The 56837-nt window shown below is 57.4% G+C and carries 56 protein-coding genes (2 of these 56 cut by a window edge); 37 read left to right on the top strand and 19 right to left on the bottom strand.

The window, feature by feature from the left end:
* Positions 1 to 94, bottom strand: partial view of an ABC transporter substrate-binding protein gene (locus ABWH92_RS17870; RefSeq protein ID WP_375570710.1) — the start only. 1244 nt of this gene lie to the left of the window's left edge; the window shows 94 of its 1338 coding nt (coding positions 1-94); it begins with the start codon at positions 92 to 94; its stop codon lies off the left edge, out of view.
* Positions 95 to 289: 195 nt separating this feature from the next.
* Here ABWH92_RS17870 and ABWH92_RS17865 point away from each other — a divergent pair, with 195 nt between their 5' ends.
* A complete protein-coding gene (locus ABWH92_RS17865; protein WP_375570708.1) occupies positions 290 to 1183 on the top strand; it encodes an IclR family transcriptional regulator C-terminal domain-containing protein in 894 nt (297 codons plus the stop codon).
* A gap of 2 nt (positions 1184 to 1185) precedes the next feature.
* Here ABWH92_RS17865 and ABWH92_RS17860 read toward each other — a convergent pair whose 3' ends face one another.
* From ABWH92_RS17860 to ABWH92_RS17850, 3 genes are read right to left on the bottom strand one after another with little or no spacing between them, the layout of a single operon-like run.
* The gene (locus tag ABWH92_RS17860) at positions 1186 to 2313 is read right to left on the bottom strand and encodes an NAD(P)/FAD-dependent oxidoreductase (RefSeq protein ID WP_375570706.1); all 1128 of its coding nucleotides are present in this window, start codon (positions 2311 to 2313) and stop codon (positions 1186 to 1188) included.
* The gene (locus tag ABWH92_RS17855; RefSeq protein WP_375570704.1) at positions 2300 to 3976 is read right to left on the bottom strand and encodes an FAD-dependent oxidoreductase; all 1677 of its coding nucleotides are present in this window, start codon (positions 3974 to 3976) and stop codon (positions 2300 to 2302) included. Before ABWH92_RS17855 ends, ABWH92_RS17860 begins: the two co-directional genes overlap by 14 nt.
* 7 nt (positions 3977 to 3983) lie before the next feature.
* The gene (locus ABWH92_RS17850; protein WP_375570702.1) at positions 3984 to 4901 is read right to left on the bottom strand and encodes a 3-hydroxyacyl-CoA dehydrogenase NAD-binding domain-containing protein; all 918 of its coding nucleotides are present in this window, start codon (positions 4899 to 4901) and stop codon (positions 3984 to 3986) included.
* Between the two features lie 110 nt (positions 4902 to 5011).
* On the opposite strand from ABWH92_RS17850, the gene ABWH92_RS17845 reads away from it, so the two are divergent.
* Positions 5012 to 5770, top strand: coding sequence for an SDR family NAD(P)-dependent oxidoreductase (locus ABWH92_RS17845; RefSeq protein ID WP_375570700.1), 759 nt, complete (start codon positions 5012 to 5014; stop codon positions 5768 to 5770).
* 11 nt (positions 5771 to 5781) lie between these two features.
* On the opposite strand, the gene ABWH92_RS17840 is transcribed toward ABWH92_RS17845, so the two are convergent.
* Positions 5782 to 6621 (bottom strand): sugar phosphate isomerase/epimerase family protein, encoded by an 840-nt coding sequence (locus tag ABWH92_RS17840; protein ID WP_375570698.1) that lies wholly within the window; start codon positions 6619 to 6621, stop codon positions 5782 to 5784.
* A gap of 116 nt (positions 6622 to 6737) precedes the next feature.
* Here ABWH92_RS17840 and ABWH92_RS17835 point away from each other — a divergent pair, with 116 nt between their 5' ends.
* Both ABWH92_RS17835 and ABWH92_RS17830 read left to right on the top strand, forming a co-directional pair.
* The gene (locus ABWH92_RS17835; RefSeq protein ID WP_375570696.1) at positions 6738 to 7838 is read left to right on the top strand and encodes an NADH:flavin oxidoreductase/NADH oxidase; all 1101 of its coding nucleotides are present in this window, start codon (positions 6738 to 6740) and stop codon (positions 7836 to 7838) included.
* A gap of 2 nt (positions 7839 to 7840) precedes the next feature.
* A complete protein-coding gene (locus tag ABWH92_RS17830; RefSeq protein WP_375570694.1) occupies positions 7841 to 8602 on the top strand; it encodes an SDR family NAD(P)-dependent oxidoreductase in 762 nt (253 codons plus the stop codon).
* A gap of 2 nt (positions 8603 to 8604) precedes the next feature.
* Here the strand turns inward: ABWH92_RS17830 and ABWH92_RS17825 are convergent, their stop codons facing one another.
* The gene (locus ABWH92_RS17825) at positions 8605 to 9555 is read right to left on the bottom strand and encodes a dihydrodipicolinate synthase family protein (protein ID WP_375570692.1); all 951 of its coding nucleotides are present in this window, start codon (positions 9553 to 9555) and stop codon (positions 8605 to 8607) included.
* Between the two features lie 41 nt (positions 9556 to 9596).
* On the opposite strand from ABWH92_RS17825, the gene ABWH92_RS17820 reads away from it, so the two are divergent.
* Positions 9597 to 10736 carry an NAD(P)/FAD-dependent oxidoreductase gene (locus tag ABWH92_RS17820; protein WP_375570690.1) on the top strand — a complete coding sequence of 380 codons (1140 nt, stop codon included), beginning with the start codon at positions 9597 to 9599 and terminating at the stop codon, positions 10734 to 10736.
* A gap of 21 nt (positions 10737 to 10757) precedes the next feature.
* Here ABWH92_RS17820 and gcvPB read toward each other — a convergent pair whose 3' ends face one another.
* From gcvPB to ABWH92_RS17805, 3 genes are all read right to left on the bottom strand, one after another.
* Positions 10758 to 12320: an aminomethyl-transferring glycine dehydrogenase subunit GcvPB gene (gene gcvPB, locus ABWH92_RS17815; RefSeq protein ID WP_375570689.1), complete on the bottom strand. Its 1563-nt coding sequence runs from the start codon at positions 12318 to 12320 to the stop codon at positions 10758 to 10760.
* A complete protein-coding gene (gcvPA, locus tag ABWH92_RS17810; protein WP_375570687.1) occupies positions 12317 to 13738 on the bottom strand; it encodes an aminomethyl-transferring glycine dehydrogenase subunit GcvPA in 1422 nt (473 codons plus the stop codon). The genes gcvPB and gcvPA overlap by 4 nt, the downstream gene beginning before the upstream one ends.
* A gap of 111 nt (positions 13739 to 13849) precedes the next feature.
* The gene (locus ABWH92_RS17805; RefSeq protein WP_375570685.1) at positions 13850 to 14962 is read right to left on the bottom strand and encodes an ATP-NAD kinase family protein; all 1113 of its coding nucleotides are present in this window, start codon (positions 14960 to 14962) and stop codon (positions 13850 to 13852) included.
* Positions 14963 to 15352: 390 nt separating this feature from the next.
* Here ABWH92_RS17805 and ABWH92_RS17800 point away from each other — a divergent pair, with 390 nt between their 5' ends.
* From ABWH92_RS17800 to ABWH92_RS17780, 5 genes are all read left to right on the top strand, one after another.
* Positions 15353 to 15529, top strand: a complete 177-nt coding sequence (locus ABWH92_RS17800; RefSeq protein WP_375570683.1) for a hypothetical protein — start codon at positions 15353 to 15355, stop codon at positions 15527 to 15529.
* A gap of 171 nt (positions 15530 to 15700) precedes the next feature.
* Positions 15701 to 16510: a transporter substrate-binding domain-containing protein gene (locus ABWH92_RS17795; protein WP_375570681.1), complete on the top strand. Its 810-nt coding sequence runs from the start codon at positions 15701 to 15703 to the stop codon at positions 16508 to 16510.
* A 103-nt stretch (positions 16511 to 16613) separates the two neighbouring features.
* Complete coding sequence (locus ABWH92_RS17790) at positions 16614 to 17291, top strand: amino acid ABC transporter permease (protein WP_375570679.1); 678 nt, start codon at positions 16614 to 16616, stop codon at positions 17289 to 17291.
* A gap of 16 nt (positions 17292 to 17307) precedes the next feature.
* Entirely contained in the window at positions 17308 to 18021 is a 714-nt protein-coding gene (locus tag ABWH92_RS17785; RefSeq protein ID WP_375570677.1) for an amino acid ABC transporter permease, read from the top strand.
* Positions 17972 to 18709, top strand: coding sequence for an amino acid ABC transporter ATP-binding protein (locus tag ABWH92_RS17780; protein WP_375570675.1), 738 nt, complete (start codon positions 17972 to 17974; stop codon positions 18707 to 18709). Before ABWH92_RS17785 ends, ABWH92_RS17780 begins: the two co-directional genes overlap by 50 nt.
* Before the next feature lie 7 nt (positions 18710 to 18716).
* On the opposite strand, the gene ABWH92_RS17775 is transcribed toward ABWH92_RS17780, so the two are convergent.
* On the bottom strand, positions 18717 to 19466 hold the full coding sequence (locus ABWH92_RS17775) for an SDR family NAD(P)-dependent oxidoreductase (RefSeq protein WP_375570673.1): 750 nt from the start codon (positions 19464 to 19466) through the stop codon (positions 18717 to 18719).
* Between the two features lie 152 nt (positions 19467 to 19618).
* Between ABWH92_RS17775 and ABWH92_RS17770 the strand changes: the two genes are divergently transcribed.
* The 12 genes from ABWH92_RS17770 to ABWH92_RS17715 all read left to right on the top strand — a co-directional run bounded on the left by ABWH92_RS17770 (position 19619) and on the right by ABWH92_RS17715 (position 31107).
* Entirely contained in the window at positions 19619 to 20746 is a 1128-nt protein-coding gene (locus tag ABWH92_RS17770; RefSeq protein ID WP_375570671.1) for a mandelate racemase/muconate lactonizing enzyme family protein, read from the top strand.
* Positions 20743 to 21531 (top strand): acetoacetate decarboxylase, encoded by a 789-nt coding sequence (locus ABWH92_RS17765; protein ID WP_375570669.1) that lies wholly within the window; start codon positions 20743 to 20745, stop codon positions 21529 to 21531. Before ABWH92_RS17770 ends, ABWH92_RS17765 begins: the two co-directional genes overlap by 4 nt.
* Positions 21528 to 22499 (top strand): C-terminal binding protein, encoded by a 972-nt coding sequence (locus ABWH92_RS17760; protein ID WP_375570667.1) that lies wholly within the window; start codon positions 21528 to 21530, stop codon positions 22497 to 22499. Before ABWH92_RS17765 ends, ABWH92_RS17760 begins: the two co-directional genes overlap by 4 nt.
* 126 nt (positions 22500 to 22625) lie before the next feature.
* Complete coding sequence (locus ABWH92_RS17755; protein ID WP_375570665.1) at positions 22626 to 23663, top strand: rhamnose ABC transporter substrate-binding protein; 1038 nt, start codon at positions 22626 to 22628, stop codon at positions 23661 to 23663.
* Positions 23664 to 23746: 83 nt separating this feature from the next.
* Positions 23747 to 25258, top strand: coding sequence for a sugar ABC transporter ATP-binding protein (locus tag ABWH92_RS17750; protein ID WP_375570663.1), 1512 nt, complete (start codon positions 23747 to 23749; stop codon positions 25256 to 25258).
* Positions 25255 to 26292, top strand: a complete 1038-nt coding sequence (locus ABWH92_RS17745) for an ABC transporter permease (protein WP_375570661.1) — start codon at positions 25255 to 25257, stop codon at positions 26290 to 26292. The genes ABWH92_RS17750 and ABWH92_RS17745 overlap by 4 nt, the downstream gene beginning before the upstream one ends.
* Positions 26285 to 27280 (top strand): ABC transporter permease, encoded by a 996-nt coding sequence (locus tag ABWH92_RS17740; protein ID WP_375570660.1) that lies wholly within the window; start codon positions 26285 to 26287, stop codon positions 27278 to 27280. The genes ABWH92_RS17745 and ABWH92_RS17740 overlap by 8 nt, the downstream gene beginning before the upstream one ends.
* A complete protein-coding gene (locus ABWH92_RS17735) occupies positions 27277 to 28014 on the top strand; it encodes a FadR/GntR family transcriptional regulator (protein WP_375570658.1) in 738 nt (245 codons plus the stop codon). Before ABWH92_RS17740 ends, ABWH92_RS17735 begins: the two co-directional genes overlap by 4 nt.
* Entirely contained in the window at positions 28011 to 29069 is a 1059-nt protein-coding gene (locus ABWH92_RS17730; protein WP_375570657.1) for a Gfo/Idh/MocA family protein, read from the top strand. Before ABWH92_RS17735 ends, ABWH92_RS17730 begins: the two co-directional genes overlap by 4 nt.
* A gap of 3 nt (positions 29070 to 29072) precedes the next feature.
* Positions 29073 to 29900 (top strand): sugar phosphate isomerase/epimerase family protein, encoded by an 828-nt coding sequence (locus ABWH92_RS17725; protein WP_375570655.1) that lies wholly within the window; start codon positions 29073 to 29075, stop codon positions 29898 to 29900.
* A 5-nt stretch (positions 29901 to 29905) separates the two neighbouring features.
* Positions 29906 to 30220: an L-rhamnose mutarotase gene (locus ABWH92_RS17720; protein WP_375570653.1), complete on the top strand. Its 315-nt coding sequence runs from the start codon at positions 29906 to 29908 to the stop codon at positions 30218 to 30220.
* 47 nt (positions 30221 to 30267) lie between these two features.
* Positions 30268 to 31107, top strand: a complete 840-nt coding sequence (locus tag ABWH92_RS17715; RefSeq protein WP_375570651.1) for a fumarylacetoacetate hydrolase family protein — start codon at positions 30268 to 30270, stop codon at positions 31105 to 31107.
* Positions 31108 to 31162: 55 nt separating this feature from the next.
* On the opposite strand, the gene ABWH92_RS17710 is transcribed toward ABWH92_RS17715, so the two are convergent.
* Positions 31163 to 32917, bottom strand: a complete 1755-nt coding sequence (locus tag ABWH92_RS17710) for an IlvD/Edd family dehydratase (protein WP_375570649.1) — start codon at positions 32915 to 32917, stop codon at positions 31163 to 31165.
* A gap of 358 nt (positions 32918 to 33275) precedes the next feature.
* On the opposite strand from ABWH92_RS17710, the gene ABWH92_RS17705 reads away from it, so the two are divergent.
* Genes ABWH92_RS17705 through ABWH92_RS17680 form a run of 6 tightly spaced genes read left to right on the top strand, consistent with a single transcriptional unit; the run spans position 33276 to position 40551 of the window.
* Positions 33276 to 34598 (top strand): amidohydrolase family protein, encoded by a 1323-nt coding sequence (locus tag ABWH92_RS17705; protein ID WP_375570648.1) that lies wholly within the window; start codon positions 33276 to 33278, stop codon positions 34596 to 34598.
* Positions 34599 to 34642: 44 nt separating this feature from the next.
* On the top strand, positions 34643 to 35626 hold the full coding sequence (locus tag ABWH92_RS17700) for a BMP family protein (protein WP_375570646.1): 984 nt from the start codon (positions 34643 to 34645) through the stop codon (positions 35624 to 35626).
* Between the two features lie 11 nt (positions 35627 to 35637).
* Positions 35638 to 37008, top strand: a complete 1371-nt coding sequence (locus tag ABWH92_RS17695; protein WP_375570644.1) for an amidase — start codon at positions 35638 to 35640, stop codon at positions 37006 to 37008.
* Positions 37008 to 38558 (top strand): ABC transporter ATP-binding protein, encoded by a 1551-nt coding sequence (locus ABWH92_RS17690; protein WP_375570642.1) that lies wholly within the window; start codon positions 37008 to 37010, stop codon positions 38556 to 38558. The genes ABWH92_RS17695 and ABWH92_RS17690 overlap by 1 nt, the downstream gene beginning before the upstream one ends.
* Entirely contained in the window at positions 38548 to 39597 is a 1050-nt protein-coding gene (locus tag ABWH92_RS17685; RefSeq protein WP_375570641.1) for an ABC transporter permease, read from the top strand. The genes ABWH92_RS17690 and ABWH92_RS17685 overlap by 11 nt, the downstream gene beginning before the upstream one ends.
* A gap of 12 nt (positions 39598 to 39609) precedes the next feature.
* Complete coding sequence (locus ABWH92_RS17680; RefSeq protein WP_375570639.1) at positions 39610 to 40551, top strand: ABC transporter permease; 942 nt, start codon at positions 39610 to 39612, stop codon at positions 40549 to 40551.
* Between the two features lie 10 nt (positions 40552 to 40561).
* On the opposite strand, the gene ABWH92_RS17675 is transcribed toward ABWH92_RS17680, so the two are convergent.
* The 7 genes from ABWH92_RS17675 to hutI form a co-directional block, all read right to left on the bottom strand.
* On the bottom strand, positions 40562 to 42088 hold the full coding sequence (locus ABWH92_RS17675) for a TRAP transporter large permease subunit (RefSeq protein WP_375574285.1): 1527 nt from the start codon (positions 42086 to 42088) through the stop codon (positions 40562 to 40564).
* 23 nt (positions 42089 to 42111) lie between these two features.
* A complete protein-coding gene (locus ABWH92_RS17670) occupies positions 42112 to 42606 on the bottom strand; it encodes a TRAP transporter small permease subunit (RefSeq protein ID WP_375570637.1) in 495 nt (164 codons plus the stop codon).
* Between the two features lie 61 nt (positions 42607 to 42667).
* Positions 42668 to 43753, bottom strand: coding sequence for a TRAP transporter substrate-binding protein (locus tag ABWH92_RS17665; protein WP_375570635.1), 1086 nt, complete (start codon positions 43751 to 43753; stop codon positions 42668 to 42670).
* A 24-nt stretch (positions 43754 to 43777) separates the two neighbouring features.
* A complete protein-coding gene (gene hutU, locus ABWH92_RS17660) occupies positions 43778 to 45448 on the bottom strand; it encodes a urocanate hydratase (RefSeq protein ID WP_375570633.1) in 1671 nt (556 codons plus the stop codon).
* On the bottom strand, positions 45445 to 46233 hold the full coding sequence (hutG, locus tag ABWH92_RS17655; protein WP_375570632.1) for an N-formylglutamate deformylase: 789 nt from the start codon (positions 46231 to 46233) through the stop codon (positions 45445 to 45447). Before hutG ends, hutU begins: the two co-directional genes overlap by 4 nt.
* On the bottom strand, positions 46230 to 47750 hold the full coding sequence (gene hutH / locus ABWH92_RS17650; protein WP_375570630.1) for a histidine ammonia-lyase: 1521 nt from the start codon (positions 47748 to 47750) through the stop codon (positions 46230 to 46232). Before hutH ends, hutG begins: the two co-directional genes overlap by 4 nt.
* Positions 47747 to 48955, bottom strand: a complete 1209-nt coding sequence (gene hutI / locus ABWH92_RS17645; RefSeq protein ID WP_375574284.1) for an imidazolonepropionase — start codon at positions 48953 to 48955, stop codon at positions 47747 to 47749. Before hutI ends, hutH begins: the two co-directional genes overlap by 4 nt.
* 72 nt (positions 48956 to 49027) lie before the next feature.
* Between hutI and ABWH92_RS17640 the strand changes: the two genes are divergently transcribed.
* The 9 genes from ABWH92_RS17640 (at position 49028) to ABWH92_RS17600 (ending at position 56075) form a co-directional block, all read left to right on the top strand.
* Complete coding sequence (locus ABWH92_RS17640) at positions 49028 to 50395, top strand: formimidoylglutamate deiminase (RefSeq protein WP_375570628.1); 1368 nt, start codon at positions 49028 to 49030, stop codon at positions 50393 to 50395.
* Positions 50392 to 51093: a GntR family transcriptional regulator gene (locus tag ABWH92_RS17635; RefSeq protein WP_375570626.1), complete on the top strand. Its 702-nt coding sequence runs from the start codon at positions 50392 to 50394 to the stop codon at positions 51091 to 51093. Before ABWH92_RS17640 ends, ABWH92_RS17635 begins: the two co-directional genes overlap by 4 nt.
* A 97-nt stretch (positions 51094 to 51190) precedes the next feature.
* The gene (locus tag ABWH92_RS17630; protein ID WP_375570624.1) at positions 51191 to 51865 is read left to right on the top strand and encodes a Crp/Fnr family transcriptional regulator; all 675 of its coding nucleotides are present in this window, start codon (positions 51191 to 51193) and stop codon (positions 51863 to 51865) included.
* 99 nt (positions 51866 to 51964) lie between these two features.
* Entirely contained in the window at positions 51965 to 52177 is a 213-nt protein-coding gene (locus tag ABWH92_RS17625; protein WP_375570622.1) for a DUF2892 domain-containing protein, read from the top strand.
* A 3-nt stretch (positions 52178 to 52180) separates the two neighbouring features.
* Positions 52181 to 52618, top strand: coding sequence for a YeeE/YedE family protein (locus tag ABWH92_RS17620; RefSeq protein WP_375570621.1), 438 nt, complete (start codon positions 52181 to 52183; stop codon positions 52616 to 52618).
* Positions 52618 to 53061, top strand: a complete 444-nt coding sequence (locus ABWH92_RS17615) for a DUF6691 family protein (protein WP_375574283.1) — start codon at positions 52618 to 52620, stop codon at positions 53059 to 53061. Before ABWH92_RS17620 ends, ABWH92_RS17615 begins: the two co-directional genes overlap by 1 nt.
* Positions 53062 to 53082: 21 nt before the next feature.
* Positions 53083 to 53958, top strand: a complete 876-nt coding sequence (locus ABWH92_RS17610; RefSeq protein WP_375570619.1) for an MBL fold metallo-hydrolase — start codon at positions 53083 to 53085, stop codon at positions 53956 to 53958.
* A 14-nt stretch (positions 53959 to 53972) separates the two neighbouring features.
* Positions 53973 to 54320 (top strand): TIGR01244 family sulfur transferase, encoded by a 348-nt coding sequence (locus ABWH92_RS17605; protein WP_375570617.1) that lies wholly within the window; start codon positions 53973 to 53975, stop codon positions 54318 to 54320.
* A 3-nt stretch (positions 54321 to 54323) separates the two neighbouring features.
* Positions 54324 to 56075 (top strand): SulP family inorganic anion transporter, encoded by a 1752-nt coding sequence (locus ABWH92_RS17600; RefSeq protein ID WP_375570615.1) that lies wholly within the window; start codon positions 54324 to 54326, stop codon positions 56073 to 56075.
* A 12-nt stretch (positions 56076 to 56087) separates the two neighbouring features.
* On the opposite strand, the gene ABWH92_RS17595 is transcribed toward ABWH92_RS17600, so the two are convergent.
* Positions 56088 to 56837: the 3' portion of a universal stress protein gene (locus tag ABWH92_RS17595; protein WP_375570613.1), read on the bottom strand. Its footprint extends 105 nt past the window's final position; the window shows 750 of its 855 coding nt (coding positions 106-855); its start codon lies off the right edge, out of view; the stop codon is at positions 56088 to 56090.

The raw sequence follows: 56837 nt of genomic DNA, 5'->3' as shown, positions 1-56837 counted from the left end.
TGAACGGCATGGCGGTCATCGCCGTGGTCGCAGCCAAGCCCTTCAAGGCTGTTCGGCGTGAGATGCCCATCTTGCTGTCGTTTTTATCGGTCACGTTGAAGTCTCCCATTTCTTCAAAAAGTTCACATAGCGAACGCTTGTGCGATAATTGACCGATATGGGGGTGTGCGCAAGTGTTTTTCCGCAATTCTTTGTCTGCCCGTTGCACAAGCAGTGTGTTAGGCAGACATTTGTGCGGAATCGGTCCTTTCTTTATGGACCAAGAACTAATGATGATGAGTGAGGTGTCATGGCCGGTAAGCCAAGGGACAAGGCGACTGGTGACAGTGCAGGTGCAGTAAAGCGCAGATCAAAGGCTTCTGATGCGCCGTCTGGATTGATGACGGCTGCTCCCGACGAGATAGATGAGAACGGCGAAAACGCGCCCAACTCACGCGATTACGTCAGTTCTCTGGCGCGTGGCCTGGATGTACTTCGTGCATTTAATAGAACGCGGCGTAAAATGACCCTGTCCGAGGTCGCCGCAGAGACCGGAAACACCCGTGCTGGGGCGCGCAGAATTCTTTTAACTCTGGTGCGTGAAGGCTATGCCGTGGCCGATGGGCGGTTGTTTGATCTGACCCCACAAGTGCTTGAGCTCGGTTTTTCGGTGCTGTCATCAAAGGGCACCTGGGATATTGCCCGCCCTTTCATTGAGCATCTGTCGGAGGAAACGCGCGAGAGTGTCTCGGCCGCGATCCTGGACAATTTTGATGTTGTCTATGTCAGCGGCACACAGTTTCATCGCGTGATTAGCGTGGGCATCACCGTTGGACGGCGTTTTCCTGCCCATGCCACCGCTACGGGTCGTGTTCTGTTGGCGGGTCTGCCCGAGGATCAGTGGCTTGGCATGCTCCAAAGTATCCCGTTGACGCGTATGACAGACCGAACGGTCACGGACCGGGGTGAGTTCCGAAAGATCCTGGAGGATGTGCGTGAGAAGGGCTGGTCTCTTGTTGATCAGGAGTTGGAAACAGGTCTGATGTCCATTGCCGTGCCCCTCTACCTTTCTTCTGGTGTGATGGCTGGGTCGATCAATGTCGGCGTCCCAACCTTGCGGATGACCACTACGGAAATGGAGGATTTCATCCTGCCAAAACTGCAGGAAACAGTCGGAAAAATCTCGCAAGCGCTGCGCCGGTAGGCTCAAGCAGCGAAGCGGTCTGGCGAAAAGCGCTCTATGTCCATGGTTGGCGTTTGGCCATGGGCAATCTCCGCTGCCATTCGCCCAACCAGCGGCCCAAGGGTGTAGCCAGCATCCCCGGGTATGGCCATCACGATCCTTTCCGATTGGGGTAGCCGCCCAACAACCGATGCCCCGTCAGTGGTAGTGTTCATGCCAGCCCATGTGCGGATGATGCGTAAGCCAGTGATACCGGGCACAAGCTTGGCGGCCAGCGCTACATTGCCCAACAATGAAAACGATTGAACGCTGGGCGGGTTCACTTTGCCACGGCTTTTTGCCGGCCAACCGCCCCCAATCACGATCTGCCCCGACCCGAACTGTTTCAGCGTTATGGAGCGTTCGGCATGCTGCACAAGGTGGTGAATGGCCGGTGCGCCTGCCTCAGTAATGTTCATATGGAGTGGTTCAGCCTTCGACGGAATGGTGATGCCAAAAGGCGCCACCAAATCTCCTGACCCCCAGGCGGCTGCCAGAACACTTTGGTCAGCGCGAAAAACGCCTTTGCTCGTGATGGCCTCAATACCGTCCGTTTGTACCTCAATCCGTCGAACGCATGCGGTATGGCGCTCCACGCCAAGCTGCTTTGCCAAAGCCTGCAGCTTGGCATTGGCGATCAGTGGGTTGAGCTTGCCTTCATCCTTGCAGAGTTCAGCGCCAACGATTTGTCGGCCCAGCCATGGGGCCACCGCATCAAGCGCTGATCGGTCAAGAATCTCCACCGATAAACCTTTGCTGGATTCGCGTGCGGCCTTGGCTTCCAGAAAAGCCAACTGTTCGTGGCTTTCGGCCAGCATCAGACCGCCTTCACGGATCAGGTCTAGTCCGCCGAGCTGCTCATCCAGACGGGCCCATTCTTCGGCAGCTTCGCGGTAGAAAGGTAAAGAGGCTTCCACATTGGGAACCTGGTCGGGGTAGAGGCGCATAAAGCGGCTCTGCATCTGCACATGCAGTGACCCTGCATTGGCATCTGACCCAGCGTTTGTTCCTGCATCGAGAACTGTGACCCGCGCACCTTGCTTGGCAAGGGCAATAGCGGCGACGGTCCCAGTGATGCCCCCGCCGATGACAAGCGTGTCAATCGCTGTCATCGGCTGCCTCGTCCATCACCTCTTGAGCGGCCAAGATGGCTGAGATTGCGACAGGCTTGATTGGCACCCGTGGTGCAAAGAAGCTGAGATCTTCGATTGGTTTGCCAGTTGCGTCAGAAACCATCCGCGCGGCAATTGGGCCGCAATAGCGTCCTTGGCAACGGCCCATACCAACGCGAGTTGCGCGCTTTAATGTGCCCACGTGACCCGGTTCCGTCGAAAGCCCATCACGAACATCGCCGAGCGTGAGCTCTTCGCACCGGCAGATAATCGTCTCATCGGGCAATGGCGCCGTGTCTTGTGGGGCGATGTCATACAGTTTCCAAAGCTTGCTTTGGAATGTGCGGTGTTTGCTGAGCGTGTGAAGTTTTGCTGCTAAGCCCTCGCTATTCCCGTGACCTGTGGCTGCCGCGGCCCAAGCGCCAGCGATCTCGCCTTCGATCCGCGCGGCTGGTGCACCTCCAAGGCCGGTGCAGTCACCAATTGCGTAGAGGCCAGAAACGCTGGTTTCCATGCGCTCACTTTTCTGGCACCGCAGATGCCCCATCGCCTTGTCGTAGTGCATCTGAGCACCAAGAAGGCGTAGGATTTCGTTTTGCGGCTCAAAGCCTGCATTCATGCAAAGCGCATCGATTTGCACTGTCTCTTCGCGGCCTGAGCGTCTGCGGAACGTTGCCGCAAGACCAACCTTCTCTTTGACGACGGCAATAAGCTCAGCCCCATTGTGTACCTTGATGCCGTGCTGCCGCAGACCAGCCAGCATGCCAAGCCCTTGCGCCGTCAACTTGGGGTCAGCGGCTGCCATTGCTAATGCCGTCAAAGGCTTGGCCGTGGCAGGTGGTGCGCGCTCGGCGAGGTAAACAATCTCTGCTCCGCCTTTGGCCAGCTCCAACGCAACTTGCACATTCAAGGGACCAGAGCCGCAAACAGCAACACGTTTGCCAGGCAAGGTTTGGTAGCTGCGCCACAGCGTTTGGGCAGCGCCCGTCGTCATCACGCCTGGCAGTGTCCAGCCTGGGACAGTGACGGGGCGTTCATAGGCACCAGTCGCGACAATAGCTGTTTTCGGCGTTGCGATGAGAGGGGCACCATGGTGATGGCCAAAAAACTGGAGGTCATCAAACGCCCCCCACAGTTCCACGCCTGACATCAGCTGGGCACCTGCGGCTTTGGCTTCGCTCACCAAGCGGGCGCCATCACCCTGCTGTTGATCGAGGATCGTGCCGTTGGCTGCCTGCTTGTAGTACTGCCCACCAGCAACCTTGCGTTCATCCAGCACGACAACGGAGGCACCTGCCGAGGCCGCTGCAATGGCTGCCGATAAGCCTCCAGCGCCTCCACCTATAATGAGGACGTCAGGCGATAAGCGAAGTGCTTCACCGTGAGATGAAGACGGGGTCTCGCCAAACTCAGGCAGCGCCACTTGCCGGCGAACCTTCATCCCTTCCTCAGCAAGTGTCATGCAGGCGCGTTGATTGGGCTCTCCATTGATGGTGACAAGACAATCCTGGCAGACACCCATGCCGCAGAAGACGCCACGTTCATCCTCGTTGGCGGTTTCCCGGAACGCGCGAATGCCCGCCTGGGTCAACGCTGCGGCCACGCTCTGACCATCCCGCGCGGGGATATCCTGGTCTTCAAAGCGAAAGGTTTTGTCGATCATTGAAGGATCAGTACTGCATCAGCTTATCGCGTGCGGCAACAAGGTGTGCCACCGCCCGGGCACGCCACTTTGCTCGATCGGCCAGTTTCTCCGCCGGGACCGCCTTCCGCCTTTGTGTGTCGACGCTTTCGACCAGAGCATCACTCCACTCCACCGTTTCGCCACGGGCCTCGCCGATACGTTTATACGCTGGTCCCATCCGGGCGGCGTGCGCCTTGATGCCGCCGGGCGTGTTGAGTTCAGCGGTTTCAAACGGGCCGGAGAGTGCCCAGCGCGGACCAAGGCCCATACGCATGATCGCCTCGATCCCAGCGACGTCCGTGACGTCTTCGTTGATTAAGCGATAGGCTTCACGAAGCACCGCCCCTTGCAGACGATTCAATACGAACCCTTCGATCTCGTGGTTCAATTGAACAACCTCAAAACTTGCCGCACCAAAGAGGCTCGCTGCGCTTTTGGTTGCTGTTGGATCTGTGCCTGGTGCGGGCACAAGCTCAATGACGCGCAGGACAGCTGGCGGATTGACTGGATGGGCGACGAGGCAGCGTCTTTGTTGTGAGGTGTCAGGTAAGATCTGCGAGATTGTGATCGCCGACGATGCAGTGGCTAGGATTGTGTCTTTACCCGCCTGCGCCAAAAGGTCGGCAAAAATGGCTTGTTTGGTCTCAAGCTTTTCTGGGCCGCATTCGATAACCAAATCGGAATGCTCAAGCTGCTCGCCTGGATGATCAACGACGCTCACCTGTCCGGTTCCAGCACGTGAAAGGCCAGCCATCTCGATGGCCTCTTGCTGCACGATCAAACCAGCATCTGCGGCGCTACGGCGCTCATTGTCTGGGTCAGCGAGCGTCACACTAGTGCCTGCATCAGCAAAGGCCGCAGCGAAAGAGACGCCGATAGAGCCTGCGCCTAGAACCGTTATCATGGGTGATTTTGGCGATTTGTCTTGCATGAGTTCACATAACGCACAAGTGTGCGGAAGAGGCAATCAAGAATTGAACGCTGATACGTGCATCAGTGTTGGAGGGTTTTGGCATGGAAAACAATCACACGCTTGAGGGGCGCTGCGCTGTTGTCACCGGAGCGGCGGTTGGGCTGGGGCGCGCCATTGCTGACCGCTTGCACGAAGCTGGTGCAAGGATCATCGCGGTAGACCTGCCCGGTATGATTGGTGATGTGCCCAAAGCTTGGCACGGCGTTGGGATTGATTTGGCAACCGATGAAGCTGATGCAGCCCTTTCGGCATTGGCATCGCAGCTTGGCATGGTTGATATCGTCGTCGCCAATGCTGGCTTGGTTCCGCCCTGGCGCGGCATGGAGGCGTTGGATCGGGCTGAATGGGATCGCGTCATGCGCGTCAATGTCTGGGGTGTGGCGGCCACGATAGGTGCTTTTGCTGGTGCACTGCAGGATTCCGGACACGGGTCGGTTATCGCGATGGCCTCGATCAACGGCTACAAAGCACACCCTCAGCAAGTGCTTTATACAGCCTCCAAACATGCCGTGATTGGGGTGGTGCGTGCGGCCGCCCTGAACCTTGGACCGCGCAACATACGCGTTAACGCTTTAGCACCAGGGCCTATCGCGACTGAGGCTTTGAAGGGTAGAGTAGAAGCGCGCCATCAGACAGGCGGACCATCTCCGGATGAAGCGCTGCAAGCTTTGGCCAGTGAGTCCGCTTTGGGCCGCCTCGCCACGCCAGGAGACGTGGCGAATGCGGCCCATTTTTTGGCGTCAGACGCCTCGGGGGGAATGACGGGAGTCGTTTTGCCGGTTGAAGCGGGTTTGGTTTAGGGTCGCGACCCTTAGCTGCGCGCGGCCCATCCATTGGCAGCCAAAATATCGTGGCTGGCTTTAATGTCGCCGTCAGGATCAGCGCCTTCAGCCAACGCATCGGTGATGATCTCCAGCACGGTCACACCGCTATAGCCGATATCGTTCAGCGCTTTGGCCGCAGGGCCGGGCTCAACCATACCGGTTCCAAGCTTTGCGTGTTTAAAGTCGTCATAGCCTGAGTCCGAGATGTGAACGTTCTTCACCAGGCTGCCCAGCATACGGATCGCTTCGGCTGGGTCTTCCTTGATGAAGGCGCTGTTGCACACATCGAAGTTCACGCCGACTTCCGGACCGATCAGCGCAGCGGTATCGACCATATCCTTGGCCGTTGGCAGGTAGGTGAACGGCACGTTTTCCAGAAGCAGCTGAACGCCAGTGCCTTTGGCATAGGCAACCAGTTCCTTCATGCCTTCAACAAACCAGTCCAGCATCCATTGGTGGGGTGGATTGATGAGGCTGTTCACGGGGCCAGGAATGGCCACAACATAGGGGCATTCCAGTTCGGCAGAAAAGTCGATGGCCTCTTTGTAGCGGTCCAGCGTGTAAGCACGCATCAGCCGGTCAACGCCGTTTGGATTGTTGTCGAGCAATGGATAGCAGAAGCTGCTGACATGTCCGCCTTCGCCATTGAGCCACGCCTTATACTCTTTGCGATCCCGCACAGTCAGCTCACGTGGCCAGCAGTGTGGCGGAAAGATCATCAGCTCATACGTGTCATAGCCAAGTGATTTCAGATGCTTCAGCGCATCCAGGCCACCATGAGAGTAAAGGAAGGGGAAGGTGCTGGCGGCGACTTTAAGCTGCGACATGGACGGACCTTTCTGCTTGTCTGCTTTTCCGCGCCATGTTCAAATAGCGCACACAAGTTACTATAACGCACGATTGGCATCGATCAATCGCATTTTCCAACAGGTTCAAGGTCTCCATGTCCGCTCAACTGTTCACACCCTTCCAACTGGGCGGGATTACCGTGCCCAATCGCGTTGTCGTTTCGCCAATGTGCCAATATGCGGCCACCGATGGCGTGCCTGGCCAATGGCACCTGGCCCATCTGGGCCAGTTCGCCATGTCGGGTCCTGGAACTGTATTCGTCGAGGCGACAGGTGTTGAGCCGAACGGGCGTATCACGCCGGGCTGCACTGGCCTTTACGACGATGAGTGCGAAGACGCCTTTGCCTCCATCGTTGCGTTCATGAAGTCGGTTGCTGATGTTCGAGTTGGCATTCAACTGAGCCATTCCGGCCGAAAGGGCAGCACGGTCGCACCCTGGGAAGGTGGTGGCTTGATTGAGGGAGCGGGCAGCTGGGTCACTGACGCACCGTCTGCTGTTCCCTATCTGCCAGGTTGGCCCGAACCACGAGCCATGGATGAAGCCGCGATGGAACGGGTATGCAATGCGTTTGTGGACTCAGCCCGGCGCGCGGACCGTGCAGGGTTTGATATGGTCGAGCTGCATGTGGCCCATGGTTATCTGTTGCATGAGTTTCTCTCACCCATCACCAACACACGGCAGGACCACTATGGTGGTTCGCTGGAAAACCGGATGCGCTACCCGCTTGAAGTCTTCAAAGCGGTGCGGGCTGCTTTTCCAGCGGAAAAACCTGTCATGGTGCGCCTTTCGGCGACTGACTGGATCGAAGGGGGATGGGATCTGGAAAGCTCCATCGTCTTTGCCCAAGCTCTGAAAGAGGCCGGATGCGATGCACTGGATGTGACTTCGGGCGGACTTGATCAGCGACAGCAGATCACCACCGGCCCAGGCTACCAGGTTGGGTTTGCTGAAACGATTCGGCGAGAGGCAGACATGCCTGTTATGGCGGTTGGCCAGATCACCGATCCCGTGCAGGCCGAGACGATCATAGCCACCGGGCAGGCCGACCTGGTCGCGTTGGCACGCGGCATGCTGTGGGATCCACGCTGGACTTGGAAAGCAGCCGTAGCACTGGGCGCCGAGATCGCGCTGCCAGCACCCTATGCACGCTGCAATCCAGCGCTTGCGGCCACCCCCTTTGTCAAACGGAGCTGATCATGGCTGAGCTAACCGGAAAAACGATTGTTGTCACAGGCGCCTCAAAAGGCATTGGCGCCGCAACCGCTAGAGCGATGATTGAAGCAGGTGCAACTGTGATCGCCCACTACGGAGGCGATCGATCAGGGGCAGAGGCCGCCACCGACGGTCGGGCGCACCTGGTTCAAGCCGATTTTACAGACATGAAAGCTGTCGATCGTTTTTGGGATGAGACAATTGAGCTGGCGGAAGGGCGCGTCGACGTGTTGGTCAACAATGCAGGCATCATGCGCCAAACCGGCGGCTTTGCTGACCCAATCGATGAGTGGGATACCGTTTGGACCGAAGCCATTACGGTCAATGTGCACGCGCCAGCGCGTCTCATGCGTCACGCGGTGCGTCGATGGCTGGATGCTGACGAGAAAGGCGCAATTGTTGGGATTGGCAGTTGGGTTTCCACCCGAGGCACGTCTCATCCTGGCGCAATTGCCTACGCTGCATCCAAAGCCGCCATATCCGCTGCGACCAAGACAGTCGCGCGAAACTACGCTGCCAAAGGCATTCTCGCGTATATCATCGCACCGGGTGTGGTGCGCACGCAGATGTCTGTCGATACGGCTGCCAAGCTTGGCGGAGAGGATGCGGTTACAGCGACCCTACCGATGGGCGAATGGGTGCCGCCGGAAGATATCGCTGAAACAGCAGTTTTTCTGGCGACTGGTCGTGCCCGGCATCTGACGGGTGCGACCATCGATCTGAATGGTGCGGCCTATATCCGTTGACCTCACTCTGCAGCCACCGATCTGTCTTCAATAGTGTCAACGATCTGCTCCAGCTCTTCCATCAAGGGTACCATTCGCGCAACGCGCTCCCGCCCTTCTTTGCCAAGGCTTTCGAACGTTGTGATGGGCGCACGAACGTCGCCAACTGGATATCCAGCCGCGGCAGCGAGCGCCTTCGAGTAGCATTGATGGCCGTAGAGAGGATGACCTTGTGTGATGATCGTGTCGAACTTGCTGATCACCGATTGCACGGCTTGCACATCGTCCCAACGACCTTGTTCCGCCCATTCGACGAACTTTACAGAAGCGCGCGGGATGTAGTTGCCATAGGGGTTCACATAACCCTTGGCGCCCATCTTATAGCTCTCAAGAACGCGTTGCCCGGCCCAGACATTCATCAGCCCGTCGCTCTCGACGATGATGTCGTGAATGCGTTCGATGCGCTGGCTAGCCTCTTTAATATAACGGATCTGATCGAAGCTCTTGGTGAGCCTGCCAACCAGTTTGGCGCTCATATCCACGTTCGAGGTGAAGGGGTTGTTGTAGAGCATGATTGGCAGATCGCAGGCATCACAGATCGCCATGTAGTAGTTGAAAATCTCATCATCGGTCGGAGTGTAATAGTAGGGCGGGATGATCATCAGCCCGTCGGCACCGAGGTCCTCGGCTTGCTTGGAATAGCGCACCGCGTTGGGCGTGTAGGCGTTCATCGTGCCAACCCAAACGGTGATGCGTCCGTTGATGTACTTGACCGTGTGAGCGACGAATTGTTCGCGCTCCTCGTCGGTCATGGTCAGGAACTCACCGGTCGTACCCAGAACAATGATGCCCGGCACGCCGCACGCCATCTGCCAATCCAGGAACTTCTCCCAGGCAGCATAGTCAATGGCACGTCCGCCTTCGGTGAAGGGTGTAACCGTCACTGTGTGACTGCCGGAAAAACTCTTGCTCATAGTGTCCTCATTGGATCGAAGCGGAAAGGGATGCTGCACTGATGGCAGATCGTTTTGATGTGGTTGTGATCGGCGGTGGCATCACGGGGTTGATGACCGCTTGGAACCTTGCTGAAGCTGGCGCTTATGTTGCGCTGCTGGAAGCTGGCGATCTTGGCACGCAGGCGTCCGGTGCCAATGCCGGGTCGCTGCATCTGCAAATCCAGTACCCTGAGTTTGCCGCTTACGGAGAAGAGTGGGCGCGAGCCTACGGTCCGTGTCTTGGCTTTTTGAAAGACTCGCTGGCTCTGTGGCAGGAGCTTTCGGATCGTGTTGGTGAAGATCTGGACGTCAAGCTTGGTGGTGGTGTTGTTGTCGCGCAGACAGATGCCCAATTGGAGACTATCGCCCGGAAGGCCGCGATTGAAGGCGCGCATGGCGTCGAGACAAAAATGCTCTCCCGCGATGAACTGCAGGCGCTTGCCCCATACTTGTCGGACAAAGCGATTGGAGGCGGGTACTGCCCGATGGAGGGCAAGGCGAACCCGCTGCGTGCGACCCCCGCTGTTGCAGTTGCTGCCCAAAGTGCGGGCGTTACCATTCACTGCAACACCAAGGTCGCAGGCATCGTCAAAGAACCTGAGGGTTTTGAGATCGTAACGTCGTCCGAGTCGTTTCGCGCTAAGCGCATTGTCAATGCAGCTGGCGCTAAGGCTGGTACGATTGCTGCCATGCTCGGCGTGAACATCGAGATCGACGGGTTTCCGCTTCAAGTCACGGTCACTGAGCCAGTCGCGCCGTTGATCCCGCACCTTGTCTATTCGGCAGCCGGAAAGCTCTCGCTGAAACAGGCCGCCAATGGCGGCTGCATCATCGGCGGCGGATGGCCTGCCGCCCGCCGAGGCGACGGAACGCTCGCCACCGACCCAACGAGTCTTACCGGAAACATGAGCGTGGCAGCCGGTGTGGTGCCCAAGCTTGGCGCGATGCGTGCCGTTCGCAGTTGGACGGCATGGGTGAACGGCACGCCGGACTGGCGCCCGATCCTGGGTGAAGTGCCCAGCTGCGGAGGTTTCTTCCTGGCGCTCTTCCCATGGGTGGGGTTCAGCGCGGCCCCAATGACGGCGCAGCTCACTGCAGAATTGGTTCTCGGCAAGCGACCAAGCACCCCGTTGAAGGGTATCTCGGTGCTTGCTGACTGACGGCCATGCCCAAGACACGGTCTAGGCAGCGCCGCGATCGGCCTGCGCATCACCCATGACTTTGCGCTTGTAGGCCCGCCAGGTCATCGCCCATTGACTTGGGTCCTCAAAAACATCGCCTTTCACCTGCGCAACGGGCTGATTGTGGGGCGCTGACTTCACCATCTCAGGGTCGGTGCGTGCCTCCTCAACGATCTTGGCGACAACATCGATCCATAGATCGATATCTTCTTTGGACCAAAGCTCACCTGCTTCCGGCGTGAAAGGTTCTGCGACAATCCACGGCTCATGACTCATCCACCACGGATCAATGCCATAGTCAGCCATGCGGTTGGCAAAATCGACGGTTCCAATGCCTGTTTCTTCTGCCAGAGGTCCGAGCGACCAGCGGGTCATCTCCATCCGGTGGGCTTTGACATCGGAGTTAGAGATCGCAAGCCCGTCTATCTCTGACAGACGCTTGTCCATGTAATTGTTCGCGACCACTGAGATATCAGAGGCCAGCTGAATGCCTTCCGCACCCATGCCGCGCGCCCAGGCATAGGCTTTCACGACTTGGGGAACATTGCCCCAATACTCGCGCACCTTGCCTGCCGATTTTGGTCGGTCGTTATCAAGCCGATAATGGTCGCCTTCTTTCACCACGACGGGTGTTGGAAGGTAAGGCGCAAGATCATCCGAGCATCCAAAGGCACCGACAGCTGGACCGCCACCGGCCTTGGGAGCGCCGAAGGTTTTGTGTAGCATGAACATGCAGGCATCAAACCCCAGTTCACGCGCTGAGAGCTTACCCATCACGCCATTGAAGTTCGCGTGGTCGTAAAAGCAGAGCGCGCCAGCTTCCTTGGCAACGCGCACCCACTCTTTGATCTCCGGGTTGTAGATGCCCATGTCATCAGGGTTGTTGAGCATGATGAGAGCGGTTTTGTCGCTCACTGCCGCTTTCAGCGCATCAAGCGAGGGATAGCCATTCTCTTCCAGCGGCAGGTTCACGACCTTGAAACCTGCCGCAGCCGCTGTTGCTGGGTTGCAGGGGTGCGACTGGGCTGACGTTACCATCTCGGTGCGTTGGCCAAGCAGGCCTTTGTCTTTCCAGTACGCTCGGGCAAGCGCCGTCATGGTGTAGGCAGCATCCGCCCCACCACCGGCCTGGAAGATGAACTGATCCATGCCGGAGAGCGACCGTAAAATGCCGTCAAACTCGTGAATGATGCCAAGCACACCCTGAAGAGTGTCTTCATGCTGATAGGGGTGAACTTCAGCAAGTTCAGGCCGTAGCGTCGCATACTCCGACGTTTTGGAATTGTACTTCATCGTGCACGTGCCGAACAGGCTGACACCCATCATGCCGAGCGTCATCTGGCTTAGGTGCAGATAATGCCGCTGCGCCTCAAATTCGGTGATCTCTGGCAGTTCGGGGCGATCTGTGCGTGCCATGACACCAGGGATCAGATCACCGCCAACACTGCTAATGACCTCAGATTCCGGCGCCGGAAAGATCTGTCCGCGCCCACCGGGCCGGCCCATTTCCATGATAACTGGCTCGTCCCATTTGGCGGCGTGAAAGTTCGGTAGTCGGCTCACGACAGAACCTCCTTCATGGTGTCGGCTAGGCGTTGAATATCTGCGGCGGTGTGCACTTCAGTCACGCAGTAGAGCGCCGCTTGGCCAACCCCCAGCCCTTCGCCGGAGATGTCCTTGCCGCCGAAAATGCCTTTGGCGCGCAGCGCATCGTTGATTTCCGCGACGGTTTTGCCTGCGTCATCAAAGTTGACGACGAACTCTTTGAACTGCGTGTCCGGCCAGACGATCCGAACGCCTGGCACCTCGCCTAGAAGCTTGGCGGCGTAACGCGCCTGCGAGACAATGAGACGACCCACTTCAGCAAAGCCGTCCGGGCCAAGCAGGCTCATGTAAACCGCGCCGGCAATTGCCCAGAGATAGGTTGAGTTGCCCGTCCAGTCATTCCCATACTCGCGCATGCCATATGAGTTTTGGTGCGGACAGGCCAGACCAAAGGCGTGTTGGCCCTCTTCCAAAGTCGGCGCGATGGAGACAAGAAAGCCGTTGTAGCTGCGCACGTAAGTTTCGTCATCGCGCGAGGCGATGAAGCCACCAGCACCACCCCCGCACTGCATATGGACGCCCAGAGGCTGGACCGGCCCCGTCACGATATCAGCGCCATAGTCACCAGGCGCAGCCATCACACCAAGGCTGATGGGATCAACGCCAACAATGGTTTCAGCACCGGCCGCGCGGGCGAGCTTCGCAATCTCGGCTGCGCCAGTTTCAATGGTGCCAAGATAGGCAGGATTTTCAAAATAAACCGCTGCAACATCTGAACCGAGCTTTGACTTCAAATCGTTGAGGTCAAGCCGTCCGGACGTTGGATCAGCTGCCACCATGACAACCTCGATGGCACTTTCCATCTCCTGCGGCTGGCAATAAGTGCGGATCACCGACAGGCGCTCGGGATCGCTGAGCTGCGGGACAAGAACCTTCTTGCGCTCGGTGATCTTGGCCGCCATGCGGATCGCATGGCCGCTCGCGCAGCCCCAGGAATAGACGGGAAGCTGCACCACATCGAGGTTGAGCAGCGCGCCAAGTTGGGAGGAGAACTCAAACCAGGTCTGGTTGCGACCATGATCAGACTGGTAGCTGCCCCACACATTGGTGGCGAACTCCGTCCGTCCAACCACCTCATCAACAATCGCCGGCACGTGGTGTTGCCAGACACCGGCACCAAGAAAGTTCAGATTGTCCTCGCACGTTTCGTTGCGCTTGAGCCGCGTGACCAAATCGCGCTTCAGTTCCATCTCGCTGGAGAGTGCTGGCGGCAGATCAAGCGGCGTCTTGCGGTAGTGATCCTGCGGGATCTGTTCGAAAAGTGCTTCTACCGAGGGTGCGCCGATTTCGGCCAGCATCTCATCGATGACTCCTGGGGCCGAAAGCGCCATCCAAGGGTGGGATCGGGACTGTGTAGGCCTAGGTTCGGTCGACATAGAATGCTCCTCAGATCGTGCGCGGGCAGCTAATGGTTAGGGCTGTCGTGCAAATAGTGCACAAAAGTTCACATAACGCACAGTCGAAATCAACCCAACACGGCTGGGATTTCAACCGGCAGATAGCCGCATCATCGTCTCTCGGCCTGGAGCGGTGCGCACCCTAAGAAAACCCTCGAGCTCGGCGTCCAGTTGGGGGTCTCCGCTGTCCACCCAGAGGCGTGTTTGTGCAAGGCCCATCAACTTGTCTTCAGCCGCCAGAACAATCAGGCCATCGCGGCGTGCTTTTGCAAGAACTTTGGGACTGATTTGCTGGTTGCCGCGACCAATCAAAAATCCTTGTTGTCCCGTCACACCAAGCACGATCTTGATAGGTCCGCCGACCGCAAGGGTCTCCAGTTCCTTCGATCCGATGTCACGGCCAACAACGTGTCCTCCGCGCACCGCATCAATCCCCAGCACTGTTGGGTCGTGTCCCATCGCTTGCATTACGGCACCGGCGCTCGTTCCAGGACCAATGATGTAAAGGGTTTCGTCGTCCATCTGGTTGGCAAGTTCTGCTGCCGCGCCCTGAAGCGCTGCGCTCCAGTTCGTGCGAGGGCCACCCTTGGAGGCTTGGACACGGCTCCGGGCCATTGGGACACGCGCATGTCCATAAAGCTCCGGCGCAATATGGCCTTGGCGCAAGGCCGCCTCATCAATGTCCATCACCTCGGCATCGTCGGTCCATTGGATCCGTTCGGGCGCTGCGACGCAATCTGCGAGCAATGACCCGGCGGCTTCCGGTGATATGGCAAACACTCCAGAGTGCATTTTGACGCCACAAGGTATGCCAAGCATCGCTTGTCCCGGTTTGAGAGATGCGCTGACATCACGCGCTGTACCGTCGCCGCCAGCAAAGACGATGAGGTCGCAATCCATCATGGCCTCGACCGCCAGCCTCGTGTCTCTGGCTGTTTGCGTGCTGGTTTTGAGGTCAACCGTTGTGAAATCTAGATCCAACGCACTTGCCCAGTCAGCGCCAAGTGGGCCTGGCGCGGAAAGAAGCTCAGTGCTAGGCGCGCGCTCCGAAAGCCGGGTTAGGGCGCGCCGTGTGCGCGGCCCAGCTTGAGGGGCCGCCCCGCGCGCCAGCGCCTCAGCGACCGTCCCGGGGCCATCTGTCCCCTTCAGTCCAACCCGTCCACCCAATCCGGCAATCGGGTTCACAACCAATCCAATGCGCATGTTCATCCACTGCGTTGGGACTCATCGAGCATGTCTTTGAAACAAGCCAAGTGAGGCCTTGCGACTCTGTTTAATATACGCACAAATGTTCGAAAATGGGGGCTAAAATGATCATGACTGCATCTGATCTTGCCATTGGCAACGTGCCCATCTGACGTTTGGTTACAGGATTGTGGCAGATGGCTGACCAGGAGCGTGATGGGAAAGTGTTCGACCTCGATAGCGCAGCATAGGCGCTGGTCGACTACGCCCGCGACGGGTTCGATACGTTTGATATGGCCGATCACTATGGCGGTGCGGAGATTATTGCTGGCATGGCGTATAAGGCGATGCGCGAAGCTGGCGAGACACCGAACGATCCTAACCAAATGGTGTCCTGCGGCCGGCGAAATGGATGCAGACACGGTGCGCTCGCGCATTTACCTGCGCAAAGAGGAAGACTGGGAAGCGGTCTTCCAGGTGCATGCGCGTTGCTTTGCAGCCGTCAGGCCGGCCAACACGCTTATCGCAGGCATCACAATGATCGGGCCTTATGACGTCGAAATCGAAGTCGAGGCCGAAGTCTAACCACCAAAGGGTGCGGCATAGAGGTTTGCACGTATGGATGCGCCATTGACAGGATGGTGCGACAAAGCGTCATAATCCGCACGAAAGTTCGCAATGCGCACACAGAGGCGAGGTGAACTCTCTTCCGATGGCATTCTGCCCACCGGACAAACTCAATGTGGAGGAAGATCAATGATCAAACGCACCCTTGCTGCCGGCTTAACGGGCCTTGCCATTCTTAGTGCGCCCATCGCCGTGGCCGAGGCACGCACCCTTGATGAAATTCTGTCCGAAGGCGTTTTGCGCGTGGGCATCAATCCGAATTTCCCGAACATGAGTACGCGCAACGACGCTGGTGATTGGGAAGGCTTCGACATTGATGTCGCCACCGCGTTGGCAGAAGGCCTCGGCGTGGAAGTTGAATGGGTGCCAACCGAAACACCGCAGCGTGTGCCGTTCCTCGTTTCTGATCGGATCGATGTTTCGCTCGGCGCTCTGACTCGCAACGCATCACGCGCGATGCTGATCGACTACACCGTGCCACTGCACACCGAAGTTCTGGCTGTGCTTGCGACATCTGAGATCGATGGTGATAGCTGGGAAGACTTCAACGAAGACGGCGTGACATTGGCCAATATGCGCGGCAACTGGACCGTTGGTTGGATCGAAGAGAACATGCCCAACGTGGAGTTGGAGCTTGTGGACACACTTGCCGACACTGTTCGGTTGGTCGCGCAAGGTCGCGCGGATGCCATTGTCGAGAACATCGACTTCTTCATGGCCTTCACCGAGAACTATCCCGATGTCGACTGGCGCGTGGTTGAAAACCCAATCTTCGTTGCCTACTGCGCCATTGGCGTTGCCCAAGGCAATGACAACCTAACCGAAGTGCTCAACATCCTTCTCTACGATCTGCATTCCTCAGGGATGATCAACGAGACATGGGAAGCGCACTACGGCTCGCCAATGCTGCGTGAGGTCACCCCGAACCCATACTTCTAGCTCCGTCTTCCCGACGCTTCGTCTGGTCTTGCCACTCCTGCGGCGGGGCTGGGCGGGGTGTCGGGCAGTTGCTCCGCTTCGTTCGGCGTTGATTTAGGGTCCCATGAACTACACGTTTCAATATCGCGTCGTCTGGGACAACTTCGACGCCCTTATGGAAGGCGCATGGCTGACCTTTCAGCTTGGCGTCATTGCGTTCGCCGGTGGCGTTTTGATTGGTCTTGTTGGGGCGGCCATCAAGACATACGGGCCTATGCCCCTGCGTTGGTTGGTCGATGGATATGTCGTTTTCATCACGAACACACCGGCGCTTATCCAGATCTACTTTCTTTATTTTGGACTGCCAGAGGTCGGACTGCGTTGGTCGAATGAGGCTTGTGTTCTTATAGGTTTGATCCTGAACGCAGGCGCTTATCTCACAATGATATTGCGTGCTGGGTTTCTGTCTGTGCGCAAAACCGAGTTGGAAGCGGGTCAAACGCTCGGCTTCTCTTTGGTTCAGCAAATTCGCTACATCATCGTGCCGCACATCGCCAAGTCGGTCTATCCGGCGCTCGCCAACTTCTTCATCGTTGTGCTCGTCATGGGAACCTCGATTGGCGCGCTCATCGGTGTTGATGAACTGACTGGCCAAGCAATCAACCTATCGACCATCAACTATCGCTGGCTGGAGTACTTCTCCGTTGTTGCTGTTCTCTACGTCATTTTGACGTTCGTTGCTTCCATTGGTTTGGCGCTGCTGGGTCGTTGGGCATTCCGCGTGAAGGCAAGGATTTTCTGATGGTGGAGCAGCGCTAGTGGAACGCATCATCGAACAGTTGCCGCGCTTTTTCACGCTCGACAACATGGCGCTGTTGGCCCAGTCGGCCGGACTAACACTGGCGATGACGGCCATGGGCTGCTTGATCGGGTTCGGCCTTGCGTTCGTTTTGGTCTATCTGCGTCAAACGCCCGGCCTTTGGGCTTTGCCGTTGCGTCTCATCTGTATCACCTATGTGGAAGTGTTTCGGCGTATCCCTTTCATTGTGGTCATCTATCTGGTGCTTTTCTTTATCCAGACGGTCTCCACCGATGCATCGCTCTTCACCATCGCCGTCATCGCCATCTGCATTTACGCCGTGGCCTACACCGCTGACATCATTCGCGGCGGCATTGAATCAGTCCCGCAAACGCAGATTGAAGCGGCGACTGCGATGAATTTTGGGCGCTTGCGCACGCTTCTCACGATCACCTTGCCACAAGCTTGGCCAATCATCGTTCCGCCGGCCATCGCCTTTGCCGTCTCGTTCATCAAAGACACGGCGCTGGTCAGCCAGATTGGTGTCTTTGAGCTGACGTTTCGCGGCAAAGAGCTGAACAATCAGGGATTTTCTGCCCTGCTCGTCTTCGGCACAATTGCCATGTGCTACTTCCTCATGTCCTTCCCGCTCAGCATGCTGGGCCAATATCTGGAGAAACGCCTTGCCACACCTCGCGGTCAACGCTCTGCGCGCAAGTTACGGGCCGATTGAGGTCCTCAAAGGCGTCTCCTTCTCTATGGAGAAGGGCGAAATCATCGGGTTGGTCGGGCCGTCGGGTTCCGGCAAATCAACGGTGTTGCGCACGCTTGTGGGGCTGACGCAAGCGACGGCTGGTTCAGTCACAATTCATGAGAAGAGCATCGACTATTCAAGCGGCGCATCTGTGAGAGACGCTCGCGATCAAATGGCGATTGTCTTCCAGCAGTACAATTTATTTCAGAACATGAGCGTGCTGAAAAATGTCACGGTGGCGCCTGAGAAGATCAAGAAACGCCCCAAACAAGAGGTGCGCGCCCAAGCCGAAAAGCTATTGGCTATGGTCGGCCTGGCCGACAAGCTCAGCGCCTATCCTGACCAGCTTTCTGGTGGACAGCAGCAGCGCGTGGCCATCGCACGTGCGTTGGCCCTCAAGCCAGAGATCTTGTTGCTCGACGAGGTGACCTCTGCGCTTGATCCAGAGTTGGTCAACGAGGTTCTGGACACCATTCGTCGGTTGGCGTCCGAAGGCATCACTATGATCCTGGTCAGCCATGAAATGTCATTTATTCGAGAAGTGGCCGACAAAGTGATCTTCATGGACGAGGGCGAGGTGATCGAAGAAGGTCCGCCAAAACAGATGTTTGATGCACCCAACACGGAGCGTGCGCGCAACTTCTTCGGTAAGATATTACGGCACTGATTTCAGCCTAAAGCGCCATCATCGCCGTGAAGAAATCATCGCGTACGTCTTGAAGTACATCAGTGCGCTGCTTGGCATCCTCGCTGCAGAGCCACGCCATGACCGAGGCGGGCACCTTCGGGTCCACCAAATCGCTTTGCGCGATTTTGGAGATGGGGTTGAGCCCCGCCTGACGGATGGAACCTTGCATGTCGGTGTCTGTGGGTGGGATGCCGATAAACACGCTGCGCACATCATCGTTCGCCAATTCCATGGCAAACATCTGAGTGAGCATCCGCATCGCCGCCTTGGAAGAGCAATAGGCAGTCCATCCTTCCATAGGAGTTGTCGCCGCCCCGGTTCCGGCGTTCACTACTACGCCTTTGGATGTCTTCAGAAGGGGTAGCGCGGCCACCACCATCCGGTGCACGCCAAGCACATTCACATCAAAGGCTTGGCGCATGCTGTCGGTTGCAAGGTCCGCGGCGTGCCCGATCGGCGCAATCACACCTGCATTGTTCACAAGGACATCGAGGCGCCCACCCACAGCCTCAATGGCTTCATCGACCTGCTCCTGACTGGTCACATCCAGGCTGATGGTCTGCGCACCTTCAAGAAGCTCAGGAACGTCCACCTTGCCATAAATACCGGCGATAACGCGGGCTCCTTTATCGACCAGAACGCGGGTGAGCGCAGCACCGATACCACGGTCAGCGCCGGTCAGAAGAATGGAGCGGCCTGATAGGTCGGGTACGGGGATCGGTGCGAGATTAAACATTTCCTCTTGACCTCTATTTTGTCTGGTTATTTAATTGGTCTGTCCAATTTGACGGATACAGCGCCAACCGCCCGGTGTCAAAGCTCAAGACGAGCATGCATCAAGAGGCAGCCAACAAAAGCGCTGATCCAAATCGGGAGGTGGGCCAAAGAATGCGTATCCGCGCCATAGAACCGTTCCCCATTGCCTATCCCGACCCGAACGATTTCGGCACGACCCGCCGCACGGTGCTGGTGAAGGTGACTACTGAAGAGGGTGCCATTGGTTGGGGCGAGTGCATCGCCATGTGGCCAGAAGCCTGCAAGGCAGTTGCCACCATCATCACCGATGGGCTGGAGCCAATTCTCAAGGGCGATGATGCCACGGATACGGCTACGGCCTGGGAGAAGATGCGCCGCCATGTGTGGTGGTATGGCGAGGGTGGTATCGCATCACTTGCCTTGTCCGGCGTCGATATGGCTCTGTGGGACATTGCTGGCAAAGCAGCTGGCAAGCCGCTTTACGAGATGTTTGGTGGGCTGAAGCATGACCGTTTACTCGCCAACGCGTCCTCCCATGTGAACAAGAGGGGCGAGGCGGCGTGTGTCGCTGAAGTGGTTGGCTTCTTTGAGGCTGGGTTCCGCTCCACCAAGCTTGGTTTTGCTAAAAAGGGCGAGAGCAATATCGGCGGTGATCCCGACACCGATGTCAGCTTCATTCGTGCCCTTCGCGAGGCGCTTGGCGACCAAGCTGAAATCCTTGTCGATATAGGAAACGGCGTACGCTGGGATCTGGAGACAGCTATCTCGGTCTGCAATCGCATGGGCGAGTACCGCATTGGTTGGTACGAAGAGCCGCTCTATCCGACCGATGATGCTGGCTACAAAAAACTGGCCGCCTCGACCGATGTGCGCATCGCCTCTGGCGAGCGCGAGTTCACTGAGGCGGGCTACCGTCGCCAGATGGAGATGGGCGCGGTCGAGGTCTATGGTGTCGATCCGGCCCGGGTTGAAGGCATAACGGGGTTCCGGCGTGTTGACGCGCTTTGCTCGCAATATGGCCAGGTGATCAATGCTCACGCCTGGTCCACCGGCATCACGACAGCAGCCAGCTTACACCTGTCGCTGGCATCGCCGAATGCTGAAATCTTCGAGTACAAACCCTTCGGCGTTGTCGTGCAGGACGAGCTGGTTGGCGAGAAGCTCTGGCACAAGGATGGCTGGGCCTACCCCATCAATGCGCCGGGCTTGGGCATCGACGTGCAGGAAGATGTCGTACAGCGTCTGGCGGCTGCAGCATGACGGGTAAGTCCGCCCGTTTTGGTATGACACCGCCGACGGTGGAGGACATTGTCGCGCCTGGTTTTTCCACGCCGTGGGATGCGCCGATGTTGCCGCCATTCCCGTTCAAGTTTCGCGATTGCGCGATCATGACGCTCTATTGGCGCACTGATCCCGATGCGATCGACTTTCTTCTCCCCCCGCCTTTGAAGCGCACAAGCGATATTGCCTGCGCCCACATCTACCAGATGAATGACCCGGACTGGATCGGCCCCTATGGCGAAATGAACGTCATGGTTGGCGCCGAACTTCCCGGCAAAGCCAAGGGCGGCTATTCACCTTATCTCGCTCTGTCGTCCGACGGTGGGGTGGTGCACGGCCGTGAGGTGCATGGCCAGCCGAAGAAGCTTGGCAACCCTCAGATCGAGGCCCGAGGCGATCTCCTTGTTGGCACGGTGGAGCGCAACGGTATCGACGTGCTGACCGGCACGATGGCCTACAAACAACATGCCGTTGAAGCTTCGGCCATCAAACCGCATTTCGACTTTGCCACCAACATCAATTTGAAAGCCATCGATCACATCGACGGCCGCCCGGCGATCCGCCAGCTCACCTCACGTGCGCTGACCGATGTGGTCATTCATGAGGCTTGGGCAGGGCCGTGCACGGTTGAGCTTCGCCCCAATGCGCAGCTGCCTCTGTTCCGCTTGCCGGTTCTTGAGCCGCTGGAAGGCTTCTTCTGGCGCGCTGATTTCACCCTCATCGCGGGCACCATCTTGCATGATTATCTGGAGACGTCCCAATGACCACTGGTGGTGTAAGTGCGCGCGTGGTCGTCACCGACACGATTTTTCCAAACCTGGCGCAGGAAGAAGCTGCTGCACACGCTGCCAGTGCTGGATTTGAGGGCTTTCAGTGCAAGACGGCTGAAGATGTCGCTGCGGCCGTCAACGGAGCCGATGTTGCTGTTGTTCAGTTCGCTCCATTCACCGCTGACGCTGTAAGGGCCGTCAAGCCTGGCGCAACCGTCATTCGGTACGGGGTGGGCTATGACAACATCGATGTTATGGCGGCACGTGAAGCCGGGCTGAAGGTTGGCTATGTGCCGGACTACTGTACCGACGAAGTGGCAGACCACACAGCGGCACTGGCGCTCTCACTGCTACGCAAGCTACCCGCATTGGATGCATCAGTGCGTGCCGGCGAATGGGCAGCGGTCAAACACTCCAAACCTCTGAAACCGTTCAGCGAAACCACTTTTGGTTTCTTTGGGATTGGTCAGATCGGATCGGCTGTGCTTGCCCGCCTGAAGGGTTTTGGCTTTCGGTTCATTGCTGCTGATCCTGGCTTGTCCGAGGATGATGCACGGGTCTATGGCATCACGCTGGTGGACTCAGACACACTTTTGGCAACCGCCGACATCATCACGTGTCACGCCCCGGCAACTGCCGCGACCATAGGGTTTTTCAACGCGCAAACGCTGGCGAAGATGCAGAGCCATGCTTTGCTGGTGAACACCGCGCGCGGCCAACTGATCAACGAAACTGATCTGGCAGAAGCGCTTCGCTCAGGCACCATCGCCGGTGCCGCGTTGGATGTGTTTGCTGCCGAACCGCTGCCGGAGACCTCGCCGTTGCGCGACGCTCCCGGCCTCATTCTGACACCGCATTCTGCCTGGTACTCCGAAGCAGCCATTGACCGGCTTCAAGGCTTGGTCGCGCAGGACATTACGCTTGCTCTCAAAGGAGAGGGGCCGCGCAAACCTGTGCCCTGACCGCACGAAATCCCGCGCGAGCCGGGATGCCACACATCCATTGTGGATCAAGCTCGCAAACGCAAGAACGGCACGCCACAAGGCGGCCACTCAGACCCGAAACGGGAGGAAATGATGAAGCATTTGATGACGAGCTGCGCCGCTGCAGCGCTTGTGGTCACCGGCATGTCGGTGGCTGCTGTTCCCGCTGCCGCCGACATGATGTTGGAAGGTGGGCAGGAAGTGGACATGGTTCTGCTGCCAAAATTCCTTGGCATCCTGGTGTTTGACCAAGCCAATGAAGGCGCACAGGAAGCCCATGCCGAGCTGGAAAACCCTGGCGAGCTGCTTTTCGTGGGTCCAACGCCTGAAAACTCAGTGGCTGGGCAGATCGAGATCATGACCACCTCGGCCACGCAGGGCCAAGGCGCTGTGATGCTTTCTAACAATGCCGGTGATCAGATTGTGCCATCTGCGCAAGCAGCACAGGAAGCTGGCACCCGCGTGGTGACTTGGGACAGCCCCATTCCATCAGGTGATGGTGAGGATGTGTTCGTCGCGCAGGTGGACTTTGGCTCCATCGGTGTCGTGATGGCCGATATGGCACACTCCATCCTCGGTGGGTCCGGCCAGATGGCCGTGCTTTCGGCAACGCCTGATGCGGCCAACCAGAATGCCTGGATTGCGGCTATGGAAGAAGCGTTGGAAGACGACAAGTACGCCGACATTGAACTGGTCGACATCGTCTATGGCGATGACCAGGCAGAGGTGAGCTACAACCGTGCCTTGGCGCTGGTTGATCAGTATCCCGACCTTGGCTTGATCATGTCGCCGACCACGGTGGGTATCCAGGCCTCGGCCAAAGCCATGCAGGATGAAGGCCTTTGCGACCAGGTGCGCGTGTCCGGTCTCGGCCTGCCAGCTGAGATGCTGTCCTACACGCTCAATGGCTGCGCACCTGAGTTTGCGCTCTGGGATTTCCGCGACCTTGGCTACCTCACCTACTACACAGCCTACGGCCTCGCCACGGGTCAACTGTCTGGCGAAATCGGTGAAACCTTCACCGCCGGTCGCATGGGTGAATACACCATCGAGGAAGATCCTGGCCGCGAAGGCGCAAGCCGCATCCTGATGGGTCCTTTCACAGTTTACACGGCAGACAATGTGGAGGCTGCGGCGCAGTAAGCGCATCAGCCCACTAGCTGCCAACGCTCCGGCGCGGTCCCTCCCGCTGCGCCGGAGTTGCAAACGTCCAACCCACGGTTCCGATGACCCAACCTGTTCTTTCCTTGGACCATGTTTCTAAGCGCTTTGGCTCAACACTGGCGCTTTCGGATATGTCGCTGGTTCTTTTTCCCGGTGAGGTGCACGCCATTGTCGGTGAGAATGGTGCCGGCAAGTCGACCATGATCAAGATCATGACCGGTATCCACCAGCCGAGCGAAGGCACGGTCTCGGTGGATGATACGGTGCGGACGATCTCTGGGTCGCAAACTGCGCGCGAGCTTGGCATCGCTGCGATCTATCAAGAACCCATGGTCTTTCCTGATTTGGATGTTGCTGAGAACATCTTTATCAGCCAGGTCGGTGGAGGTTGGTTGCAAAACAAAGCCAAACAGCGCCGCGAAGCCAGCGCGCTGATCGAGCGCATTGGTATGGATCTGGATGTTGATCGCGCCGCCAGCGGTTTAACGCTGGCCGAGCAGCAGGCCGTCGAGATCGCACGTGCGCTTTCCCAAGACGTCCGCGTTTTGATTATGGATGAGCCTACAGCATCACTGTCGGCCCATGAAGCGGAGCAACTGCGCCGCATCGCCCGCCAGTTAGCGGCAGATGGCGTGGCCGTTGTCTACATTTCGCACCGCCTGGAAGAGATTTTTGAGGTGGCCGATCGAGTGACAGTGATACGAGACGGCGAACACATCTCCACCAGGCTGATCACTGAGACGGATACGGACACCATGATTGCCGAAATGGTGGGTCGAGAGGTGGGCAATTACTTTGCCAAGGCCAAGAGCCATGCCCGCGATGAGGTCATCCTCAGTGTGGGTGGTCTCACGCTCGATGGCGTTTTTGAGAATATCGATTTTGAGCTACGCCGAGGTGAAGTGCTGGCCATGGCGGGTTTGATCGGCGCGCGCCGTACTGACGTGGCGCTGGCGCTGTTCGGCATTCATCCGGCGACCTCCGGCACGGTCGCATACAAGGGTGAACCGTTGAAGATAACCTCGCCCAAGCAGGCGATGGATGCCGGCATCGCCTATGTGTCCGAGGATCGTCGCAAGCTTGGGCTGGCGATGCCAATGGCCATCCGCGCCAACATCTCACTCGCCACGCTTGGTGATTTCCTTTCCAAAATCGGATTGATCAACCGCGAGAAAGAACGCGCGACGGCGCACCAATTCCGCCAGCGGCTGAACATTCGTACGCCTGACATCGAGACCGAAGTTGGCATGCTCTCTGGTGGCAACCAGCAAAAGGTCATGCTCGCCAAATGGCTGAACATGCAGCCAGACCTGCTGATTTTCGATGAACCAACGCGCGGTATTGATGTCGGTGCCAAGGCCGAGGTTCACGATCTCATTCGCGACTTTGTCAAGCAAGGCGGGGCGGCAATTGTCATCTCCTCCGACTTGCCCGAAGTGCTTGCGATGGGCGACCGCATTTTAGTGATGCGCGAGGGTGAGCAAATGGCAATCCTTGATCATGAGGAGGCCAATCAGGAGCGCATCATGGCGCTTGCAACGGGGCAGGACGATCTGGGGAGGGTGGCGGCATGATGCGCGCGCTTTCCAATCTCAACCCGCAAACCCTGCGCATCATTGCCCTGCTGCTTGTTCTGGCACTGGTGATCCTGTTCTTCTCTACGCAGATATCGAACTATCTGAATGGTCGGTTGTTCAACCGTATCTCATCGTCCGTCGCCATCATGGCTCTGATCGCCACGGCGCAGACGCTGGTAATCCTCACCCGCAACATCGATCTGTCTGTCGGATCGGTGGTCGGCTTCACCGCCTTTGCAACCGGCAGCCTGATCGCTGCCATGCCGGATCTGCATCCTCTGTTGCTGGTTAGTTTCTCCATGTTGTTCGGCGCATGCTTTGGAGCATTCAACGGATTCTTTGTCGCTTACGCGCGGGTGCCAGCGATCATTGTTACATTGGCCACCATGGCGCTCTTCCGTTCATTGCTGGTGGAGTTTGCCGATGGCAAATCGATTACGTCATCCCAGCTGCCCCAGTGGTTGACCAGCTTCCCCAATACGCGGCTCTTTGAACTTGGACAGTTCCAGTTCCGTGCTTCATTCGTCATTGCGGTTGTCATCGTGATCGCGGTCCATATCGCGCTGCAACGGCTTCGGGTCGCGCGCAAACTCTACGCGATTGGTTCCAACCCGGAAGCTGCCGAGATGGCAGGCATCAATCAGAAGCTGACGGTGTTCTTCGCCTTTGTGTGTGCAGGTGCCCTAACTGGGCTAGCGGGCTTCATGTTCCTGGCGCGCTTCGGCAACATCACGGTGGTCGCTGGACTTGGTTTTGAATTGAAATCTGTGGCCGCCGCCGTGGTGGGCGGGGTCAACATTTTCGGAGGGTCCGGAACAGTTTTTGGCGCACTCATCGGGGCGGTTCTGGTCGATCTCATCGAAACCAGCCTGGTGCGTTGGCAGCTTGTCTCTGAGTTCTGGCGCGAGGCGGTGCTTGGCACGCTGATCCTAACGGCCGTTGCGCTGGACGCGGTCGTTATGCGCCGCCTGGTCGCACTGCGCGCCGCCAAACACCATGAGAAGCGCGAAAAGGAGGTGACGCATGGATAAACCATCCCCGCTTGCTTCCATGTGGGCCAAAGTCCAAACCTGGGAAGGCTTTTTGGTCTGCGCACTCATCTTCATCGTGTTGATGAACACCGCGCTCTCGCCGCAATTCATGACACTGGGCAACCAGATCAACCTTTTCCAGCTTTCAATTGAAAAGATCATTGTCGCTCTGGTGATGACCTTTGTGATCATCAACGCAGAGATCGACTTGTCGGTAGGGTCCATGATGGGTCTGGCGGCGTGCGCCTTTGGTTACCTGTTTCAGATGGGAGTCGACCCGGTTCTGGCTATCGCCATTGTGCTTCTGATTGGCGCGGCGGGTGGTGCGCTCAACGGTTTTTTCATCACAACGATTGGCCTGCCGTCCCTCGTGGTGACATTGGCAACTTTGATTGGCTTTCGTGGGCTGGCCCGCGTGTTGGTGGAAGATCGTGGCATCACCGATTTCCCAGACTGGTTCGATGCGCTTGGTCAGCAAGGATGGCTTGGTCCAGTTCCGTTCGCCTTGATCGCTTTCGGCGTGCTGTTTGTATGTCTCTATGTGCTGCTGCAACGCACCGGTTTTGGCCGCAAAACCTACGTGATTGGCACCAATCGCGACGTAGCAGCTTTCGCAGGCATCGATACGAACAAGCACAAGATGATCTTGTTCATCATGTCTGGCCTTGTCTCCGCCTTTGCCGGCCTGCTCTACGCGGCGCGGGTAGGCGCAGTGCGTGGCGACGTTGCACTCGGCTTTGAGCTCGACATCATCACCATGGTGCTGCTCGGTGGTGTGAGCATCTTTGGCGGTTCGGGTACGCTTCTGGGTACACTGCTGGCGATTCTCATCGTGCTCAACCTGCGCAACGGTATGGCACTGCTCAACATCACCGGTCACATCCAAACAGGCGTGATCGGTATACTGCTGATCGCCTCGGTGCTGCTACCCAGAGTGGATGTGTCGACCTTGCTGCGTGGCAAGAAACAACAGGAAAGCGGCTCATGAACACGGCGCAGAAACTTGATTTCGATCTGCCTATCGAGCGTCTGCCCGTTGGCGAGATGGTCGCGCGTCGCATCCTGGATATGGTCAAGGCGGGCACGCTGAAACCGGGGGATCAACTGCCCACCGAACGTGACTTGGCGCAAAGCCTGAATGTTTCGCGCCCGTCTGTGCGTGAAGCCATTCGCGGCCTTGCGATCCTTGGTGTGGTCCGTACCGTCCAAGGCGGTGGAGCTTACATCTCCGATCTGGATGCTGAAGCGCTTCTCGGCCCCATCCAGTTCTTTCTATCTTTGCAGGATCTCAATGTCAGTGAGTTGTACGATGCTCGCTCCTTGATCGAGAGCGATGTGGCGCGCCGCGCAGCCATCAACATGGATGGCGCAAGCCTTGCCCGCCTGGATGCGATCCTGGTGGCGCAGGCTGACTGCCTCGACAATCCTGATGCCTTTCGCGCCTCCGACTACGCTTTCCATGAACTGATCTGGATTGGCTCGGGCAACGCGTTTCTCAAGCGCATCGGTGAGAGCCTAAACGTCATCGGACTGGAGTTTCGCAAGCTTGCGTCTGAAAGCACTGCGGTGCTGCGCCAGAGTTATGCCGACCATCAGGTCTTGGTGGCTGCGCTCAAAGCACGTGACGCCGATGCAGCCGCCAAAGCTGCCGAGCAGCACATGCACAATGTCTACCGCGTGACGATTGAACAGCCCGACATGAAGAAGGGGGATGATGAATGAGCGAACACAACAAAGCCCGTCTGGGTTTGGTCGGTGCTGGTTGGTGGGCAACGTTCAACCACATCCCGACCGTGCAAAAAAGCAGCCATGCCGATCTCGTCGCCATCTGTGATCTCGATGAAGCGCGTTTGGCTGAGACGGGCGACCGTTTTGGGATCGATGGACGCTACACCGATCTTGCTGCCATGCTTGCCTCGGAAAATCTCGACGGCCTCCTTGTGTCCACGCCTCATGTTGCCCATCGGGCTCCCGCTGTCATGGGCTTGGAAGGGGGCTGTCATGTGCTGGTTGAGAAGCCGATGGCGACTACTGCTGAAGATGGCTGGGCAATCGCCGATGCGGCTACCAAAGCTGGCAAACAGGTTCTTGTGCCCACAGGCATGAACTTTGAGTGGTTCTCCATGAAGGCGGCAGGGTGGGTGCGCGACGGACGCATTGGCGAGGTTCGCCATGCAGCCTGCCAGATGGGGTCGGCCCTGTCCGATCTCTTCGCGGGGGAACCGATGATGGAAACCACAGATCATATGTATCGACCGCCAGCATCCACATGGGCCGATCCAAAGCGCGCTGGCGGCTATGGCTGGGGGCAGCTTTCTCATGTGCTTGCCTGGCTCATCTATGTGTCTGATCTGCGCGCGCAGAACGCCTACTGTATGGTCGGCAAGTCGCCGACAGGTGTCGATTTCTACGATGCGGCAACTGCTCGGGCCACCAATGGTGCAACCATCTCTATGTCCGGCGCTTCCACCGTTCCCAAGCATATTGGCATGCACATGGACATCAAGATCTATGGCAGTGAGGGCATGATCGACTTCAACAATGCTGATGCGAAGCTGGCGCTCTACCGCGATGACAAAACCGATGAGGTGGTCGAGATGAGCGCCGAGGACGGCGAATATGACGGTGCTCTGCCCGTTGAAGTATTTGCCAGCCTCTGCGCCGGTGAGCCGGTTGAAAACGCCTCCAATGGCGAGAACGGGGCGCGCGTCACTGAGCTGCTTCATGCTCTCTACCGTTCCGCCGAAACCGATAGTCTGATCACGATTGGGAGCTAACCAATGTCTGCCAGTGAGATGAAACTCAGCACCACTTGCTGGACCATGCCGGCCTGTACGCTTGAAGAGTGTGCAGCGATAGCCGCAGGGCTGGGGATACCAGCCTTGGACGTCGGCTATTTCTATGCCTCAGCGCTCGACAAACAGGCCATTCTTTCCGACCCGCTGGCCGAAGCTGAAAAGGCCAAGTCGGTCGGCATCACCATGCCAAACCTCTACCACTTGTTCGGGGAAACCCTGGATGGTCGCAACCTGGCTTTGCCAGGTACGTTGGATCAGAATCTGCAGGACCTAAAGCAAGCGCTCATCTTCGCCGATGCGGTTGGCATTGCCAGCGTCTTTGTGCTGCCAGGAGTGGTGAATCCTGGTCAGTCTCGCCAAGATGCTCTGAAGGTTTCCGTTGAGAGCCTGAAGGCCATGAAGGCGTTGGCAGATGACCACACGGCAAGCCTTTGCTTTGAGCCGCACGTGCATTCCTTTGCCGAGCACCCTGATATCGCGCGGCAGCTTGCTGAAGCATCTGGCGTTGGGGTCTGCTTGGATTATGCACACTTTACATGCCTTGGCTTCACGCAAGACCAAGTGGACCCACTCGCGGCCCACGCGACTCATGTTCATCTTCGCCAAGCAACGGCAGGCAAGCTGCAAGAGAAGTTTGACCATGGCACGCTGAACTTCCCGGCCATGTTCGCCACGCTTCGAGATGCTGGCTACACTGGGTACGTGTCCATCGAGCCGGTGCATCAGGAGTATATGAACACCTGGTTCGACGATAACCTAACCGAGATGGTTGCTCTGCGCGATTGCTTCAACACTTGGAATGAAGGGTAGGGATCATGGCTGGTTACGCATGGGTGCTCGAAGTGCGTCCGGGATATGAAGAAGAATACAAGAAGCGCCACAATGAAATCTGGCCGGAGATGCTGGAGGCCCTGCGCAAAGCTGGCATCTCCAACTACAATATTTTCCGCCATGGTTTGACGTTGTTCGGCTACTTCGAGACCGATGATCTAGAGGCCACCAAAGCCGCTCTGGCCGTTGATCCCATCAATGCCAAATGGGCCGAATGGATGGGGCCGATCATGAAGATCGAGATCGACGAACAGACCCAGTTCCCATTCCTGTTGCCCAAACAATTCTATATGGCGTAGGTCATCTCCACACCCTCCAAAAACCGTTCCAACAAAGAGAGACTTTCATGAAACTGATGCGCATCGGTCAGCCTGGCCAAGAGCGTCCCGCTGCTTTGGATGCTGAGGGCAAGGCCCGTGATTTGTCCGGCCATGTGGGCGATATTGCAGGCGCTGCTATCACACCAGAGGGCATTGCTAAACTGCAGGCGCTCGACCTCAGCACGCTGCCGGAATTGGACGTTGATCGCATTGGGCCCTGCGTGGGCGGTGTTGGTAAGTTTATCTGCATCGGTCTCAACTATGCCGACCACGCCGCTGAAAGCGGCATGGAGGTACCGCCAGAACCCGTCATGTTCATGAAGGCGACCAGCGCGATCTGCGGCCCCAATGATGATGTGCTTGTTCCTCGGGGGAGCGACAAGTGCGACTGGGAGGTTGAGCTTGGTGTCGTGATTGGCAAGGGCGGCGTCTATATCGATGAAGCGAATGCCATGGAGCACGTCGCTGGCTATTGCGTGATCAACGATGTCTCCGAGCGCACCTTCCAAATCGAACGCGCTGGCCAGTGGGTAAAAGGTAAGTCAGCCGACACGTTCGGCCCGATCGGCCCTTGGTTGGTCACACGTGATGAGGTGGCTGACCCCCAAAATCTGTCCATGTGGCTCGAAGTTGATGGCACCCGTTATCAAAATGGTTCGACCACAACCATGGTCTACGGCGTGCAACATCTGGTGCACTATGTCAGCCAGTTCATGTCGCTTCAGCCGGGCGATGTGATTTCCACCGGTACGCCCCCAGGTGTTGGTATGGGGCTGAAGCCGCAGAAGTGGCTGAATGGCGGGGAAACCATGCGATTGGGGATCGAAGGTTTGGGCGAGCAAACGCAGAACGTACGCCGAGCCTAACAGAACCGACCGAAACAACAAAAAGCCCCTTGCACACAAGCAAGGGGTTTTTTCATCAGTGGTTATCGCGCGGCAGGTTGCGTGCGATGCGCTGATAGGCGGTGGCGAGTTCAAGGCACCCGCCTTCTGCAAGCTGACCCACATTGGCGCGGTAGATCTCCTGCCATGGCGTTTGGTGCTCAAGCTCCGGTTCTGTCCATGCCTCGCGGCGCGCCTGCCATTCTTCGTCCGGCACAACCGCGTTAAGCGTCCCAGATTTGAGATCGAGCCGAACCGTGTCGCCGGTTTGCAGCAGCGCCAGTCCGCCACCTACAACCGCTTCGGGTGAGGCATTGAGAATAGACGGGCTTTCCGAGGTGCCCGATTGGCGACCATCGCCCGCCGTCGGCAGGTGGTTGATCCCTTGCTGGATCAGAGCGTCGGGCGGCTGCATGTTCACCACCTCCGCGGAGCCAGGATAGCCGACGCACCCCACATTGCGGATGAAGAGCATGGTGTGATCGTCGATGGCCAAGGAGTCATCGTTGACCCGATCATGATAATCCTCCGGCCCTTCGAAAACGACGGCCTTTGCCTCAAACACTTCATCCTGCAGGAAGCGGGTGCGGAAATCGTCCGAGATCACCGACGTCTTCATCAGCGCGCTGTCAAACAGATTGCCGGAGAGGACAACGAAGCCAGCTTTCTCGCGCAGCGGGTTGGCCACGGTTGTAATGACATCATGATCCTCACTGCGTGCACCGTTCAACGCTTCGGTGACCGGCTTGCCACTTGCGGTCATGATGTCGCCGTGCAGGCGCCCTGAGGCCAGAAGCTCACCCATCACGGCTGGTACGCCGCCAGCGCGATAAAAGCTCTCGCCCAGATGCGTGCCTGCAGGCTGCACATTGACGATCAGCGGTAGATCAAAACCAACCGTCTGCCAGTCGGTCACGTCCAGTTCCACGCCGGCATGGCGCGCAATCGCCTGCAAGTGCGGTGGGGCGTTGGTGGAGCCACCGATCGCGGTGTTGACGCGGATCGCGTTTTCAAACGCTTTGCGGGTCAAAATGTCGGAAGGCTTCAAATCCTCATACGCCATCTGCACAGCACGTTTGCCTGTTTCAAAGGCCATCGCCATGCGCTCGCGGAAGGGGGCTGGGATCGCCGAGGAGCCGGGCAACGTCATGCCCAAGGCTTCGGCCATCGCGTTCATGGTTGAGGCCGTGCCCATGGTGTTGCAATGACCGAGCGAGGGTGCAGAGGCACAGGCCCGGTTCATGAACTCATCATAGTCGATCTTGCCTTCGGCGAGCAGGCGGCGCGATTCCCAAATGATGGTACCTGAGCCAGCCCGTTTGCCCTTCCACCACCCGTCGAGCATTGGACCGCCGTTAAGCGCGATGGCGGGGATGTCCACGGTGGCTGCGCCCATCAATTGGGCAGGTGTGGTCTTGTCGCAACCAGTTGTCAGCACCACCGCATCAATGGGGTAACCGTGCAGAACCTCAACAAGGCTCAGATAGGCAAGGTTTCGATCCAGTGCGGCTGTTGGGCGCTTGCCAGTTTCCTGGATGGGGTGCACCGGGAATTCCATAGGAATTCCACCAGCATCGCGGATGCCGGCTTTGATGCGATCCATCAGGAACAAATGAATCTTGTTGCATGGCGCAAGGTCTGAGCCGGTGTTGGCGATACCGATCACCGGGCGACCTGACTGCAACTCCTCGCGCGTGAAGGTCTGGTTCTGATAGCGCTCCAGATAAAGCGCGGTCATGCCCGGGTTGTTGGGATTGTCGAACCATTCCTGGGATCGAAAACGCTTGCTCACAATCAAATACTCCCGCCAGGCAACTGCACGTGTCCCTGGCTCTGTCATAAACACTGTTGCCCAATGCTATTGCAGTCACTGAGGTGATGCTAGGTCGAGTTCAAGATCACGCACAGATCGATTGCGTTGCAGCCCTCACCATGACCGCATGAACAGGCTGGCATCGCGGCTATTGATCTCGGGAGCGGTGGACTCCGAACGAAACTGTCTTTTCTGTGGGCAAGCCTGTTATTTGGGCATGTAGGTTTGTGCCACGCACATTGACTCACCTCTGGCGTGGCGCGATCATGTACGCTCATATTTTTTGAGCGTGCCGTTTTGTCTTTGCCTCTTTCTTTTGCCCTAGGTGGCGACGGCCATGCTTGATCTGGTCATCCGCAACGCTCGCATCCACCGTTCGGTTGATGCAGCAAACAACAGCGACACGCCCAGTACTGTTGATATCGCGGTTGTCGATGGACAAATCATGGGCATCGAACCTCACATCGCAGGTGATGCGGCCAAAGAAATTGACGCGGGCGGTTATCTGGTTGCCCCACCTTTCGTAGACCCGCACTTCCATATGGATGCGACGCTCAGCCTTGGCATTCCGCGTCTCAATGTGTCGGGTACGCTGCTTGAAGGCATCGCGCTTTGGGGCGAGCTGAAACCTCAGTTGACGCAAGATGCGGTAATCGAGCGGGCACTGCGTTATTGCGACCTGGCTGTTTCGCAAGGGCTGCTGAGCATCCGCAGCCACGTGGATATCTGTGACGATCGGCTGCTGGCTGTTGATGCCTTGTTGGAGGTGAAGAAGCAGGTTGCTGGCGCTATCGACCTTCAACTGGTGGCTTTCCCGCAAGATGGTCTTTATCGCTCGCCCAATGCCGAGGCCAACTTGGTGCGCGCGCTTGATAAGGGTGTGGACGTGATTGGTGGCATCCCGCACTTTGAACGCACCATGGCTGATGGTGCGCGCTCGATCGTTCGGCTTTGTGAGTTGGCCGAACAGCGCGGTTTGCCCGTCGATATGCACTGCGATGAAACCGATGATCCCCAGTCACGTCATATCGAAACGCTAGCTGCTGAAACAACACGGCTCGGTTTGGGTGAGCGTGTTGTTGGTTCGCACTGCACCTCGATGCACTCCTTTGACAACTACTACGTCACCAAGCTGTTGCCGTTGATCGCTGAAAGCGGCATGCAAATTATTCCAAACCCACTGATAAACATCACGCTGCAAGGCCGCTCAGATACGTACCCCAAGCGCCGTGGCTTGACGCGGGTTGCTGAGCTTCGCGATGCAGGCGTGAATGTTGCGTTTGGTCAGGATTGCTGCATGGATCCCTGGTATCCTCTGGGGTCCGGCGACATGCTGGAAGTCGCCCACATGGCCGTGCACGCATTACCCATGACATCGCGCCACGGCATGGCATGGGCATTCGATGCTGTAACCGTCAACGGCACCAAAGCAATGGGTCTACCCGACAGCAGCCTGCGTGTTGGCGGTCCTGCCTCTATGGTGGTGCTTCAAGCACGCGATCCAATCGAAGCGGTGCGCATGAAGCCAACGCGCTTGTATGTCATCCGCGAAGGACGCGTTTTGGCCGAGACTGCTGAACGCCAGGCCACGCTTCACCTAGAGGGCCGTTCCAAAACCCTCAATCCTGCCGACTATGCGCCGCCGCTTTCTGGCGGCTGAGATATTTCGCTCCCAACTCTGCTTTTCAAAGAAGGATTTCCATCATGAGCTTCAAGATAACACGACGTACCGCGCTTTTAGGCGCAGCCAGCACCCTGGCGATGCCAGCCATTCTGCGCAACGCCTACGCTATGGATGCCGTGAAGGTTGCTGGTGTTCACAACAGCCCAGTGGAAAACGCCTGGAACTCGCGTATTCATCTGGCGCTTCAGCAGGCCGCTGAGGCTGGTAAGATCACCTATGAGTTTTCTGAAGCTGTGGCGGCGACGGACTACCCGCGCGCGATGCGTGAATACGCCGAGTCAGGCGTTCAACTGATCTGGGGCGAGTCGTATGCTGTCGAGAACGAAGCACGTGAAGTGGCCGCCGACTATCCCGATGTTGCGTTCCTGATGGGCTCATCCGGTGGACCTGAGGGTGATAATTTCGGCGTTTTCGGAACCCGCAATCATGAGGCCGCCTATCTAGCGGGCATGTTGGCAGGCAAGATGTCCGAAACCAACACGTTCGGGTCTGTGGGTGGCTTCCCAATTCCGGAGGTAAATCTTTTGATCAACGCGTTCCGCGCTGGTGTGTCGGAGGTGAACGCAGACGCAACATTCCTCAACGGCTTCATCGGTGCCTGGTTCGACCCAGCACGTGCCAAAGAAGCAGCTCTGGCCCAGATCGATGCCGGTGCCGATATTCTGTTTGGTGAGCGCATCGGTACGGCAGACGCGGCCCAGGAGCGTGGCATCAAAGCCATCGGCTCGTTGATCGACTACACGCCACGCTATCCTGAAACTGTGTTCGCCAATGCCATCTGGAATTATGGTCCAACCATCGATGCCATCGTGGCCGATGTGATCGCTGGCAATCCGGTTGGCAAGGACTACACCGAATTCTCCTTCATGAAACATGGCGGCAATGAGCTGATCTTCGTCGAAGACATGGTGCCTACTGACGCCATCCCAGCGATGGAAGCAAAGCGCGCCATGATTGAAGCTGGCGATTTTGATGTGCCGATCGACAATGAAGAGCCTGCCTAAGGCGCGCTCACGTGCAAGATGCTACAGCTCTCGCCGCGGTAGTCGCGGCGGGGGAAACAACGTCTGAAGAGCTTATGCGCGCTTCGTTGGATCGCGCCGAAAGCTCCACAGACATTGGTGCGTTCGTGCGTTTCGAACCAGAGCTTGGCTTAGCAGCAGCGCGTGCATCCGATGTGGCGCTTGCTTCTGGTCAAACCACTGGTCCTTTCTATGGTCTTCCGTTCTTGGCCAAAGATCTTGGCGGGTACAGCAAAGGACTGATGCCGACTGCGGGATCAGCTGCGCTTGCCAAACGTAGCGAAGACCCTGCTGACGATGACGCGCTTTTTGCAGCATTTCGAACAGCAGGGCTTGTCCCTTTCGGTCTAACAACTGTGCCAGAATTTGGTCTGGCATTGACAAGTGAGCCATTGGACCAGAGCCCTGCGCGCAACCCATTCGACACCAACCTCTCTCCTGGCGGATCTTCGGGTGGTGCGGCTGCCGCTGTAGCTGCGGGTGTTGTCGCTTTGGCTCACGCCACGGATGCTGCCGGCTCAATCCGCGTTCCGGCGGCATGCTGTGGGCTGGTGGGCCACAAGGCCTCGCGGCATCGTGTTCCGGGGGCACCGCATTTCAACAATCATCTGATGGGCATCGCCAGCGAGTTGGTTGTTGCCCGCAGTGTGAGAGATGCTCGCGCATTGTTTGAAGCCGTGCGCTTAGACTGCCCGAATTCTGAAACATCAGTTCAACGACTTGGGATCTGTGTGCCCAGACTGACCAGCGCCGCCACCTCCGCCAAAATGCATGAGCTGGCTCGCGCCTTGGAAGCCATCGGCATAGAGGTCGTGATGCAACCCTCGCCAGATGGGTTAGGCGATCGTGCGATGGCACTTGCGGGAACCATCTTCGCGGCCTCGCTTGCAAGTTGGTTGGACAGCTTCGGCGTGAGTGAGGATGAGGTGACGCCAATCTGTGCGGCTGTTGCGGCACGGGGCCGCGCAATGGCGGCGCCAACACTGTTTGACGCGCACACCGACTTGGTCCGGTTAGCCCATGAGAGCCAAGCCTTGTTTGCCGACGTGGACGCGTTGGTGATGCCTGTGCTTTCTGATGGTCCGCCAGCAGTTGGTTCCTTTGATCCTAACCAGACAGATCCCGATGCGCGGTATGCCCAGATGAATGCGGTCGCTCCGAATGTTGCTTTGGCAAATGTTGCTGGCCTGCCGTCCCTTGCCATGCCCTTTGGCATGATGCCCGCGCCTCGCGATCACATACCGTTCGGTTTTCAGATTATGGGACCGGCGAACAGCGATGAGGCGCTTTTTGAGCTTGCCGCTCGTATCGAAGCGCTCGCGCCTTCTATATCTTTTCCTTATCCAATTGCTGGCTTCAACTGATGTCGCGAAAACAGGTTCTTTCGCTGAGTAACATCACCATGCGCTTTGGTGACTTGGTGGCCAATGATGCCATCACCATCAACCTCACTGAAGGTGAAATTCTCGCCCTACTCGGCGAGAATGGCGCTGGCAAAACGACGCTTATGAACATCCTGTTTGGCCACTACACCGCGGATGAAGGAGCGGTGGAAGTGTTCGGGCAGCGCTTGCAACCCGGCAAGCCACGCGCTGCGATCGATGCAGGCGTTGGTATGGTCCACCAGCACTTTACGTTGGCAGGCAACCTCACCGTGCTTGAGAATGTGATGCTCGGCTCTGAGCCTCTAAGGCTTATGAAAAGCCAACGCAAAGGCGGGCGGGACAAGCTCCTGGCATTGGCCGAGCGCTTTGGTTTGCCCATTGATCCCGATGCCCGTGTCGGTTCGCTTTCCGTTGGCGAGCGTCAACGGGTTGAAATCCTCAAAGCGCTCTATCGCGATGCCAGAATCTTGATCCTGGACGAACCGACCGCAGTGCTTGCAAGGCCAGAGGCGGAACGTCTCTTTGAGACTCTGCGCGACATGGCCCAAGACGGTCTTTCCATCGTTTTTATCTCCCACAAGCTGCACGAGGTAATGGCTGGATCGGATCGTGTCACGGTGCTGCGAGGAGGCAAGGTGGTGGCAGAGCGAGCAACCACTGAAACGTCACCTGCGGAGTTGGCTGAGCTTATGGTTGGCCGCCAGGTCAAACGGCCCGAGCGTACCGAGCAGCTTGCAGGTGAGCCGGTTCTTGTTGCCAAAAGCGTTAGCGTCGGCCCGCCTGATGCGCGTTCTCTGGATGACATAGCCATGGAGGTTCGCGCTGGCGAAATTCTCGGTATCGTCGGTGTGTCAGGCAACGGACAAGCGGCGCTCGGCGCGCTTTTGGGTGGTCTTGAGATCCCGAGTGACGGTCAGTTGCATTTTCACGGCGTGAATGGAGAACCCCAGGACCTTGCAAGAATGGCCCCGCGCGAAAGGGTCAAAGCAGGCATTGGGCGGGTGCCGGAAGATCGGCATGCCGAGGGTGTCGTTGGTGAGTTCACCGTTTGGGAAAATGCGGTTCTAGAGCAGCTGACAAGTCGAAGCTTTTCTGCTGCGGGCTTCGTGCGGCAAGCTGCTGGGCAGGATCATGCCAAGCAACTCATCGAAACGTATGACATTCGCGGAGCCAGCCCTGCGACACGCACTCGCCTGCTATCGGGTGGCAATATGCAGAAGCTTATCTTAGGGCGAGTTTTGGCTGCCAACCCGTGTTTCATTCTGGCCAACCAGCCGACGCGAGGTCTGGACGAAGGCGCGATTGCAGCGGTGCATGCCCATTTGTTGAAAGCGCGCGAGGAGGGGGCTGCTATTCTCTTGATCACGGAGGAACTGGAAGAAGCCACCGCGCTTGCTGATCGTGTGCAAGCTATCGTGAAGGGCAAGCTTTCGAAGCCGGTCGCCGCCGAAGAAGCGGACGCGCGAACTCTTGGTCTGATGATGGCAGGTCATTGGGATGCCACGGAGGATCACTCCGATGCGGCTTGAACGACGCACAGACGTGCCGGTCTATCTGGTTGCTACAGCGCCGCTGGCTGCCATTGTCGCAGCCCTGGTTTTGGGCTCGGTGCTGATTGGTATGGCTGGGGTCAATCCTTTGGGCGCGTACGCGCACCTTATCGATGGCGCCTTTGGTTCGCGCCTGGCCATCACCGAAACGCTAACGCGCGCAACGCCTCTCATCCTCACCGGCCTTGCAGCCGCTGTCGCATTCAGGTGCCGTCTTTGGAACATCGGTGGTGAAGGCCAGTTTTACGTTGGTGCTCTGATGACGGCATGGCTTGGCCATTCCATCGTCACTATTCTGCCTGCGCCTTTGGCTTTTGCGGTTATCGTGGCGAGCGGCATGTTCGTCGGCGCGCTGTTACTTGCCGGGCCAGCGCTGATGCGGCTGAAGTTTGGAGTCGACGAGGTTGTCACCACACTGCTTCTCAACTTTGTGGTGATCCTGTTCATCGGCCTCATGATTGAAGGGCCAATGCGTGATCCACTTGCGTTCGGTTGGCCGCAGTCGGTGCCTGTTGATCGATCTTTGCGGCTACCTGATTTGGTGGAGCGCTCGCGCCTTCATGTCGGGCTGCTCATCGCGTTGGCCGCCGCGCTGATCATTTGGCTTGTGCTCGCTCGAACACGCTTTGGGCTTGAAAGCCGCGCGGTCGGCCTCAATGCCAAGGCTGCATCGTTTGCCGGCATCTCTCTGCCTCGCACAATCCTTGGCACAGCCTTTCTCTCCGGCGGCCTGGCAGGGCTTGCTGGCACCGTTGAGGTCCTCGGAGTGACAGGCAATGTCACCACGACACTGTCACCGGGCTATGGCTATTCGGGCATTGTCGTGGCCATGCTCGCTGCGCTTCACCCTCTTGGCGTGGTTGCAGCGGCGGTCTTCGTTGCCACCATCTTTGTGGGCGCAGATGCCATGGCACGAGCAACGGGTGTGCCAAGTTTCATCGCCGACGTCATCATGTCGGTCAGCCTTTTATGCATGCTGGTGGCGTTGCTTTTCACCAGCTACCGCGTGCGGCGTTAGGAGGCACAGGATATGGGCGAAGCCATAGACATCCTGACCAGCGCTAGCCTTTGGGCCGCAGTGCTACGTATCGCAACACCACTGATCTTCGGTGTTTTGGGTGCACTTCTTTGCGAACGCTCAGGTGTTCTCAATCTCGGCATCGAAGGCATTATGACCATGGGCGCCATGGTCGGTTGGTTGACAGTGTTTCTGGGCGCCGATCTCTGGACAGGGCTCATCGTTGCCGCTTTATCGGGCGCAATGATGGGTCTTTTGCATGCGATGCTGACTGTGCCCCTGGGCCTCTCTCAACACGTGTCCGGGCTGGGGATCACCCTGTTTGCATCATCGCTCTCCTACTACCTCTATCGCTTGATCGTTGAGGTCGGCAACTTACCACCAACCATTGAACCCTTCCGTGCGCTGTCCATTCCCGTACTCTCCAATCTGCCTTTTATCGGCGAGGTTTTGTTCCAGCAAAGCGCGCCCACCTATCTGGCTCTTCTGGCCGTTGCCATCCTTGCCTATGTCCTGGCACGCACTCCACTTGGCCTTGCAATCCGCATGACCGGAGAGAACCCCCACGCTGTCGATGCACAAGGGCTGGACCCGATTATGATCCGTATCGGTGCCGTTATGGCTGGGTCAGCCTTGATGGCCGTTGGTGGCGCCTTCCTCACTATGGCAGCGTTCAACAGCTTCTTCCCTGAGATGGTGCAGGGCAGGGGCTGGATATGCATTGCGCTGGTTGTTTTTGCCTCGTGGCGCCCCGGCAAAGCGCTCCTAGGCGCGTTGCTTTTTGCATTTTTCGATGCGTTCCAACTGCGGCTGCAAACCTCAGTCGAGGGCGTGCCCTACCAGTTGTTCCTGATGGCGCCTTACATCTTGTCCATTGTTGCGCTGATTCTGGTGGCGCGTCGCGCGCAAGTGCCCGAAGCGCTCATGGCGCCCTATCGGCGGGGCGAGCGGTAAGAGCGTGCTCCTAAAATATCGCTGACGGCAACCAAGTCGCGATCATTGGGAACGTCCAGATGAGCAACACGCCCACGGCCTGCAGTGCGATAAAGGGCGCAACCCCCGCATAGATATCTGTGGTGGCGACTTCCTTGGGAGCGGCTCCTCGCAGATAGAACAGCGAAAACCCAAACGGTGGGGTGAGGAAGCTAGTTTGCAGATTGATGGCAATCAGAACGCCCAGCCAAATAGGATCGTGGCCCATCAGGATAAGGCTGGGTGTCACCAGCGGCAGGACGATCACTGAGATTTCAACGAAATCCAGGAAGAAACCCAAAACAAAAATGAAGAGCATGCAAAAGAGCAATGCACCGGTCGCACCGCCTGGCATTTCTGCCAGTAGATCAGCCACCCGCTCTTCTCCACCCAACCCAATGAACACGAGTGAAAAGATGCCTGCCGCGAGAATGGTGGCGAAGATCATCGCCGTCATGGTCAGCGTTGATGTCATGGCATCGTGGATCACCCTTTCGCGCACACTAGCGCGCACAGCAAAGAAAATTGCAACGGCACCAATCACCACCAGAACCGCGTAAACCGCGCCAGCCAGGTAAGCGCTTGTGTTCAGATCGGTTCGTTGCAGACGCACGGGAAAAAGCCCAGCAAGGATGCCAACCGCAACAAGGGACGCTGTTCCCAAGAGGATGAGACGTCGGTCTACGCCTAACCGGTAGCCAGCCATCAACAATGTGCCGACGGCACCAACCGAAGCCGCTTCGGTTGGCGTGGCGATGCCACCGAGGATGGACCCAAGCACCGCGACGATCAAAAGGACAGGAGGTACAACAGCCCGCACCACTTCAGCGCGTCCAGGTTTGGCCAGGTCACTGGGGGCAGGGGGCATATCACCCGGCCGCACAGCTCCGCGCACGAGAATGTAAAGAAGATAGAGGCCAACAAGCAGCAACCCAGGCAACAAAGCTGCCGCGAAGAACTGTCCAACCGAAAGCGCCTGCACAGAGAAGGTGCCCTGTTCATACTGCGCCTGTTGATAGGCGTTTGACATTACGTCAGCTAAGATGATGAGCAGCGTGGAGGGTGGAATAATTTGCCCCAGCGTTCCAGACGTGCACACGATACCGCTGGCAACGCTCTTGCTGTAACCCGCCCTCAACATGGTTGGCAGAGCGATCATGCCCATGGCTACAACCGTCGCGCCGACAATCCCGGTGGATGCCGCCAGAAGTGCGCCAACCAGAACCACCGAGATGCCAAGGCCACCGCGCAACTGGCCAAACAGGCGGCCCATTGTATCAAGCAGCTCCTCGGCGATACGGCTTTTCTCCAGGATTGCGCCCATCAGAACAAACAAGGGAATGGCTATTAGCACCTGGTTGCTGATGAGACCGAACACGCGTTGGCCCATGGCACCAAGCAGCGAGATATCCATAACGCCCAACGTCCAGCCCAAATAGGCGAAGGCGATGCCGATGCCGGCGATGCTAAAGGCGACGGGAAAGCCAAGAAGAATGGCGACGATCAACGCCGCAAACATGATCAGGTCAAGATACTCAGCCACTAGGTTGTCTTTCCAAAGAGGAGACGAACCAGCGACGAGACCGATTGCAAAATTACAAGAATGCAGAAAAGCGGGATCAGCGTCTTCAGCAGAAAGACACCTTTGATTCCACCAACAGACAGCGGTCCTTCAAAGATAGCCCAAGCATTCCTCACCGATGGCCACGACCAGTAGAGAAGCGCCAACATCGACGGGAGCAAAAGGAAGAGGTGGCCAAAAACATCGATCCGCCGACGGGTCTGCGGCGTGGCTTTGGCATAAAACACATCAACGCGCACATGCTTATCAACCAACAGCGTATAGCCCGCACCCAACATGAACAAGGTAGCGTGGAGGTAGAGCACGCTTTCCTGCACGGCGATGGAATTGACGCCAAAGATATAGCGGCCAAGCACGATGGCGAATTGGACAAGAACCATGAAGAGCGCCAGCCACCGCAGAACATGCGCGGTGGTCGTGTTGATCTGATCGATCACAGCCGCAATGCGTTCCATGAGCCCTCCGCGGCCATTTGATGAAGGCGTGCGCTGAGCGGCGCACGCCTTCTCTTGGTGTTTAGTAGCCCATAATGCCAGCGCGGGCATTCATCTGACCATTGTCGGCATAGGTCATGTACCCGCCAACGCTATCGCGATAGGCCACAAAGCTCTCGGTGATCTCTTTGACCAGATCGTCATCATCCTGACGCAGCTCATCGATCACCTCGCCAGCAGCAACGCCCATGGCTTCGATCACATCTTCTGGGAACATTTTCACCATGACACCATGCTCGGCGACCATGCTCTGCAAAGAGAGCGCATGCTTTGTGGTGTATTCAGTCCACACCGGATTGTAGAGGCTCTCGCACGCAAAGCTGACAGCTTGCTTCAAGTCATCCGGCAGGCCGTTAAAGACATCTGCGTTCACGCCGCATTCTTCAGCTGAGGATGGCTCGCCAACGCCCGGCCAATAGTAGTTTTTGGCAACTTGGTAGTAGCCCAAAGCACTATCAGTCCACGGACCGATGAACTCACCGGCATCCAAAACGCCAGTTTGCAGAGCTTGGAACATGGCTGGACCCGACATCGCTTCGGTTGCCATACCAAGTTTGGTGGCCATTTCAGAGGCCAGACCTGTGGTGCGGAACTTCAGACCACGTAAGTCTTCAGCGGAGTTGATTTCATCGCGGAACCAACCGCCCCATTGAGGTCCTGAGTTGCCACAGAGGAACGGCTTGATACCGAACCGACCATACATCTGGTCGTAGAGCGCTTGGCCACCGCCATGGTAGAGCCAGCCGAACTGCTCATCCGCACGCAGGCCAAAAGGCTGCGAACCGAAAAGCAAAATACCTTTGGACTTTGAACCCCAATAGGCGGGCACCGCATGGTAAAGCTCAGCTGTGCCTTCGCTAACGGCATCGAAAACGCCACGACCTGGAACCAACTCACCAGCGGCGAAAAGAGTGACTTCAATGCGCCCACCCGACAATGTGGTGATGCGGTCAGCAAGGTTTTGGGCGGCGACCCCTGGTCCAGGCAGGTTTTTCGGCCAGGCCGTTACCATCTTCCATTGGCGGATATCCTGCGCGATAGCAGGCGTGGCCAACGCCGTTGCCGCGGCACCAACCGCGCCAGCCTTCAAAAATGTCCGTCTTTCCATGGGTCATTCTCCGTTTTGGTGGGTTCAACCTAGTATTGCGGGCAGCTTCAGCCCGTTTTCCTGCGCACAGGCGCGCGCGGTTTCGTATCCAGCATCCGCGTGGCGCCATACACCGCTGGCCGGGTCGTTCCAAAGAACCCGTTCAATCCGTTTGGCCGCCTCTGGTGTTCCGTCCGCACAGATCACGACACCGGCATGCTGACTGAAGCCCATGCCAACCCCTCCGCCATGGTGGAGGCTTACCCAAGTTGCACCTGAGGCCGTGTTCACCAGCGCGTTGAGCAACGGCCAGTCACTGACGGCATCTGAGCCATCAAGCATGGCTTCGGTTTCACGATTTGGGGACGCAACAGAGCCGCTGTCCAAATGATCTCGGCCGATGACGATGGGCGCTTTCAGCTCGCCGCTCGCCACCATTTCGTTGAAAGCCAGTCCGGCGCGATGGCGATCACCCAGCCCGACCCAAGCGATCCGCGCTGGTAGGCCCTGAAACGCGATACGGTCCTGCGCCATATCCAGCCAGTTGTGCAGATGAGCATTGTCTGGGAAGAGCTCTTTCATCTTCGCGTCGGTTTTGTAGATGTCCTCCGGATCACCCGACAGAGCACACCAACGGAATGGCCCGATACCACGACAGAACAGAGGGCGGATGTAGGCTGGCACAAAGCCTGGGAAGGCAAAGGCGTTTTCCAAGCCCTCTTCTAGTGCGACCTGGCGAATGTTGTTCCCATAATCGAGCGTTGGCACGCCGGCGTTCCAGAAATCGACCATGGCCGCCACGTGCGTTTTCATGCTTGCGCGCGCCGCTTTTTCGACCTCTTTGGGCTCGCTTTCCTGCTTGGCTTTCCATTCAGCAATCGTCCAACCTTGAGGAAGATAGCCATGTGTTGGATCATGTGCTGACGTTTGGTCCGTCACGATGTCGGGGCGGATACCACGGGCATAAAGGTCCGGGAAAATGTCAGCTGCGTTGCCAAGCAATGCGACAGACTTGGCCTCGCCAGCTTTCGTCCAGCGCTCGATCATCGCCAACGCCTCGTCGAGACTGTCGGTTTTTTCGTCGATGTAGCGGGTACGCAGGCGAAAATCGATGCTGTCTGGATTGCACTCAACAGCAAGGCAACACGCCCCAGCCATGACGGCTGCAAGTGGCTGTGCACCACCCATTCCACCCAGACCGGCGGTAAGGATCCACTTGCCTGTCAGATCACCTTTATAGTGCTGACGGCCCGCTTCCGCGAAGGTCTCATAGGTCCCTTGAACGATGCCTTGGCTTCCGATGTAGATCCAAGACCCTGCGGTCATCTGGCCATACATGGCCAGACCCTTCTTATCGAGTTCGTTGAAATGATCCCATGTCGCCCATTGCGGCACCAGATTGGAGTTCGCGATCAAAACCCGCGGTGCATCGCTGTGGGTTTTGACCACTGCAACCGGCTTGCCGGATTGAACGACCAGCGTCTCGTCTTCCTCAAGCTCTTTGAGGCTGTCGACGATCAGATCAAAGTCTTTCCACGTTCGTGCGGCCCGCCCGATTCCACCATAGACCACAAGTTCGTGCGGGTTCTCGGCCACATCGGGGTGAAGATTGTTCATCATCATCCGCAGCGGCGCTTCCGTCATCCAGCTTTTGGCATTCAGCTCTGATCCTGTCGGTGGATAGATATCGCGGCTGTTCCGGCGGGGGTCGCTCATTGAGGCTTCCAGTTATGCAAAGTTTGAAGGATCGTTTTCAGATGGCCGCGAAGACTCTCGGCCAGCGCTGGCTCATAGGTCCATGGCGGCTGCTCAAGCATGTAGGTGGATTGCGCCAGCTCCATCTGGATCGCGTGCCAGCCATCCAAAGGGCGTCCGTAGTGGCGTGTCGTCCAGCCGCCTTTGAAGCGGCCATTGATAGTTGCACTAAAACCTTGGGCGTCTGCACAGATGTCGCCGACCGCTTTCTCAATTGTGCTGTCGCAGGTGGTGCCGAGGTTCGTGCCGATATTGAAATCTGGCAATGTGCCATCAAACAGGAACGGGATGTGTGAACGGATCGAGTGGCAATCGTAAAGGATGGCGAACCCATGAAGATCGCGTACGCGGGCGAGCTCAGCTTCCAGTGCGGTATGATAGGGCGCATGATAGAGAGCCTGACGACGCGCAACCTCTGCGGCGTCAGGTTCTTGGCCGTCGTAGTAGATCGTGTTGCCGTCGAAATCGGTGGTTGGACAAAGGCTGGTGGTGTTTTGTCCAGGGTAGAGACTTTGCCCACTTGGGTCGCGGTTCACATCGATCACATAGCGATGAACTGTGGTGCGAACGCATGAGACGTTCTCGATCAATCCTGCGTAAAGATCGTGAATGTGCCAGTCGGTGTCAGCGATCTCGAGGCCGCGCTGGTTTAAACGCGCAGCACAGTCTTCGGGCAGATCAGTGCCGGTGTGCGGCAGGCCCAGAACCAATGGGCTTGAACCCGGTGTAACCTCAAGAAACGTCAATACGCCAACACCACATCAGTTGCTTTGGTCAGCTCCCCTTTAGCCACCAAGGCAGCGGCGGCGTGAATATCAGTAGAGAGATATCGGTCCTCGCCCAGTGGCGGCACGGCGGTGCGCAGTTTGGCGATTGCCGTCTGCAAGCGCGGCGAGGTTTCAAGCGGCGCGCGGGCGGCAATGCCTTCAGCACCACAGATCGCCTCAACAGCCAGAATGACTGACAGGTTTTGCGTCATTTTTCGCAGGCGTCGTGCCCCGTGGGCTGCCATGCTGACATGGTCTTCCTGGTTGGCAGAGGTCGGTGTGCTGTCGGTTGAGCACGGGTTTGCCAGATGTTTGTTCTCGCTCATCAGCGCGGCTGATGTGACCTCAGCGATCATCAAACCGGAGTTGAGGCCGGGGTCAGGCGTTAGAAATGGTGGCAGGTCAAAAGACAGAGCAGGATCAACCATCAGCGCGATCCGGCGCTGCGCAATGGCGCCCACTTCGGATACGCCAAGCGCAATCATATCGGCAGCAAAAGCGACAGGCTCCGCATGGAAGTTGCCGCCAGAAACAATCTCACCAGTCGATGACAAAACAAGCGGGTTATCGGTGACGGCGTTCGCTTCTGTTTCCAGTGTTTGCGCTGCAAAGCGAAACATGTCGAGGGCGGCGCCAGTGACCTGCGGCTGACAGCGAATGCAATAGGGGTCCTGCACGCGGCTGTCGCCATCGCGATGACTTTCGCGGATAGCGCTGCCTTGCATCAAGTTGGCCATGGCCTCGGCCACGCCTATCTGGCCACGATGGCCACGCAGTTGATGGATTTGCGGTGTCAGCGGGGCGGTTGACCCCATAATGGCATCGGTAGACATGGCCGATGTCACGATCGAGTTGCTCGCCATACGCCAAGCATCGAACAGGCCCGCCAATGCACATGCAGTTGAAAACTGGGTGCCGTTGATCAGTGCCAGGCCTTCCTTGGGCCCAAGGACCAAAGAAGTGAGATTGGCGCGCTCCAAAGCTTCCCCGCCAGGCATGCGAGTGCCATCGAAAAAAGCTTCACCTTCCCCGATAATCACCGCCGCCATATGCGCCAGTGGGGCGAGATCACCCGATGCTCCAACAGAGCCCTGGACCGGTACGACTGGGATGACGCCCCGTTCGAGCATCGCTTCGATCAGCGCACACAAATCCCACCGAACGCCGGAGGCGCCGCGACCAAGCGACAAAAGCTTGAGTGCCATCATAAGTCGCGTTGTTGGCTCTTCCAGAGGCTCGCCAACGCCGCAGCAGTGCGAAAGGACCAAGTTGCGTTGAAGACGCGAGGTATCTTCAGCGGGAATTTTGACGGAGGCCAGTTTCCCAAAACCAGTGTTCACCCCGTAGACTGCTTGGTCACCCAGTGAGGCCCGCAGGACGGCTGCAGCTGAGGCATCGACGCTTTCTTTGGCGGACGGGGTGAGGCGGGCAATGCCGTCACCGCGCCAAAGGGTTTCCAACTGAGCGATAGATGTTGCGCCTGGCTCTAGGATCATCGCTCCATCACTCCACCAAAAACACGGGTGTGGAGCGGGTTGATCCCGATGCCATAGGCAAGTTCTCCTGGCTCCTCGATATTCCAGATCGCCAAGTCAGCTCGTTTACCTGTCGCGATGACACCGCAATCATCCAGTCCCAAAGCGCGCGCGGCATGGCATGTGGTGCCTGCAAGTGCCTCTGCCGGAGTGAGGCCAAACAGCGTGCAGGCCATGTTCATAGCCAGTAAGAGCGATCCCAACGGTGACGAGCCCGGGTTCCAGTCAGTGGCAACAGCCATTGGAACATGGTGGTCGCGAAAAGCCTGCACAGGCGGTTTTTGTGTCTCATGCAGGGTGTAGAAAGCACCCGGCAACAGCACCGCGGTGCTTCCTGCCTGCGCCATGGCTTTGGCATCAGCATCGGTGGCGTATTCCACATGATCCACGGACAGCGCACCGAACTGGGTGGCCAAAGGTGTGCCACCAATGTTGCTTAGCTGGTCCGAGTGCAGCTTGACCGGCAAGCCTAGCGCTTGCGCCTTCTCGAAGACGCGCTCGATTTGGGTGGCGCTGAACGCGATGCCTTCACAGAAGCCATCCACCATATCCACCAAACCTTCAGCATGGGCGGTTTCAAGCGCCGGGATGCACACCGTATCGATGTAGACATCGGCATCCATCCCATCGGGCACCGCATGGGCGCCAAGGAACGTGGTGATCACACGGACTGGGCGCTGCTCCCCGATCTTGCGAGCCACACGCAACATCTTCAGTTCCGTGTCATAATCAAGCCCGTAGCCTGATTTGATCTCGATAGCTGACACACCCTGCGCGATCAAAGCGTCAGCGCGTACCAGCGCCGCATGCAGCAAGTCGACTTCGCTTTGGTTGCGGGTCGCCGAAACGGTCGAGACGATGCCGCCACCCGCGCGGGAGACGTCCTCATAGCTGGCTCCGTTGAGACGCATCTCAAACTCGCGTGCGCGAGTGCCGCCATAGACGATGTGGGTGTGACAATCGATGAGGGCCGGCGTGATCAGTCGACCTCCGCACGGTTTTTCTTCGAGGTCTGTGTAGTGCTCCGGTCGGTCTCCAGATGGCCCTATCCAAGTAATATGGCCATCTACGACGACAAGCGAAGCATCCCGAACCAATCCGTATCCGTCGTTACCAGGCGCCATTGTGGCGACCGTGACATCGACAAGAACGTAGGGGTTGAGCATGGGTTGTTCCACATAAAGATCGTGCTTATCATTAATATGTAGATACATATTGTTGTCAATGGAGTCGCGGCTTTGCAAATCATCGAAGCAAAACAGGTGCTTACACCCAAAGGCTGGAAAGCTGACTTGCAGGTCCACATTGGTGACGATGGACGCATTGAGCGTGTGCGAGAACGGGGCGCTTCATCAGCTCTAACAGTCGATCTTTTGCTGCCAGCTCCTACCAATCTGCACAGCCATGCGTTTCAGCGCGCAATGTCGGGCCTGACCGAAGCACGTGGCCCCGATCCGAGCGACAGTTTTTGGACGTGGAGGCGATTGATGTACCGGTATCTTGATCAGCTTACGCCAGACCATGTGCAGACAATCGCTGAGATGGTTTTTATGGAGATGCTGGAAACTGGCTATGCCAGCGTTGCTGAGTTCCACTATCTGCACCATGGCGTCGGCGGCGCGCCCTATACCAATCAGGCTGAGATGTCCGAGCGCATCGTGGCAGCAGCGCAGAACACCGGGATCGGGCTTACCCTTTTGCCTGTGCTTTATCAGTTTGGTGGATGCAACAAACGCGCATTGGAAGGTGGGCAACGGCGTTTCGGGTGCACGCCAGATCGTTTCGTTGAGCTGCACGCCCAGGCATTGGCAGCAATCAAAAAAGGCGGGGCCGATTTTTCCATCGGCGTGGCCCCGCACTCTTTGCGTGCGGTTGATGAGGATGGTCTTGCTGCAACTCTGTCGTTGACCGGTGAAGGGCCTATTCACATGCATTTAGCCGAGCAGATTGCAGAGGTAGAAGAAGTCCAGGCTCACACCGGTGCGCGCCCAACAAAATGGCTGCTCGAGAATTATCCGGTTGATGCCAACTGGTGTCTTATTCACTGCACGCAGATGTCGCCAGACGAGACAAGAGGCTTGGCACAAACCGGTGCCGTTGCTGGGTTGTGCCCCATCACCGAGTTGAGTCTGGGAGATGGGATTTTCAATGGTATCCAGTATCTTGGCGAGGGTGGAGCTTTTGGCGTTGGTTCAGATTCCAACATCCATATTTCTCTCTTCGATGAGTTACGCACTCTGGAATATTCCCAACGCCTGCGCGATCGCTCTCGCGCTGCTTTGGCCACCCAGGTCAAATCAACCGGTCGCGTTCTTTTTGAAGGTGCTGTTCAAGGTGGCGCTCAAGCAGCTAAGAGAGCATCTGGTGAAATCATCGAAGGCGCTTGGGCTGACCTCATAGGGATCAGCACCGACAATCCATGGCTTTGCAGCCGCCAAGGTGACACAGCGCTCGACAGCTTGATATTCGGCGGCCACGGGAATGATTGCATTGAACATGTGTGGAGTGCAGGCCGCCATATGGTGTCCAATGGTCTGCATTCAGATCGAGAGCGTATCATGCGAGCTTTCCAATCCACTGTTGAACAGTTGGGCCAAGACATTTGACCACCGCCAATCGCCTTTCCTGGACCGATGTCCGCGATCACATCCACGCCCAGATATTGGACCGGACCTATCGTCCCGGCGACAAGCTACCCCGTGATGAGGATATCGCTAGAGACCTCGGGTGCGCGCGCAGTACAGTGCAGCGGGCCATGCAGGATTTGTCAGACGCAGGCATCGTGGAGCGCAAGCGCAAGGGTGGCACCCAGGTGCGCACCGATCCGGTAACCCGCACCACGCTGGATATCCCCATCACTCGAAAGGAAGTGGAGCAACGCGGCGGCATCTATGGCTACCAGCTGTTGAACCGTATCGTTGAAGACATCGCACCATGGGTGCGCGCCAATTTTGCCCTAAGCCAGCCGACAACAATGCTGCATGTGGATGCTTTGCACCTGGCCGACCAACGCCCCTACATTTTGGAAGATCGGTGGATTAGCACCGAAACATCTCCTGAAATTCTCGACGTTGATTTGGCCGCCAACAGTGCCAATGAGTGGCTGGTGCGCAACAAGCCCTACACACGCTGTGACCTGCGGTTTTACGCCGTTGAGGCCGATCAAAAGACAGCAGACAAACTGGCCGCACCGCTTGGCGCCGCACTGTTGGTGATTGAGCGAAGCACCTGGATCGACAAGCATCCCATCACCACGGTGCGGGCTGTGACCAGACCTGGTTACCAGCTCCTGACACAAAACTAGTGCTTTCTGGCCTCTTCGTTTCAAACCGTTGAGCAAGGTCAACGGCAAACGGGCTCTTACCGCTACTGTTTTGTGATCGCCGAAAGGATTGTCTCCAGTGACCATTCACGATCATCAGTTGCCGTTTCTTCAACGCCTGCCCGAAGAGCTGAAAGCACATATCATTCGCCATGCGCGCTTGCAGCATGTGAAGGCTGGTACAGAGGTTTTTGGTCCGGGTAATCCGGCGGAAAACCTTTATCTCTTGGTCTCAGGCACGTTGCGTGTGCAGAAGCTCGCTGAGACTGGTCGGGAAATGGTGCTCTATCGCGTGCATGCCGGAGAAAGCTGTATCTTGACGACGGCGTGCTTGCTTGCCCATGAGGACTACGCTGCAAGCGGCCTTGCCGAAACCGACCTTGATGTCGTTGTCATCCCACAAGCGGTGTTTGACGACCTGGTCTCAACATCGGATGCTTTTCGCAATCTCATTTTCAAAGCCTATTCGCATCGGATCACGGACTTGCTGACCGTTATCGAGGAGGTGGCCTTTCGCCGTGTCGACCTTAGACTGGCCGCCAAGCTGCTGGAGATGGCCGATCAAAGCGATGATGTGAACGCCACGCATCAAGATCTCGCCATCGAACTGGGAACGGCGCGTGAGGTGATCTCGCGGCAATTGCAAGAGTTTCAGCGGCGCGGTTGGCTATCGCTTGGCCGAGGCACACTGACATTGATTGACAGAGCTGCCCTCGACCGTTTTGCCCACAGCAGCGATCACGCAGCCGCTTAAAGCTGATCCTCCACTCGATCCTTGTGTGACTTGGTTACAGACGGCTGACTATGGCGGCCGTTATAGCGCCGGCACACAATCGATAAGGGATCAATGGACATGAGCATCAATGTTGGAAATGCCGACCGCGTTGTTCGCGGGCTGGTTGGGCTGTTTTTGATTGCCGCACCGTTTTTGGGACTGTTCGGCTTGGCGGCCAGCGGAACGGTTTCTTACGTGATGATCGCAGTGGGTCTCGTGCTTGTCGGCACGGCTGCTTTCCGCTTTTGCCCGGCCTATCGCCTGCTTGGCCTTTCAACCTGCCGGAGTTGAGTGTTGGTCACAGAGTTCACCCCTATAGCCTCGCTCGCCGGCGGGCTGTTAATCGGCGCTGCGAGTGTACTGTTGATGGCCGTGCGCGGGCGCATTTTCGGTGCGACTGGCATTTTGGCTGGGCTGCTAACGCCCGCTGATCGGTCTGATTGGACATGGCGTGCGCTTTTGCTTGCCGGGGTGGTGACGGGGCCCATTGTCCACAAGCTGCTCTTTGGTGACATGCCAACGATCCAGGTGCCTATGAGCACAGCCGCATTGATCATCGGGGGAGTTATTGTCGGCGTTGGTGTAACCTATGGGGCCGGTTGCACATCAGGTCATGGTGTGTGCGGCATGGCACGCCTATCCAGGCGCTCGATCATGGCAACGCTTACCTTCATGGTGACCACGGGGCTCACCGTTTTTGCAGTCCGCCACCTGTTTGGAGGTGCGATATGATGCGTCATCTCTTCACCTATTTGATTGGTCTGATTTTTGGAGTCGGCATTTCTCTGTCCGGCATGGCCAATCCTGCCAAAGTGATCAACTTTTTCGACGTTGCCGGGACTTGGGACCCAAGTCTTGCGTTTGTTATGGGAGGCGCTTTGCTGGTGACCTTCATCGGCTATCGCATCGTTCTGAAGCGCGAGCGCCCAGTCTGCGAGCCAACTTTCGATATCCCAACCCGCCGCGACCTTGATGCCCGCTTGATCGGTGGTTCGGCTCTCTTTGGCGTTGGATGGGGCATCGCTGGTTTCTGTCCTGGCGGAGCACTGCCAGCGCTTGGAACGCTTGATCCCAATGTTTTTGTTTTCACACTGGCACTGGTGGTGGGAATATTTGCCGCGCGCAGTTTGATGCGCCTGACGGCGCAGCGCCAAGCCAAACCCAAACCAATTTGAAAGCCAAAGGGAGGTAGAACGATGACCCAATCTAACGTGAAACCCAATGTCACCGCCTTCTTCGATGAGGCCACCAACACCATCACCTATGTCGTCAAAGATCCTGCCTCAGAAAGCTGCGCAATCATCGATTCAGTCATGGATATCGACTACGCAGCCGGCCGTATCACCTTCGATCATGCTGATGCCGTTATCGAGCACGTGCAAGCCAACGGTTTGAAGGTTGACTGGCTTCTGGAAACCCATGTGCATGCCGACCACCTATCGGCCGCACCTTATTTGCAGGACAAATTAGGCGGGAAGATCGGTATCGGTAAGAACATCACCATCGTTCAAGACACGTTTGGAAAAGTGTTCAACGAAGGCACTGAGTTTGCCCGCGATGGGAGCCAGTTCGACCGTCTGTTGGAAGATGGCGATGCCATACGTGTTGGCGCCATGCAGGTGGAGATCATGCACACGCCAGGCCATACGCCTGCATGCCTTACTTTCGTGGTCGGCGACGCCGCCTTTGTCGGTGATACCCTGTTCATGCCAGATGGCGGATCGGCTCGAGCGGACTTTCCGGGCGGTGATGCAGGGCAACTCTACGACTCCATCCAAAGGGTCCTTGGTCTTCCGGATGAAACCAGACTTTTCATGTGCCACGACTATGGCCCCAACGGTCGCGAAATCCGCTGGGAAACCACGGTCGCAGACGAAAAAGCGCACAACGTTCATGTTGGCGGTGGCACGTCACGAGAAGACTTTATTGCCATGCGGGAAGCGCGAGATGCGACGCTGGCCATGCCCAAACTGATCATTCCTTCCCTGCAAGTGAACATGCGGGCCGGGCAACTTCCGCCCGCCGATGAGGACGGAAAAACGTTCCTCAAAGTGCCCGTCAACGGGCTTTAGGAGCATGGCGTGTCATGGACATCCGTACGATCAGTGAAACCTATGCCGTTTGCGGCCAGATCAGCTCGGTCGATTTGCCTCAAATAGCACGATCAGGATTCAAGGCGCTTGTTTGCAATCGACCGGAGGGGGAAAGCCGGAACCAGGAATCCTTCGACACCATTGCCCAATCAGCGCGAGAGCTCGGAATAGAGGCCGCTTTTCTACCCATCGCGCCGCAAGGTGCCACAGATGACGATCGTGCGGCGTTCGAGCGGCTCTTCACGCGACTGCCCAAACCAGTTCTGGCCTATTGTCGCAGCGGCAATCGTTCAACCACGCTTTGGCATGGTCTTGGCCCAGCAGCACGCTTGTCGAGCTAACGCATGAGCAACCCAAATTTGGAACGGCGTCTTTCGCGGTTCTTGCCAGTCCTGGACTGGGGGCGGGGCTATGGCCGCGCCGACTTGATGGGTGATGGTATCGCGGCCATTGTTGTGACGATCATGCTGATCCCACAGTCTCTGGCCTATGCCTTGCTGGCTGGTGTGCCTGCCGAGGTGGGACTCTATGCGTCCATTGCCCCTTTGATTGCATACGCCGTTTTTGGTTCCAGCCGCACTCTTTCAGTTGGACCGGTCGCCATTGTCTCGCTGATGACAGCTGCGGCGTTGGCCGAGCTCAATCTACAATCAGCGACCGCCATTGTGGCAGCTGCCGGTGTGTTGGCCTTGCTTTCGGGTTTGATCTTGCTGGCCATGGGTGCTCTACGGCTTGGTTTTGTGGCCAACTTTCTCAGTCACCCGGTCATATCGGGGTTCATCACCGCATCAGGTTTGCTGATCGCTACAAGTCAGTTGAAGCATCTTCTTGGGGTGCCGGTTTCAGGGCACACATTGCCGGACACTATCGGTCAGCTTGCGAGGTCTCTTGGCCAGATCAATCTTCCAACCCTGATAATCGGTGTGTTTGCAACTGTGTTTCTGGTTTGGGTGCGCAGTGGACTTGCAAGGGTGCTCAAAACTCTGCGAACGCCCGTTGGGCTAATCGGTCCACTGGTGAAAGCCGGACCAGTTTTTGCCGTTGTCGCTACAACCTGGGCTGCGTGGCAGTTCGACTTGGGCAACCATGGTGTCAGCCTTGTTGGAGAGGTGCCATCAGGTTTGCCATCGCCCGAGATGCCCGCTTTCGATCCTGACGTCTGGTTGGCATTGATGGGGTCAGCCGCGCTGATCTCGCTGATTGGATTTGTCGAGTCCGTCTCGGTGGCACAGACATTGGCAGCCAAGCGACGGCAACGCATAGAGCCCAACCAAGAGCTTGTCGGTTTGGGTGCTGCAAACGTGGCATCTGCGGTCGCTGGTGGTATTCCAGTGACTGGTGGTTTTTCCCGCTCGGTGGTCAACTTTGAAGCTGGTGCACGCACACCCGCTGCTGGTGTTTTTACGGCGATCGGCATTGCGTTAGCAGCGTTGTTTCTGACGCCCTATCTGTTCTTTCTGCCAAAGGCGACATTGGCCGCCACGATTGTTGTCGCGGTGCTTACGCTGGTGGATTTGAAAATCCTGCAACGCAGCTGGCGCTATTCGCGCGCAGATTTTTCAGCGGTTGTACTGACCATGCTGTTGACGCTTCTGGTTGGTGTTGAGGCAGGTGTGGCAAGCGGGGTGGTGCTCTCCTTGCTGCTCCATATTTACAAAACCTCAAGGCCGCATATTGCCGAGGTCGGTTTGGTTCCTGGTAGCGAGCATTTTCGCAACATCCTGCGACACGATGTTGAGACGGACCCGCAAGTTCTCACGCTACGCATTGATGAAAGCCTGTACTTTGCCAATGCGCGCATGATGGAAGACCACATTTATGCTCGCGTCAGCGCAGACCGCGAACTGCGTCATCTCATCTTGATGTTTTCCGCGGTCAACGAGCTGGATATAAGCGCACTAGAAAGCCTTGAAACGATCAATGATCGTCTCAAAGCTATGGGCATTGCGCTTCATCTTTCAGAGGTCAAAGGACCCGTTATGGACCGGCTGCAACGTTCTTCTTTCTTAGAGCATATGACCGGCAAAGTGTTCCTGTCGCAGTATGCGGCCTTCCAGGCTCTCAGGCGTATCCAACCCGAGCCCGCTGCTGCTTAGTCAGCGCTCTGTTCAATGCGCAAACAACACGGGCATATCGGTTTGCCCGATCATGCTGCGCGTGGTGCCACCAAACAGAATCTGACGCATCCGGGAGTGATCATAGGCGCCCATGACAACAAGATCGGCTTCAACCTCGCGTGCTCGTTGCAAAAGACTGTCAGCAATTTCTAAACCACCGCTTGGGTATTGCTGCACAGTGACATTGCAACCCTGATGGCTGAGCCAATAGGCCACATCTGATCCTGGGTTCTCGCCGTCACGAAGTGCGGTCATCACAGGGTCGAACATGGCCACCGTCACATCATCCGCGTCCCGCAGCATTGGCATGGCAGCCCGGATAGCGCGCGATGCGGGAAGTCCGGAGTTCCAGCCGATAAGAACCCGTTTTGGAGAAAAAGGACTCCGCGCACTAAGGCCGTTAAGAACAACGGCAGCCGGTGAATGGAACAGAGCTGAGCTCATGGCGTTGTCAAACAGCTCGTTGTCGGCGCGCACATCGTCCAGAACCATCACCAAATCGCATGTGAGAGCACGTCGCGCCAGCGCATCAGCGAAGGCTCCCGGGTCTGCTGAAAACACGCTGACGTCGCAGGTCACACCGCGATCAACAAGTGTATTCCTGACGCTCTCTGCTCGGGATTCTAAGTCAGCCTTGGTGCTTTCCAGCTCCTTTTGCCAATCGCCATAGTCGCCAATGGCCGCGATGCCACCCATTCCCGTGCTGTAGATGGGTATGGTAGGCAAACGTCCCAAAACAAG

Origin of the sequence: Ahrensia marina, from assembly GCF_042140245.1 — a bacterium.
Lineage (GTDB): Bacteria > Pseudomonadota > Alphaproteobacteria > Rhizobiales > MH13 > MH13.
Note: the sequence above shows the minus strand (reverse complement) of the source record. Positions and strands in the feature narration are given on the sequence as shown.

Bases quoted from the DNA above. Each gene is read 5' to 3' on its own strand.
- ABWH92_RS17865 (WP_375570708.1), top strand. From the start codon at position 290: ATGGCCGGTAAGCCAAGGGACAAGGCGACTGGTGACAGTGCAGGTGCA.
- ABWH92_RS17860 (WP_375570706.1), bottom strand. From the start codon at position 2,313: ATGACAGCGATTGACACGCTTGTCATCGGCGGGGGCATCACTGGGACC.
- ABWH92_RS17855 (WP_375570704.1), bottom strand. From the start codon at position 3,976: ATGATCGACAAAACCTTTCGCTTTGAAGACCAGGATATCCCCGCGCGG.
- ABWH92_RS17850 (WP_375570702.1), bottom strand. From the start codon at position 4,901: ATGATAACGGTTCTAGGCGCAGGCTCTATCGGCGTCTCTTTCGCTGCG.
- ABWH92_RS17845 (WP_375570700.1), top strand. From the start codon at position 5,012: ATGGAAAACAATCACACGCTTGAGGGGCGCTGCGCTGTTGTCACCGGA.
- ABWH92_RS17840 (WP_375570698.1), bottom strand. From the start codon at position 6,621: ATGTCGCAGCTTAAAGTCGCCGCCAGCACCTTCCCCTTCCTTTACTCT.
- ABWH92_RS17835 (WP_375570696.1), top strand. From the start codon at position 6,738: ATGTCCGCTCAACTGTTCACACCCTTCCAACTGGGCGGGATTACCGTG.
- ABWH92_RS17830 (WP_375570694.1), top strand. From the start codon at position 7,841: ATGGCTGAGCTAACCGGAAAAACGATTGTTGTCACAGGCGCCTCAAAA.
- ABWH92_RS17825 (WP_375570692.1), bottom strand. From the start codon at position 9,555: ATGAGCAAGAGTTTTTCCGGCAGTCACACAGTGACGGTTACACCCTTC.
- ABWH92_RS17820 (WP_375570690.1), top strand. From the start codon at position 9,597: ATGGCAGATCGTTTTGATGTGGTTGTGATCGGCGGTGGCATCACGGGG.
- gcvPA (WP_375570687.1), bottom strand. From the start codon at position 13,738: ATGTCGACCGAACCTAGGCCTACACAGTCCCGATCCCACCCTTGGATG.
- ABWH92_RS17805 (WP_375570685.1), bottom strand. From the start codon at position 14,962: ATGCGCATTGGATTGGTTGTGAACCCGATTGCCGGATTGGGTGGACGG.
- ABWH92_RS17800 (WP_375570683.1), top strand. From the start codon at position 15,353: ATGGATGCAGACACGGTGCGCTCGCGCATTTACCTGCGCAAAGAGGAA.
- ABWH92_RS17795 (WP_375570681.1), top strand. From the start codon at position 15,701: ATGATCAAACGCACCCTTGCTGCCGGCTTAACGGGCCTTGCCATTCTT.
- ABWH92_RS17790 (WP_375570679.1), top strand. From the start codon at position 16,614: ATGAACTACACGTTTCAATATCGCGTCGTCTGGGACAACTTCGACGCC.
- ABWH92_RS17775 (WP_375570673.1), bottom strand. From the start codon at position 19,466: ATGTTTAATCTCGCACCGATCCCCGTACCCGACCTATCAGGCCGCTCC.
- ABWH92_RS17770 (WP_375570671.1), top strand. From the start codon at position 19,619: ATGCGTATCCGCGCCATAGAACCGTTCCCCATTGCCTATCCCGACCCG.
- ABWH92_RS17765 (WP_375570669.1), top strand. From the start codon at position 20,743: ATGACGGGTAAGTCCGCCCGTTTTGGTATGACACCGCCGACGGTGGAG.
- ABWH92_RS17760 (WP_375570667.1), top strand. From the start codon at position 21,528: ATGACCACTGGTGGTGTAAGTGCGCGCGTGGTCGTCACCGACACGATT.
- ABWH92_RS17755 (WP_375570665.1), top strand. From the start codon at position 22,626: ATGACGAGCTGCGCCGCTGCAGCGCTTGTGGTCACCGGCATGTCGGTG.
- ABWH92_RS17750 (WP_375570663.1), top strand. From the start codon at position 23,747: ATGACCCAACCTGTTCTTTCCTTGGACCATGTTTCTAAGCGCTTTGGC.
- ABWH92_RS17745 (WP_375570661.1), top strand. From the start codon at position 25,255: ATGATGCGCGCGCTTTCCAATCTCAACCCGCAAACCCTGCGCATCATT.
- ABWH92_RS17740 (WP_375570660.1), top strand. From the start codon at position 26,285: ATGGATAAACCATCCCCGCTTGCTTCCATGTGGGCCAAAGTCCAAACC.
- ABWH92_RS17735 (WP_375570658.1), top strand. From the start codon at position 27,277: ATGAACACGGCGCAGAAACTTGATTTCGATCTGCCTATCGAGCGTCTG.
- ABWH92_RS17730 (WP_375570657.1), top strand. From the start codon at position 28,011: ATGAGCGAACACAACAAAGCCCGTCTGGGTTTGGTCGGTGCTGGTTGG.
- ABWH92_RS17725 (WP_375570655.1), top strand. From the start codon at position 29,073: ATGTCTGCCAGTGAGATGAAACTCAGCACCACTTGCTGGACCATGCCG.
- ABWH92_RS17720 (WP_375570653.1), top strand. From the start codon at position 29,906: ATGGCTGGTTACGCATGGGTGCTCGAAGTGCGTCCGGGATATGAAGAA.
- ABWH92_RS17715 (WP_375570651.1), top strand. From the start codon at position 30,268: ATGAAACTGATGCGCATCGGTCAGCCTGGCCAAGAGCGTCCCGCTGCT.
- ABWH92_RS17705 (WP_375570648.1), top strand. From the start codon at position 33,276: ATGCTTGATCTGGTCATCCGCAACGCTCGCATCCACCGTTCGGTTGAT.
- ABWH92_RS17700 (WP_375570646.1), top strand. From the start codon at position 34,643: ATGAGCTTCAAGATAACACGACGTACCGCGCTTTTAGGCGCAGCCAGC.
- ABWH92_RS17690 (WP_375570642.1), top strand. From the start codon at position 37,008: ATGTCGCGAAAACAGGTTCTTTCGCTGAGTAACATCACCATGCGCTTT.
- ABWH92_RS17685 (WP_375570641.1), top strand. From the start codon at position 38,548: ATGCGGCTTGAACGACGCACAGACGTGCCGGTCTATCTGGTTGCTACA.
- ABWH92_RS17680 (WP_375570639.1), top strand. From the start codon at position 39,610: ATGGGCGAAGCCATAGACATCCTGACCAGCGCTAGCCTTTGGGCCGCA.
- ABWH92_RS17675 (WP_375574285.1), bottom strand. From the start codon at position 42,088: ATGTTTGCGGCGTTGATCGTCGCCATTCTTCTTGGCTTTCCCGTCGCC.
- ABWH92_RS17670 (WP_375570637.1), bottom strand. From the start codon at position 42,606: ATGGAACGCATTGCGGCTGTGATCGATCAGATCAACACGACCACCGCG.
- ABWH92_RS17665 (WP_375570635.1), bottom strand. From the start codon at position 43,753: ATGGAAAGACGGACATTTTTGAAGGCTGGCGCGGTTGGTGCCGCGGCA.
- hutU (WP_375570633.1), bottom strand. From the start codon at position 45,448: ATGAGCGACCCCCGCCGGAACAGCCGCGATATCTATCCACCGACAGGA.
- hutH (WP_375570630.1), bottom strand. From the start codon at position 47,750: ATGATCCTAGAGCCAGGCGCAACATCTATCGCTCAGTTGGAAACCCTT.
- hutI (WP_375574284.1), bottom strand. From the start codon at position 48,955: ATGCTCAACCCCTACGTTCTTGTCGATGTCACGGTCGCCACAATGGCG.
- ABWH92_RS17625 (WP_375570622.1), top strand. From the start codon at position 51,965: ATGAGCATCAATGTTGGAAATGCCGACCGCGTTGTTCGCGGGCTGGTT.
- ABWH92_RS17615 (WP_375574283.1), top strand. From the start codon at position 52,618: ATGCGTCATCTCTTCACCTATTTGATTGGTCTGATTTTTGGAGTCGGC.
- ABWH92_RS17610 (WP_375570619.1), top strand. From the start codon at position 53,083: ATGACCCAATCTAACGTGAAACCCAATGTCACCGCCTTCTTCGATGAG.
- ABWH92_RS17605 (WP_375570617.1), top strand. From the start codon at position 53,973: ATGGACATCCGTACGATCAGTGAAACCTATGCCGTTTGCGGCCAGATC.
- ABWH92_RS17600 (WP_375570615.1), top strand. From the start codon at position 54,324: ATGAGCAACCCAAATTTGGAACGGCGTCTTTCGCGGTTCTTGCCAGTC.